Origin of the sequence: Sulfolobus acidocaldarius DSM 639 (genome assembly GCF_000012285.1) — an archaeon.
Classification (GTDB): domain Archaea; phylum Thermoproteota; class Thermoprotei_A; order Sulfolobales; family Sulfolobaceae; genus Sulfolobus; species Sulfolobus acidocaldarius.
Genome location: NC_007181.1, coordinates 113,722 through 171,392, shown reverse-complemented (window position 1 = coordinate 171,392; position 57,671 = coordinate 113,722). Strand labels below are relative to the sequence as shown.

The 57,671-nt window shown below is 36.6% G+C and carries 65 protein-coding genes and 1 tRNA gene (2 of these 66 only partly in view); 33 read left to right on the top strand and 33 right to left on the bottom strand.

Annotated elements, in window-relative coordinates; genetic code table 11:
* A protein-coding gene (locus SACI_RS01010; RefSeq protein ID WP_015385384.1) for a 2-oxoacid:ferredoxin oxidoreductase subunit alpha crosses the window boundary here: on the top strand, positions 1-741 show its 3' end. 1,143 nt of this gene lie to the left of the window's left edge; only the last 741 of its 1,884 coding nucleotides appear in the window; the start codon falls outside the window, past its left edge; the stop codon is at positions 739-741.
* A complete protein-coding gene (locus SACI_RS01005; protein ID WP_011277128.1) occupies positions 728-1,642 on the top strand; it encodes a 2-oxoacid:ferredoxin oxidoreductase subunit beta in 915 nt (304 codons plus the stop codon). Before SACI_RS01010 ends, SACI_RS01005 begins: the two co-directional genes overlap by 14 nt.
* Here SACI_RS01005 and SACI_RS01000 read toward each other — a convergent pair.
* Entirely contained in the window at positions 1,639-2,601 is a 963-nt protein-coding gene (locus SACI_RS01000) for an FAD-binding oxidoreductase (RefSeq protein ID WP_011277127.1), read from the bottom strand. The two genes, SACI_RS01005 and SACI_RS01000, sit on opposite strands and share 4 nt — an antisense overlap.
* Before the next feature lie 152 nt (positions 2,602-2,753).
* On the opposite strand from SACI_RS01000, the gene SACI_RS00995 reads away from it, so the two are divergent.
* From SACI_RS00995 to SACI_RS00980, 4 genes are all read left to right on the top strand, one after another.
* A complete protein-coding gene (locus tag SACI_RS00995) occupies positions 2,754-4,130 on the top strand; it encodes an FAD-binding oxidoreductase (protein WP_011277126.1) in 1,377 nt (458 codons plus the stop codon).
* Entirely contained in the window at positions 4,121-5,083 is a 963-nt protein-coding gene (locus SACI_RS00990) for a (Fe-S)-binding protein (RefSeq protein WP_015385382.1), read from the top strand. Before SACI_RS00995 ends, SACI_RS00990 begins: the two co-directional genes overlap by 10 nt.
* A 72-nt stretch (positions 5,084-5,155) precedes the next feature.
* The gene (locus SACI_RS00985; RefSeq protein WP_011277124.1) at positions 5,156-5,818 is read left to right on the top strand and encodes a ParA family protein; all 663 of its coding nucleotides are present in this window, start codon (positions 5,156-5,158) and stop codon (positions 5,816-5,818) included.
* On the top strand, positions 5,815-6,270 hold the full coding sequence (locus SACI_RS00980) for a hypothetical protein (protein ID WP_011277123.1): 456 nt from the start codon (positions 5,815-5,817) through the stop codon (positions 6,268-6,270). Before SACI_RS00985 ends, SACI_RS00980 begins: the two co-directional genes overlap by 4 nt.
* An 89-nt stretch (positions 6,271-6,359) precedes the next feature.
* On the opposite strand, the gene SACI_RS00975 is transcribed toward SACI_RS00980, so the two are convergent.
* The 12 genes from SACI_RS00975 to SACI_RS00920 all read right to left on the bottom strand — a co-directional run bounded on the left by SACI_RS00975 (position 6,360) and on the right by SACI_RS00920 (position 16,642).
* Positions 6,360-6,728 carry a hypothetical protein gene (locus tag SACI_RS00975; protein WP_011277122.1) on the bottom strand — a complete coding sequence of 123 codons (369 nt, stop codon included), beginning with the start codon at positions 6,726-6,728 and terminating at the stop codon, positions 6,360-6,362.
* Positions 6,725-7,753: a glycosyltransferase gene (locus SACI_RS00970; protein WP_011277121.1), complete on the bottom strand. Its 1,029-nt coding sequence runs from the start codon at positions 7,751-7,753 to the stop codon at positions 6,725-6,727. The genes SACI_RS00975 and SACI_RS00970 overlap by 4 nt, the downstream gene beginning before the upstream one ends.
* Positions 7,674-8,426: an endonuclease NucS gene (gene nucS, locus SACI_RS00965; RefSeq protein WP_011277120.1), complete on the bottom strand. Its 753-nt coding sequence runs from the start codon at positions 8,424-8,426 to the stop codon at positions 7,674-7,676. The genes SACI_RS00970 and nucS overlap by 80 nt, the downstream gene beginning before the upstream one ends.
* Before the next feature lie 53 nt (positions 8,427-8,479).
* A complete protein-coding gene (locus tag SACI_RS00960) occupies positions 8,480-9,184 on the bottom strand; it encodes an SDR family NAD(P)-dependent oxidoreductase (RefSeq protein ID WP_011277119.1) in 705 nt (234 codons plus the stop codon).
* Positions 9,181-11,079 carry a thioredoxin domain-containing protein gene (locus SACI_RS00955; protein ID WP_011277118.1) on the bottom strand — a complete coding sequence of 633 codons (1,899 nt, stop codon included), beginning with the start codon at positions 11,077-11,079 and terminating at the stop codon, positions 9,181-9,183. Before SACI_RS00955 ends, SACI_RS00960 begins: the two co-directional genes overlap by 4 nt.
* Positions 11,080-11,117: 38 nt before the next feature.
* Positions 11,118-11,768 carry a hypothetical protein gene (locus tag SACI_RS00950; RefSeq protein ID WP_015385381.1) on the bottom strand — a complete coding sequence of 217 codons (651 nt, stop codon included), beginning with the start codon at positions 11,766-11,768 and terminating at the stop codon, positions 11,118-11,120.
* 37 nt (positions 11,769-11,805) lie between these two features.
* Positions 11,806-12,885 (bottom strand): nucleotidyltransferase family protein, encoded by a 1,080-nt coding sequence (locus SACI_RS00945; protein ID WP_011277116.1) that lies wholly within the window; start codon positions 12,883-12,885, stop codon positions 11,806-11,808.
* A gap of 32 nt (positions 12,886-12,917) precedes the next feature.
* Positions 12,918-13,553 (bottom strand): superoxide dismutase, encoded by a 636-nt coding sequence (locus tag SACI_RS00940; RefSeq protein ID WP_011277115.1) that lies wholly within the window; start codon positions 13,551-13,553, stop codon positions 12,918-12,920.
* A gap of 100 nt (positions 13,554-13,653) precedes the next feature.
* A complete protein-coding gene (locus SACI_RS00935) occupies positions 13,654-13,881 on the bottom strand; it encodes a sulfurtransferase TusA family protein (protein WP_011277114.1) in 228 nt (75 codons plus the stop codon).
* A gap of 15 nt (positions 13,882-13,896) precedes the next feature.
* Positions 13,897-14,700, bottom strand: a complete 804-nt coding sequence (locus SACI_RS00930; protein WP_011277113.1) for a thioredoxin family protein — start codon at positions 14,698-14,700, stop codon at positions 13,897-13,899.
* Positions 14,697-16,352 (bottom strand): ATP-dependent DNA helicase, encoded by a 1,656-nt coding sequence (locus SACI_RS00925; protein WP_011277112.1) that lies wholly within the window; start codon positions 16,350-16,352, stop codon positions 14,697-14,699. The genes SACI_RS00930 and SACI_RS00925 overlap by 4 nt, the downstream gene beginning before the upstream one ends.
* On the bottom strand, positions 16,352-16,642 hold the full coding sequence (locus SACI_RS00920; RefSeq protein ID WP_011277111.1) for a hypothetical protein: 291 nt from the start codon (positions 16,640-16,642) through the stop codon (positions 16,352-16,354). Before SACI_RS00920 ends, SACI_RS00925 begins: the two co-directional genes overlap by 1 nt.
* A gap of 160 nt (positions 16,643-16,802) precedes the next feature.
* On the opposite strand from SACI_RS00920, the gene SACI_RS00915 reads away from it, so the two are divergent.
* The gene (locus tag SACI_RS00915) at positions 16,803-17,105 is read left to right on the top strand and encodes a Rieske (2Fe-2S) protein (protein ID WP_011277110.1); all 303 of its coding nucleotides are present in this window, start codon (positions 16,803-16,805) and stop codon (positions 17,103-17,105) included.
* Here the strand turns inward: SACI_RS00915 and SACI_RS00910 are convergent.
* The 10 genes from SACI_RS00910 to SACI_RS00865 are packed head-to-tail and all read right to left on the bottom strand — an operon-like array spanning position 17,069 to position 26,414.
* Complete coding sequence (locus SACI_RS00910; protein WP_011277109.1) at positions 17,069-17,728, bottom strand: type I 3-dehydroquinate dehydratase; 660 nt, start codon at positions 17,726-17,728, stop codon at positions 17,069-17,071. The two genes, SACI_RS00915 and SACI_RS00910, sit on opposite strands and share 37 nt — an antisense overlap.
* The gene (gene aroA / locus SACI_RS00905; protein ID WP_176586672.1) at positions 17,709-18,935 is read right to left on the bottom strand and encodes a 3-phosphoshikimate 1-carboxyvinyltransferase; all 1,227 of its coding nucleotides are present in this window, start codon (positions 18,933-18,935) and stop codon (positions 17,709-17,711) included. The genes SACI_RS00910 and aroA overlap by 20 nt, the downstream gene beginning before the upstream one ends.
* Positions 18,923-19,708 (bottom strand): shikimate kinase, encoded by a 786-nt coding sequence (locus SACI_RS00900; RefSeq protein ID WP_015385380.1) that lies wholly within the window; start codon positions 19,706-19,708, stop codon positions 18,923-18,925. Before SACI_RS00900 ends, aroA begins: the two co-directional genes overlap by 13 nt.
* Positions 19,681-20,856, bottom strand: coding sequence for a chorismate synthase (gene aroC / locus SACI_RS00895; protein ID WP_011277106.1), 1,176 nt, complete (start codon positions 20,854-20,856; stop codon positions 19,681-19,683). Before aroC ends, SACI_RS00900 begins: the two co-directional genes overlap by 28 nt.
* Positions 20,834-21,625 (bottom strand): shikimate dehydrogenase family protein, encoded by a 792-nt coding sequence (locus tag SACI_RS00890; protein ID WP_011277105.1) that lies wholly within the window; start codon positions 21,623-21,625, stop codon positions 20,834-20,836. The genes aroC and SACI_RS00890 overlap by 23 nt, the downstream gene beginning before the upstream one ends.
* A complete protein-coding gene (gene aroB / locus SACI_RS00885; protein ID WP_011277104.1) occupies positions 21,613-22,674 on the bottom strand; it encodes a 3-dehydroquinate synthase in 1,062 nt (353 codons plus the stop codon). The genes SACI_RS00890 and aroB overlap by 13 nt, the downstream gene beginning before the upstream one ends.
* Positions 22,671-23,663 (bottom strand): 3-deoxy-7-phosphoheptulonate synthase, encoded by a 993-nt coding sequence (gene aroF, locus SACI_RS00880; protein WP_011277103.1) that lies wholly within the window; start codon positions 23,661-23,663, stop codon positions 22,671-22,673. Before aroF ends, aroB begins: the two co-directional genes overlap by 4 nt.
* 3 nt (positions 23,664-23,666) lie before the next feature.
* Positions 23,667-24,692, bottom strand: coding sequence for a chorismate mutase (locus SACI_RS00875; RefSeq protein WP_011277102.1), 1,026 nt, complete (start codon positions 24,690-24,692; stop codon positions 23,667-23,669).
* Positions 24,689-25,630, bottom strand: a complete 942-nt coding sequence (locus tag SACI_RS00870; RefSeq protein WP_015385379.1) for a transketolase family protein — start codon at positions 25,628-25,630, stop codon at positions 24,689-24,691. The genes SACI_RS00875 and SACI_RS00870 overlap by 4 nt, the downstream gene beginning before the upstream one ends.
* On the bottom strand, positions 25,599-26,414 hold the full coding sequence (locus SACI_RS00865) for a transketolase (protein WP_011277100.1): 816 nt from the start codon (positions 26,412-26,414) through the stop codon (positions 25,599-25,601). The genes SACI_RS00870 and SACI_RS00865 overlap by 32 nt, the downstream gene beginning before the upstream one ends.
* Before the next feature lie 67 nt (positions 26,415-26,481).
* On the opposite strand from SACI_RS00865, the gene SACI_RS00860 reads away from it, so the two are divergent.
* The 11 genes from SACI_RS00860 (at position 26,482) to SACI_RS00810 (ending at position 32,680) form a co-directional block, all read left to right on the top strand.
* Positions 26,482-27,354 (top strand): HesA/MoeB/ThiF family protein, encoded by an 873-nt coding sequence (locus SACI_RS00860; RefSeq protein WP_011277099.1) that lies wholly within the window; start codon positions 26,482-26,484, stop codon positions 27,352-27,354.
* A gap of 7 nt (positions 27,355-27,361) precedes the next feature.
* Positions 27,362-28,273: a lysylphosphatidylglycerol synthase transmembrane domain-containing protein gene (locus SACI_RS00855; protein ID WP_011277098.1), complete on the top strand. Its 912-nt coding sequence runs from the start codon at positions 27,362-27,364 to the stop codon at positions 28,271-28,273.
* The gene (locus SACI_RS00850; protein WP_011277097.1) at positions 28,258-29,295 is read left to right on the top strand and encodes a hypothetical protein; all 1,038 of its coding nucleotides are present in this window, start codon (positions 28,258-28,260) and stop codon (positions 29,293-29,295) included. Before SACI_RS00855 ends, SACI_RS00850 begins: the two co-directional genes overlap by 16 nt.
* Complete coding sequence (locus tag SACI_RS00845) at positions 29,273-29,533, top strand: KEOPS complex subunit Pcc1 (protein WP_015385377.1); 261 nt, start codon at positions 29,273-29,275, stop codon at positions 29,531-29,533. Before SACI_RS00850 ends, SACI_RS00845 begins: the two co-directional genes overlap by 23 nt.
* A gap of 30 nt (positions 29,534-29,563) precedes the next feature.
* Entirely contained in the window at positions 29,564-30,094 is a 531-nt protein-coding gene (locus SACI_RS00840; protein WP_011277096.1) for a 50S ribosomal protein L16, read from the top strand.
* Positions 30,091-31,095, top strand: a complete 1,005-nt coding sequence (gene dph2 / locus SACI_RS00835; protein WP_011277095.1) for a diphthamide biosynthesis enzyme Dph2 — start codon at positions 30,091-30,093, stop codon at positions 31,093-31,095. The genes SACI_RS00840 and dph2 overlap by 4 nt, the downstream gene beginning before the upstream one ends.
* A 6-nt stretch (positions 31,096-31,101) precedes the next feature.
* On the top strand, positions 31,102-31,668 hold the full coding sequence (locus SACI_RS00830) for an exosome complex RNA-binding protein Csl4 (protein WP_015385376.1): 567 nt from the start codon (positions 31,102-31,104) through the stop codon (positions 31,666-31,668).
* Positions 31,658-31,930, top strand: a complete 273-nt coding sequence (locus SACI_RS00825; protein ID WP_011277093.1) for a DNA-directed RNA polymerase subunit L — start codon at positions 31,658-31,660, stop codon at positions 31,928-31,930. The genes SACI_RS00830 and SACI_RS00825 overlap by 11 nt, the downstream gene beginning before the upstream one ends.
* Positions 31,927-32,175, top strand: a complete 249-nt coding sequence (locus SACI_RS00820) for a hypothetical protein (RefSeq protein ID WP_011277092.1) — start codon at positions 31,927-31,929, stop codon at positions 32,173-32,175. The genes SACI_RS00825 and SACI_RS00820 overlap by 4 nt, the downstream gene beginning before the upstream one ends.
* Positions 32,176-32,201: 26 nt before the next feature.
* Entirely contained in the window at positions 32,202-32,537 is a 336-nt protein-coding gene (locus tag SACI_RS00815) for a transcription factor S (RefSeq protein ID WP_015385375.1), read from the top strand.
* A gap of 51 nt (positions 32,538-32,588) precedes the next feature.
* Positions 32,589-32,680, top strand: a tRNA-Arg gene (locus SACI_RS00810).
* Between the two features lie 217 nt (positions 32,681-32,897).
* On the opposite strand, the gene SACI_RS00805 is transcribed toward SACI_RS00810, so the two are convergent.
* Complete coding sequence (locus SACI_RS00805; protein WP_011277090.1) at positions 32,898-33,080, bottom strand: hypothetical protein; 183 nt, start codon at positions 33,078-33,080, stop codon at positions 32,898-32,900.
* A 152-nt stretch (positions 33,081-33,232) separates the two neighbouring features.
* Here SACI_RS00805 and SACI_RS00800 point away from each other — a divergent pair, with 152 nt between their 5' ends.
* Together SACI_RS00800 and SACI_RS00795 are read left to right on the top strand one after the other, a co-directional pair.
* Positions 33,233-33,658, top strand: coding sequence for a CoA-binding protein (locus SACI_RS00800; protein ID WP_011277089.1), 426 nt, complete (start codon positions 33,233-33,235; stop codon positions 33,656-33,658).
* A gap of 131 nt (positions 33,659-33,789) precedes the next feature.
* On the top strand, positions 33,790-34,431 hold the full coding sequence (locus tag SACI_RS00795; RefSeq protein ID WP_011277088.1) for a hypothetical protein: 642 nt from the start codon (positions 33,790-33,792) through the stop codon (positions 34,429-34,431).
* A 49-nt stretch (positions 34,432-34,480) separates the two neighbouring features.
* On the opposite strand, the gene SACI_RS00790 is transcribed toward SACI_RS00795, so the two are convergent.
* The gene (locus SACI_RS00790) at positions 34,481-36,046 is read right to left on the bottom strand and encodes an aldehyde dehydrogenase family protein (RefSeq protein WP_011277087.1); all 1,566 of its coding nucleotides are present in this window, start codon (positions 36,044-36,046) and stop codon (positions 34,481-34,483) included.
* Between the two features lie 185 nt (positions 36,047-36,231).
* On the opposite strand from SACI_RS00790, the gene SACI_RS00785 reads away from it, so the two are divergent.
* On the top strand, positions 36,232-39,060 hold the full coding sequence (locus tag SACI_RS00785; RefSeq protein WP_015385374.1) for a hypothetical protein: 2,829 nt from the start codon (positions 36,232-36,234) through the stop codon (positions 39,058-39,060).
* A 58-nt stretch (positions 39,061-39,118) separates the two neighbouring features.
* Complete coding sequence (locus SACI_RS00780; RefSeq protein WP_011277085.1) at positions 39,119-39,547, top strand: winged helix-turn-helix domain-containing protein; 429 nt, start codon at positions 39,119-39,121, stop codon at positions 39,545-39,547.
* A gap of 52 nt (positions 39,548-39,599) precedes the next feature.
* On the opposite strand, the gene SACI_RS00775 is transcribed toward SACI_RS00780, so the two are convergent.
* Positions 39,600-40,457 (bottom strand): dihydrodipicolinate synthase family protein, encoded by an 858-nt coding sequence (locus tag SACI_RS00775; RefSeq protein ID WP_011277084.1) that lies wholly within the window; start codon positions 40,455-40,457, stop codon positions 39,600-39,602.
* A gap of 41 nt (positions 40,458-40,498) precedes the next feature.
* Here SACI_RS00775 and SACI_RS00770 point away from each other — a divergent pair, with 41 nt between their 5' ends.
* The gene (locus tag SACI_RS00770) at positions 40,499-40,897 is read left to right on the top strand and encodes a metal-dependent transcriptional regulator (RefSeq protein ID WP_011277083.1); all 399 of its coding nucleotides are present in this window, start codon (positions 40,499-40,501) and stop codon (positions 40,895-40,897) included.
* Between the two features lie 45 nt (positions 40,898-40,942).
* Here the strand turns inward: SACI_RS00770 and SACI_RS00765 are convergent, their stop codons facing one another.
* The gene (locus tag SACI_RS00765; protein WP_011277082.1) at positions 40,943-41,251 is read right to left on the bottom strand and encodes a hypothetical protein; all 309 of its coding nucleotides are present in this window, start codon (positions 41,249-41,251) and stop codon (positions 40,943-40,945) included.
* Positions 41,252-41,452: 201 nt separating this feature from the next.
* Between SACI_RS00765 and udg the strand changes: the two genes are divergently transcribed.
* The 4 genes from udg to SACI_RS00745 all read left to right on the top strand — a co-directional run bounded on the left by udg (position 41,453) and on the right by SACI_RS00745 (position 44,735).
* Entirely contained in the window at positions 41,453-42,094 is a 642-nt protein-coding gene (gene udg, locus SACI_RS00760) for a type-4 uracil-DNA glycosylase (protein ID WP_011277081.1), read from the top strand.
* Positions 42,072-42,851: an SDR family oxidoreductase gene (locus tag SACI_RS00755; protein WP_048054416.1), complete on the top strand. Its 780-nt coding sequence runs from the start codon at positions 42,072-42,074 to the stop codon at positions 42,849-42,851. The genes udg and SACI_RS00755 overlap by 23 nt, the downstream gene beginning before the upstream one ends.
* 110 nt (positions 42,852-42,961) lie before the next feature.
* The gene (locus tag SACI_RS00750; RefSeq protein WP_011277079.1) at positions 42,962-44,449 is read left to right on the top strand and encodes an ATP-dependent nuclease; all 1,488 of its coding nucleotides are present in this window, start codon (positions 42,962-42,964) and stop codon (positions 44,447-44,449) included.
* Between the two features lie 4 nt (positions 44,450-44,453).
* Entirely contained in the window at positions 44,454-44,735 is a 282-nt protein-coding gene (locus SACI_RS00745; RefSeq protein ID WP_011277078.1) for a TIGR00304 family membrane protein, read from the top strand.
* On the opposite strand, the gene SACI_RS00740 is transcribed toward SACI_RS00745, so the two are convergent.
* Entirely contained in the window at positions 44,736-46,007 is a 1,272-nt protein-coding gene (locus SACI_RS00740) for a Glu/Leu/Phe/Val family dehydrogenase (RefSeq protein WP_011277077.1), read from the bottom strand.
* Between the two features lie 120 nt (positions 46,008-46,127).
* Complete coding sequence (locus SACI_RS00735) at positions 46,128-47,384, bottom strand: hypothetical protein (protein WP_011277076.1); 1,257 nt, start codon at positions 47,382-47,384, stop codon at positions 46,128-46,130.
* Between the two features lie 54 nt (positions 47,385-47,438).
* Here SACI_RS00735 and SACI_RS00730 point away from each other — a divergent pair, with 54 nt between their 5' ends.
* Positions 47,439-47,879, top strand: a complete 441-nt coding sequence (locus SACI_RS00730; RefSeq protein ID WP_011277075.1) for an NUDIX hydrolase — start codon at positions 47,439-47,441, stop codon at positions 47,877-47,879.
* Here the strand turns inward: SACI_RS00730 and cysS are convergent.
* From cysS to SACI_RS11970, 3 genes are read right to left on the bottom strand one after another with little or no spacing between them, the layout of a single operon-like run.
* The gene (cysS, locus tag SACI_RS00725) at positions 47,860-49,269 is read right to left on the bottom strand and encodes a cysteine--tRNA ligase (RefSeq protein ID WP_011277074.1); all 1,410 of its coding nucleotides are present in this window, start codon (positions 49,267-49,269) and stop codon (positions 47,860-47,862) included. The genes SACI_RS00730 and cysS overlap by 20 nt on opposite strands.
* Before the next feature lie 2 nt (positions 49,270-49,271).
* The gene (locus tag SACI_RS00720; protein WP_011277073.1) at positions 49,272-50,192 is read right to left on the bottom strand and encodes a bifunctional phosphoglucose/phosphomannose isomerase; all 921 of its coding nucleotides are present in this window, start codon (positions 50,190-50,192) and stop codon (positions 49,272-49,274) included.
* A complete protein-coding gene (locus tag SACI_RS11970) occupies positions 50,185-50,619 on the bottom strand; it encodes a hypothetical protein (RefSeq protein WP_011277072.1) in 435 nt (144 codons plus the stop codon). Before SACI_RS11970 ends, SACI_RS00720 begins: the two co-directional genes overlap by 8 nt.
* Before the next feature lie 358 nt (positions 50,620-50,977).
* Between SACI_RS11970 and SACI_RS00710 the strand changes: the two genes are divergently transcribed.
* The 5 genes from SACI_RS00710 to SACI_RS00690 all read left to right on the top strand — a co-directional run bounded on the left by SACI_RS00710 (position 50,978) and on the right by SACI_RS00690 (position 56,580).
* Positions 50,978-52,300, top strand: a complete 1,323-nt coding sequence (locus SACI_RS00710; RefSeq protein WP_011277071.1) for an FAD-dependent oxidoreductase — start codon at positions 50,978-50,980, stop codon at positions 52,298-52,300.
* A gap of 66 nt (positions 52,301-52,366) precedes the next feature.
* Positions 52,367-53,455: a DNA double-strand break repair nuclease NurA gene (locus SACI_RS00705; RefSeq protein ID WP_011277070.1), complete on the top strand. Its 1,089-nt coding sequence runs from the start codon at positions 52,367-52,369 to the stop codon at positions 53,453-53,455.
* Complete coding sequence (locus SACI_RS00700; RefSeq protein ID WP_011277069.1) at positions 53,448-55,265, top strand: ATP-binding protein; 1,818 nt, start codon at positions 53,448-53,450, stop codon at positions 55,263-55,265. The genes SACI_RS00705 and SACI_RS00700 overlap by 8 nt, the downstream gene beginning before the upstream one ends.
* Complete coding sequence (locus tag SACI_RS00695) at positions 55,266-55,658, top strand: hypothetical protein (RefSeq protein ID WP_011277068.1); 393 nt, start codon at positions 55,266-55,268, stop codon at positions 55,656-55,658.
* Positions 55,636-56,580 (top strand): acyl-CoA thioesterase, encoded by a 945-nt coding sequence (locus tag SACI_RS00690; protein ID WP_015385370.1) that lies wholly within the window; start codon positions 55,636-55,638, stop codon positions 56,578-56,580. The genes SACI_RS00695 and SACI_RS00690 overlap by 23 nt, the downstream gene beginning before the upstream one ends.
* Here SACI_RS00690 and SACI_RS00685 read toward each other — a convergent pair.
* Positions 56,573-57,671: the 3' portion of an MFS transporter gene (locus tag SACI_RS00685; protein ID WP_015385369.1), read on the bottom strand. It continues 41 nt past the right edge of the window; the window shows 1,099 of its 1,140 coding nt (coding positions 42-1,140); its start codon lies off the right edge, out of view — the gene reads right to left on this strand; the stop codon is at positions 56,573-56,575. The two genes, SACI_RS00690 and SACI_RS00685, sit on opposite strands and share 8 nt — an antisense overlap.

Sequence of the window (57,671 nt, the reverse complement as noted above, 5' to 3'; positions counted from 1 at the left end):
GACGAAGCATTTAAAGATGCAGTACTTACGTTGAACTTAGCAGAGAGATATCAGACACCGGTTATTCACCTGGTAGAGAAGACGCTTGCAAACTCTTACACTACTGTACCAAAGCAGGATTTAGGAGTGGGTCAGCTTTACGCTGATAGAGGCAAACTCATATTGAGCCCACCAGAGGATTACGCCAGATTCCAGTTTACTGAAGATGGTGTATCACCAAGAGCACCTCTAGGCAAGGCTTTAATGTATTATACAGGAGACGAGCATAATGAATATGGTTTTATTAGCGAAGACCCAGTTAACAGAAACATAATTTACGAGAAGAGAATGAAAAAGTTAGAGCTTGCTGATAAGGAAATACCAGAGGAGGAAAGAGTAAAGGTGTACGGAAATGTGAACTCAGAGAATGTGGTAATAACTTGGGGCGCGCCTACAGGAGTATTCATAGATATTTTAGAGGAGACAAAATTAGATTTTGCCTTACTTCAGCTTAGAATGTTCTCACCCTTCCCGTCGAGGTTTGTCAGTAAATTCTTACAGGGAAGGAAGAAGATTATTGCAGCTGAAGGTAACTATTTAGCACAGGCAGGAAAGATAGTTAAGATGAACACAGGTATAGAGGCAACAAACTACATACTTAAATGGAATGGAAGACCATTCCTAAGAGATGAAGTAGAAGAAGCTTTAAGGAATGTAATCGAAAAAGATGTGAAAAAGGTGATGTTAAGTGGCGGGTCATAAGTTCCATTGGAATGATTGGTGCCCAGGCTGTGGAAACTTCGGAATACTAAGTGCAGAGCAACAAGCGATAACAGAACTTGGGATAACAAAGAACACTGTGATAGTGGGAGGAATAGGTTGTTCAGGCAAACTCTCACAATATACAAGGATACCTGTTAGTGGAGTTCACACATTACACGGTAGAGCGATACCGTTTGCAGTAGGTATAAAGCTAGCTAATCCATCCCTTGAGGTTATTGTAAATGGAGGAGACGGTGACCTACTAGGAATTGGTGCTGGTCATTTCGTATCAGTTGGAAGGAGAAATGTGGACATTGTGGTAATCCTTCACAATAACGGAGTTTATGGTTTGACAAAAGGTCAAGCAGCTCCTACACTATTTAGGGGAATGAAGACCAAATCATTACCAAGACCAAATATAAATGACGCAATAAACCCAGTTACATTAGCCTTAGCCTCTGGTTACACTTTCGTTGCAAGAGCCTATGCCTACGATGTGCCACACCTAAAGGAGATTATAAAACAGGCTATAAAACACAAGGGATTAGCCTTCGTAGATATACTTCAACCATGTCCCACTTATAATGACATAAACACCAAGGAATGGTATGATAAAAGAGTGTATAAGATGCAAGATATGGACCCAGTAGTGAAATCAGAGAGTGAGATGCAGGAGAAGTTGAAGAAAGCTATAGATAAAAGCTATGAGTGGGGAGAGAGAATTCCAATTGGAATATTCTACAAGAATGAGTTAGTACCAACCTATGAGGAAAGAATAAAGACAAGTGCACCATCTTACTATGACAACTACCCTGCTGAGCAGAAAATTGAATATGAAAAGAAATTGACCACAATCATAGACCCACTATTGGAAGAGAGAAAGGTATCTGAGGACAATTAGACAAAAATTCCGTAAGGATCTAAAGCATTTTTTAAAATTTTATATGCTTCACTTTCAATACCGAAGCAATCTTCATCCTCCTTACAACCTTTTTCCACAACCACTGAGATATTACTCCTCCTTAGTTCTAGGGCTTTCTCATCACATACCTTAACGTACCCAGAACCGAAATATCCTATACCAGTGCTGAAGGATTTTATCAGATCTAACTCGCCTCCCCTATATGTTGTTATCCCGAAAATTCTCTCGCACTGTAGATCATGGCTAGGAATGCCATCAACAAGAGAAATATTGTACTCCTTCTCTACACTCCTCAAGTAATCTTGAAACCCAGCGAATATAGCGTATTTCTTTATTTCTCCAGAGTCTGCAGAGAAGAGTATTCCCCACGGTCTCTCATTTAATACCTTATCTACGTCGTTTATTTCAGCATACATTATCTTCTCTGGTTTAGGTATCAGTCTTACAATGATCTCTAAATAGGCTCCTAATAATCCTAGTGATCCTGACAGTGATTTCCAAATCTTATAGCCACTGGAGAATTTTGGTGTTACTCCTCCACTCTTCACCACTGTACCCTCTCCTGTCAATATCTTAGCTCCTAAAACAAAATCTTTAGGGTATGGGAACCAAATGGAGTATAACGATGGATAGTTTCTCCCAAATAAACCCCCAACACTCCCATCATATACAAAGGGCAATAGTAAGTTTTTCTTCTCTAGCTCTTCTTGTAACTTTAAACTATCCACACCACTTTGCACTATAGCGTATAAGTCGGCTTCTCTTATCTCCAATATTCTATCTAATTTCTTAGTCGATATGCATATATCAGCCTTAGGCAACTTACCAATGTGATGATTGCCATAACCCATTATGTGAACCTTTAGTTTCCTTTTAATAGCCTCTCCAATTACTTCGCTCAACTTTTCATAATTGTCTGGATATTCAATATCGCACATCGCTCCTTTATTAACCTAATCACTAAAATAAATTTTGTTTAATAACTCTACAACATGATTCACTTTAGAAAAGTTCTTTCTATAATTTAATCCTACTAATTAATTGTTAACAAAAATTTATTTCCATTAAATCATAAAGTGAAACTGTAGTGTTGATCCAAGACCTAAAACAAATAGTTGGGGACAAGTGGGTCATAAAGGATGAAGAGAGAAGACTCTATGGTTTTGATGGTCTAACAGCAGTAAAGGGAGAACCAGAATTAGTTGTACTACCCGGTAATGAAGAGGAGGCAATTGCTGTAATAAGATACTTGATACAGAATAGAAGAAAAATTATAATTAGAGGTTCTGGAACTAGTCTCAGCGGAGCTACGGTTCCTGTGGAAGGTGATGAGGTTGTGGTCTCCTTATCGAGGTTAAACAAGGTTTATGGAATCAGAGGACTGGAAATTGAGGTAGGACCTGGAATAGCTAATGCACTTGTAACTAAGAGTTGTCCTCCACACCTGTTTTACGCTCCTGATCCCGCAAGTTACCAGGTATCAAGTATTGGAGGTAACATATCTCACGACTCAGGAGGAGTCCATGTGGTGAAATATGGACCTACATTTAATAGCGTGGTTTCGGTAAAGGTTATTCTTGCAAACGGGAATGTGGAGGAGATCAAGCCCTCACCGTTTCTGAATCCAACTAGCATTTTTATCGGAGGAGAGGGTGGCTTAGGGGCTGTCTTAAGGGCTAGGCTCAGGTTATATCCCAAACCCAAATCCAGGAAGAGTGTATTTGCAACTTTTAATGACGTCAAAGACGCAGGAAAGGCGATTATTGATATCTTTAAGAAGGGAGTTATCCCCTCGGCACTCGAGATGATGGACAGATATTCCATAATTGCAATAGAAAAGAGTAGATATAGGGCAGGCTTACCTGAAGTTGAGGCGATATTGCTTATAGAACTAGATGGTTCAGAGATTCAAGTGAAGAGTGAAGAGAGTAGAGTCAGGGATGTAATAAGCGAAAATAACGGTGAGATAATTAATCCAAAGGAACCAGAAAAGTTCTGGAGTGCAAGAAGGGGAGCTTTTCCGGCTATGGGAGTTATCTCACCGGCATATATCACCTTAGACTGTAATGTGTTGAGAAGTAACTTACCTGAAGTTTTAGCGAAGATACGTGAAATATCTATAAAGCAGAACCTGTATATCGCAAATGTATTTCATGCTGGAGATGGGAATCTTCATCCACTTATCTCTTATAATCCTGAGGACTTCGATAGCTTCGTAAAGGCTGTAAAAGCCAGTGATGAAATAGAGAAATTAGTTATTGAAAGTGGTGGTGTTCCCTCAGGAGAGCACGGAATAGGAATTGAGAAAGTTAAATATCTTGACTTATATTATGATGAAAAATCATTAGAAGTGATGAAAAAAATTAAGACAACCTTCGACACATATGGGCTGTTTAATCCTTGTAAGACATTAGGTGGTTGTAAAGCTTACACAAAAGAGTTAAAGGTGTTGTGGGAATGGGATTAGAGGAAGCTCTAAAATGTGTTCATTGTGGATTTTGTCTAGAGTCTTGCCCAACTTATGTTGTAACTAGATCAGAAATACACTCACCAAGAGGTAGGATAACTGCTGTAAAATTAGGAATAGACAGTGAAGGTCTTAAGACCTGCATGTTTTGTAGAAAATGTGAAATAGCCTGTCCAAGTGGGGTGAAGTACTCAGAGATATTCGTAAATTCAAGAAAGTCTAACCCATTGGAAAGATCTATGTTAAGATTACTTGAAAAACCCTCATCATTAGCCTTACCTCTGAAAATAGGAATGGGAGTGGAGACCAGCCTTCCTCTAGAGTACAGAGACCAGAATGAAGATTTAATAATATTTCCAGGATGTTTAACCTCAGTTATATCTAGAAGTAGTGTAGAGAAAGCAGTGAAATACTTCAAAGGTCTAGGGTACAACGTAAAAGTCATTAATACTTGCTGTGGTTTAGCTCACTCACATGTAGGTGAGAACAAGAGAGCCATGGATATTGTTCAAAAGCTAAGAGAGGAGTTTAAGGGAAAGACAGTTGTGTCTCTTTCCTCCAATTGCAGTGCTTTTATGAAAGAGAATGGGTTAGATGTGTATGACTTCCCTGAGTTTGTACTATCTAAAAATTTGCCATTACCTAAAGTTAATGAAAAAGTTACCATACATTATCCCTGTCATGCCCACGTTGTCGGTATTGAAGGTTATATAAGGAAGATGGCTGAGAAACTAGGTTTGACAATAATGGATTCTGACGATCCTTACTTCGAATGTGGTGCTGGAGGTTCACAAATATTCTTTAACAAACAGATATCCTCTGATGTAATGAGTAGAAAGAAGGAGAAAGTAATGAAGAGTGGGGTTAATACTGTGATTTCAACAAATCCGTCATGCACACTCGCCTTTATAAAAATGGGTTTAAAACCTATTCACCTAGTGGATTTACTTTAGATTTTTCACTCCAGACTACGGTGTATTATGAGAAGAATCTGAAATAAAGGGTATAGAGTTAAGAGTCTATATATGATAATCACTGTCATCAATCAGAAAGGAGGTGTAGGGAAAACTACAACCTCCGTAAATCTCTCTTACACTTTATCCAAAAATAAAAATACGGCATTACTAGACCTTGATCCCGAAGGTGGAGCTACAATATCATTTGGAATAAAGAGGGAAAAAAGGGAATATCCATTAGGAGGAAAAAGTGTGAATATATTTAACGTGGAAGTATTTCTTGCACATATTGGTCTACTCAAACTAGAGCTCAATGGTGATATAGAGTCTATAGTCTCCTCTCTTAAGAAACTTGCCGAGAACTTTGACTTTCTAGTCATAGATACTCCCCCTAACTTGGGCACATTAGCAGTCTCTGCCATGATTGCTGGGGATAAGATAGTTACACCAATTACCCCACAACCCCTTGTGCTAGAGGCTGCCAAGAATCTGGATTCTAGACTGCAGGGTCTAAGGAAACCTGCAATAGCATTTACGAACATGAGTAAGAAATCTGTAAAGCTTGAGCTACCTTCAGTCAAGAGTATAGACTTATCAATCCCACAGTCTAAACTTTTCTCTGAAGCCACTAGACTCGGAGTTCCAGCCCTTAGATATGAAGAATTTAGAGTGAAGAGACCTAAGTTTTCACAATTATATGAAGACTTAGCTAAAGTGGTGATAGAAGGATGAGTGAGTTAGACTTAATCTTAAACAGAAAAAAGACTGAACAGAAAGTAGAGGCTAGTGAACAGAAAGTTGAGTCCAGACAGGAGACTTCCAAGTCTACTACCCAGAAATTAGCAGAGACCAAAACTAGTGAAACCCAGGAAAAGGTTAATGAGAATGACGCTTCAAAAAGCCCTAGGGAAGATTTAGAGGAAGTGAAGAGTAGTCCAAACTCAAATTCAGAGGTCAAGGTGGATAACATAAAGGGAATAATGAAAAAGTTCATAGATAGGGATCCTAAAATAGGGATATGGAGTTATCCGTCTTTTCTTGTGCTACAGTACTTGTATCATACAGTTCCTGGATTTAAAATGAGTAAGATTGCAAAGGACGCCTTAGAGCGTGGACTGAGAGAGATATATCCGGATCTTTTTAGAATAGCAGAGGAGGTCACATTAGAGAGTAAAAAGAGTTAATGATATTACTATAATGAATATTACCAAAGTAGGGTCATTCAAAAAGACTTCACCATTAAATAATTTGATCCCAAGAACCTTAAGTCCACTTATTTAAGTTTATTATATAAAATCACTAGACCAGCTACTAGAACTATTATTAAACTTACAATAATTATCCCAAATATGATATTAAGTAGTGGTGGATACTGTATTATAGTAATTGATTTCACAGACGTCATGGAATTTACTATAGTGTAATCCGTAGTCAGGCTGGTAATTGTTATGGGAACTTGATTATTAGGAGAAGCGGCGAGTTGTTGGTTTTCTACTAAAACTAAACCCTTATTCACTGTATATGAGGATGTTGGTGGTATGCCAATTTCCTTTAGTGATTGAGAAAGTATGAAATCTCCTAGAGCCACTCCAATTAATAATAAGGAAACTCCAATTATCAGTAGCAATCTCCACTTATTCACACTTTATAAATTTTACCTCTCCATATAATATTCTTTTCTCTTAAAGTTAAGGCGATTAAGAACAATGAGTAAAATATTGCTAATATCGAGGCTAATGAAGGAATTATTGAATTGGACAGACCTATCTTATAACTTCTCAAAATATTTTTAAAAACCCAAAAGATGAAGGGAGTTATTGCAAATACGTTGAAGGGTATCAAGAAGAGAAAAGCTAGCATGAAGATTGCTACAATTATAAATCCATTGACTCCCCTCCTTGAGTATCTCCACACTGTTATTAGTTGCCTTTTACTCCATGTTATCAATTGGGTTTCGTCGTAGAAATTTAACGGCATTGCGTTGAATACAAAACCTAATTTTCCTCTTTCTTTGGCTATCCTTGTTAAGGTACAATCATCGCACCACTGAGTTTTTAACTCCTGAATTACCCTCTCGTCGAAGAATTCCCTTTTGAAAGCCATAGACCCTCCCCAAAGGAATGTTCCCCCTACAGCCTGGCTCTCGAACCCTAAGGTCCAAAATCCCGCCCTTATTATATTACCGATTGTAAGCCTAACAGGCTTTGCCCATGAAAACACCGTTGTTGCAACATAGTTAGATAATGGGGATACTAGTTCTTTTAGCCAATACTTAGGGAACCATGTATCTGAATCGGCAAATACTATTATATCCCCTCTTGCGTGTTTTAGTCCCTCTAACTGGGCATTTATTTTCCCACTACATATGTCACAGTTTTTATTACTTACAACAACTTTCACGTTGTATTTCCTAAGGATAGGAACTATGGGATCATTTTCGTCATCGACTACATAGATTACCTCATATGCTGAATAATCCTGTGATAAAAGGGATTTGAGGTTTTCCTCTGCGTTTACATCCAAACCTCTAACAGGAATAATTACGGAAGCGAAGCCCCCTTGATTTCCACTTACCTCTCTTCGAACCTTAATCTCTCTGTAAATTTGGTACGTAATTAATAGGTCTGCTAATAGTACTATCGCCGAGCTTATCAGAAATATTAACATACTCTAATTCTAACCGCTTAAGTAAATTTAAAGCGTTCTCAGAGATACCGGGCGCAACTAGGATTCCTCTGGCGTTCTCTCCAATCTCCTTAAAATACATTATATACCTATATAGTTGAGATACAGCCTGAAGCGAAGCTTTAGCTCTTTTAAACTCTAAAACAACTAAATTACCCTCTTTATCCTTCCCTATTAGGTCTACGGTACCATAGGGAGTGCGATACTCTCGGTGAATTGGCTTAAATCCACCCTCTATTACATCAGGGTTATTTATAATGAAGTCCACTTCATCCTTCTCTCTTCCCACTAGAAAGAACTCTCCAGGCTTAACCTCTGAAGAGGTAATATAGTAGACTCTGTGGTGCAGAATGGAGAGTCTTTCCTTTGGTCTCTTCCTTTCAGCATTTACTGTCAATACTCCACTCTCTATACTGTACTCTATTCTCGATCCTGGAGGTTGCCAATTTACAGGCTCTCTTTTAGTAGGTCCGTGGATTATAACACTCCCATCTGGTTTGATAATTGTAAGTCTCGGTGAGAGAGAGGCTCGTGATTTAGCCCTGCCTGAATATAAGATTTCGCATTCAGAATAAATTGTAAGTAGAGCATTCACCGATTCATTGAGGAAAATTAAAGCCTCCTGTAAATCAGGCTCGAGTAATACCTTGAACATAGTATTACTTATAAAAAACTAATATATATTCACTCTAGAGAGAAGAATGTACTCTACACCCACTTCAGTCTAGCACCGCCATCAACTGGAATAACTACTCCATTAACCCATTGTGCCTCATTACTCAATAACCATGTTATAACTTGAGCAAAATCTTCAGGCGGTGCACCTGCATCACCTAATTTTCTCATCTTTCTCCAATCCCTACCTGGTACGAAATCACCCATTATAAAGCTTGGCGCTACACCAACAACCCTTATTCCCTTATTCAGCAATTCAGATGCTAGGATCTCTACTGCCTTGGTTAAACCCGATTTCGCAATTGCATAAGACAGTTGGTTTGGCAATGCTGTATATAATGCCCTAGTTGATGATACCATAACTATTGTGGAACCTTCATGAAGCTTTTCCAACGAGGCATTAACCAAATATAGTGGTGTTTTTATGTGGTTTTTCAACATTTCGTCTAATCCACTTGGAGATTCCACTGTATCCTCTAAATACCCACCTACTGTGATCACTAAATCAGTTATGTTTCCAGCCCTACTAACTACATCCCTAGCCCCTTGGGGGGTTGAGACATCCCCTACAACATAGCTGGCTTTATCCCCCAAAGATTTTACTATTTCCACAAGTTTTTTCTCACTTCTGGCATTAAGAACTACCTCAGCACCTTCGTTTATACTAAAATAGGCTACAGCATAACCTAAACCTGTACTTGTACCTGCAATTAAAACCCTTCTTCCCTTCAATCTCATGTTTTACCACCTAATAATAATCTAATCTTCTCTGAAGAGTCTACCGGTAAATTACAAGTATTACCTATACACACATAAACTCTACTGGAACCTTTATTGTAATTAACCATGGATTTTATAAAAGAGGGAAGCATATCTATAGAGTCTTCACTCACGAGCTCCACGACCTTGAAAGGATGATATATTTTCAGTGCAGATAGGTGAAGATCTTTAGCCTTACCGTCTTTTTCGTCAACTACCACAATATGAGCTAAACCTTTCTCAAAAGCCATTGAGTTAAATGTTACACCTGCAATGTAAGGGGAATCTATTGAATAAGAATTAGGAGTAAACTTAAATGACTCATCTAAAAGCGATAACTTCAGCAGTCCTTTGTTAGCTAAAGACGCATTACTCTCATTGGGAGAATCAATAGGGTAATTATAGTCCATCTCCTTTAATTCTCTTCCTATCCTAAGGGCTAGATCTCTATACTTCATTTTACCTGTTACCTCATAGGCTGATAATAAGGCTAGTAAAGCAGATGCATAATCTTCGGGTAAGCCATCTTTACCCCCCGTTAGTCTTCTAGTAATCTTAGTGTTTATCATATCTATTACCTTAAGGGCTTCATTTAAACCTTTACCTGTAATTGGATAAGCTAATGTTAAAGCCTCAGCTGTTCTACAGTTAGAGTGAGTATATACATTTGTGTCGATAAAGGGATACTTTCTTCTCTCTTCTCTATAGACTCTTAATCTTTCCCTAACATCATTCAGTTTACCTATTGGATCCTTGAACCTTTTACTTAATTCTCTTAAATCATAATTCCTTCTTAACACTTTTCTGCCTTCAACTTCTTTTCCAGTATCAACATTGAAAAATCTGATCCAAAAGTTAATATCTTCTCCACCGAGAGCTTCCTGAAACTCCTTTAACGTCCATGTATAGTAGAACCCTTCTACACCTTCTGAGTCCGCATCGACACTATTTGAAAACCCATCCACAGTGCTTAACTCCCTGAGAATGAAGTTCACAGTCATATTCATCGCGTCCAATATTTCAATATCCTCACTTTGCATGTAAGCCTGCGTGTAACTAATTAGAAGTTCAGCATTATCTATAAGGAGTTTTTCAAAATGCGGAACGTACCATTCATTGTCTACGGTGTATCTATGAAACCCACCACCGACCTGGTCAAAGATCCCACCATAATACATCTTCTTTAACGTAAACATAGAAAGTTTAGCCTCAGTATCACTCTTTGTGTAGAAAGAGTAAGCAATTAAGAGCTGATCTATAGTTGGGTGAGGAAATTTCATACTACCTAAGAGTCCACCGTTTTGAAAGTCAAAATTTGATGCAATATAACTCACTATGCTCTCCACTTGATCCCATTGGGCTTCAACTTTTTGATATCCTAGATTCTGAAGTGAAGAGTGAAGAGAATTAGCAGTCTGAAATATTTTATCCCTCTCATTCTTCCATAATCTTATAATCTCATTAAGAAGTCTCTTGAAACCAACCCTACCGTAGGAGTCCTCTGGAGGAAAATATGTTCCGCCGAAAAACACCTTACCATCAGGTGTCATAAATACCGTTAAAGGCCAACCAGATTCTCCAGTAATCGAGCTTACAGCAAGCTGAAGTCTCCTATCCAAGTCAGGCATCTCATCCCTATCTACTTTAATTGCAACAAAGTTTTTGTTAATTAAATCGATGACCTCCTTGTCCTCATAAGTTGTCTCATCCATTACGTGGCACCAGTGACACCATGAAGCGCCAACGTCTACCAATACTGGCTTATCCTCTTTTTTTGCCTTATCAAAAGCCTCATCACTCCACGGAAACCAATCAATAGGACTCTCTGAGGATAGTTTAAGAAATGCACTACTTACGTTACCTAATCTATTCATACGTGATATATATGTATATTAACAATAAAAAGTATGTATTATTGCCTTCTCTTTATAATCAAATAGATGGCTAACGCCATAACCCCTAAGCCTACACCTAACAAATCCACCGATGGAGAAGAGCTTGAGTTTAATTCATGAGATTTCACGAATGTGACATTTACAACTGAGTCATTGGTCACAAATAGTATGTAAAAGTTCGTGGAGACATTGTTTATAATACTGTTTGATCCTATTGGGGTAGTAATGTAGACATAAGAGTCATTTCTTACAAGGAATTGCGAACTTGATTTTATACTAATGTAGGATCCGTTATCGAATCTTATTTGTACATTGGAACCATTATTTACAATTACCTTAAGATCCACATATGTGGGGACAGCGGTCACGTTTATCAAATCATACAATGAAGAATTGAGGGTTAGCGTATTTGCCTTGATGCCATTAATGAATATCTGGTATCCAGGTTGAAGGGTTGATGCTTGAATAGTTATATTACCCTGTAATCTCAATGAGGTAGTTTTGCTAATTACAGTGAAATTATTTCCCTGCGTTATAGTTACCTGTAAGGGACCGTTTATTAGGATCTCTAGAGTATGTACTGAAGACTCTGTGACAATCGAAAAAATGCAGAGTGGGATTAGGATAGTTATAAAAAGAGAAATAGGGAGTAATGCTGGCAATTTCATTGACAAATTCTACTGAGATTAAAAGGGGAGTCCTTGCTCAAAGTATTATTTTCCCTTTATCGTATACCGACTCAGCAACTTCCTTATCGGGCAATATTATTGTATCCCTGTTTATGAACACCTGATCATGTATTAAAACGCCATCACCGATTATTGCCCCATCTACTCTATTCCATTTACCTAGACTTACCTCATCACCAATTACACTTTCCTTGATAAGAGAGAAATCACCTAACATCACATCATTCATCAGTATACTCTCCTCGACACAGCTACCATTCCCTATCCTGTTATTTACTCCGATTATCGAATTCCTAATACTTGAGCCTTCACCCACGGTCGTATTATCGCCTATGTAAAATGGGGGAAATAGTTCTGCTTTCTCACTTACCTTAGCACTTTGTGAGATGAACCCTTTTGGATATTTTAGTGTCAACAGTTCTAGGTTTATTCTCATATAGTCCCTGGGAACTCCTATGTCCATCCACAACCCCTTATATGGATATACTGATACACAGGTATCAGAAACCAACAATTTCGGTAAAAAGTCTCTGCTTATAGACAAGCCGTCTATCTTGTTTAATAACTCTTTTTTAAATACATATATTCCAGCATTTACTAAGTTGCTTAATGGAGTTTTGGGTTTTTCTATAATCTGAATTAATCTATGACCATCTGTTATTAATACGCCATACCTAGAGGGATCCTCCACTTGAGTAGCTGTAAGTGTTGCATTACAGCCTTTACTCTGATGATATTCTAATAATTTATTGAAATCTATCTCAGCATATATGTCTCCATAAACCACTATCACGTCATCAGATAGGTTATACTTTGAATTTATGAATTTGAGTGGACCAGCATCTCCTAGCCTACTCTCCTCTATAACGGAAACTATGTTTTTCTGTAAGTTTAACTGCTTAACATGGTCGAGAACTTTATCAGCCATGACCCTCAAGGAGAGATATATCGTATCAACGTCTGAAGATGCTAGAGAGTAGAGTGTATAGTCCATTAATGGTTTTCCTAGTACAGGAAGAAGTGCTTTAGGTTTTGTTAAGCTTAATGGTCTTAGTCTAGTTGCGTATCCACCTGCAAGAACTATAGCAGATACCATTATATAATTTAGGAAAAAACAGTAAAATAAACTTACTTATTTAGATACTTCTGTAATCTCTTTTCGGCATCGTCCCAGTTTACTACATTCCACCAGGCGTTCAGGTAGTCTCCTCTCTTGTTCTTGTACTGAAGATAATATGCATGTTCAAACTCGTCTACTATCAAGATCACTGGCAACTCCGCAATATGATTCATGAAGTGGTTCTCCACTGTCATTATCTGTAGGTTACCGGACTCGTTATCATAATATAGTACAGTCCAGCCAGATCCAGGTAAACTATTGGCTGATTCACTAAATACCTGTTTAAACCTGTCGAAGCTTCCATATTGTTTATTGATCAGGTCAGCTAAAGCACCACCAGGCTTTCCTCCTCCCTTACCAGCAGGAGCCATGTTATTCCAATATATTGCGTGTAATTTGTGACCGTTAATATTGAATGTTAAACCCCTCAATATGCCCTGTAGATCGTATTGTCCTTGAGGTAGGTCGCCCTTAATCAATTTCTCTAATCTATCTAGAAGGGAGTTTGCACCATTAACATATCCCTTATGGTGTCCGTTATAGTGGACATCTATTATATCTTTGCTGATATAGGGTTCTAATGCATCTACTTTGTATGGAAGTTGTGGAAATTCATATCTTTTTAACTGAATAACTTGGGTCATACAAACAAATAGCCAATGGTGGATTAAATATTTTGATTAGAAATAGGTTTTAACATGAAAATTATTACTATCTAACAATAACAACAAATTTATGACCTAATCATCTTAGCCTCCTTATGGATATCTCAGCGTGGTCATCTACAACGTCTCCCTTAAATAAGTATCTCGGTGCATTTCTAAGTAACTGATGCGTGCACATTATCCTATCCTTATCAGCTATTATGTTCAGTATGTCACCAGGTTTCATGTTAACCAGTACCTTTGAGATCTCCAAGATATATTCGTCGCAACTCTTTCCTCTTAAATCCAGTCTTAACTGTTGACTCATAATTATTATCACCTTTTATATACTTATGAATCTTGCCTGCTCATATAAAGCACTTTTCTTCGCCAGCTCTTCCTGTTCTTTTATCACTTTATCCCACAATTGTTTTGCATTAGACAATGTATAAACGTAAACCTCACTGATCTTCTCTAACACTTGATTATCGGAGAGAGGATGAATTCTTAGACCTACCCTGCCCACAGCCCCTCCTCTGATCATTAGCCAATGGGCAAAGACTTCCAACGGATATTTCCTCATAATCTCTTCATCACTTAGCTTTTTCCTATAGAGTAAGTAAAGTTCTCTGATGAAATTAGTAGCAATAACTCTTAACATCTTCTCTTTCCACTCGTCAACATATTTCTCCCCTTCCTTCACAATTATATTTCTGAGATATGTATAATACTCATCAGCACTTTTGTCATCAACGAGTGATAAACCTGTAACAGCCAAGACAAAGTCCTTTTGAGCCATCAAAGCATCAAAATCTCTATTTACATAAAGCCAGGCTGTAGCTGCAAACGAATTAACTACGCCAAACATCAGTTTATTTACCAATTCGTCCTTATTTACCTCCACAATAACCTTTTTATCTTGCAGTATTTTCAGGAGCTCGTCATAATCAACTACTCCAGCATACACTAGTTTACCGTCAACGAATATTGAGGGAGTTGAGATCACTCCTCTCTCGAATGCTAAAAATGGATATAGTTCTGTGTCTATTATGGTCACTTTTCCTAGAAGTTTATTTCTCTCTAGAAATTCCATTAAAATACCGCACTCAGTACAAGTCTTATGCGTAAAAATCTCTACTTTACTCATAGCTTCATTTTATTCGCATTCAAACATTTTAGATTTTTCTTCCAATAAAGGGACTCGAAACGCTTGTCCAAAAGCCATACATTACACTTGTCATTTACATCACGAATAGCCCTTCCTATAGCCTGTTTTATTGTAACTAAAGCTGGAATCTTAAACAAAAACTCCTCATTTTCCCTATTCATCTTCAATGAAACCCTTTGGGCTAAAATTTTCAAGTAATCATCAGGTGGTGGGTAAGGTATACCCACAATTACCACATCAGAAATCAAACTTCTATCATTGTTCCTTAATTCTATGCCTTCGGCTAATTTTCCTTTTCCTACACTCCCTATCAGGACTTTATTATTTGCAGATATTGCAGAGTATAGATCCTCTACTGAAGAGTCTTCACTTTCAACATACTTAGGTAATGAAATCCTAGACATAACCCTATCCATTATCTCGTATGACGGAAATACTACCAAAACATTTGCCTTAGCCTGAAAGTATATTTTTAGAAGATAGTCAGCATATCTCTTCCACATATTGTCACTTCTCATATCATACTTAGAGGTAACGTCGACACCAATGTAACACTCGTAAGAACCAGAAACCCTCTTTTGTATTTCCCTTTCTACATCAAGGTATAACATATTTCTCTTTATACCCCAAACCTTCTCCATGTATTCCCTAGGCGGTAATGTACCAGACATTAAAATTATTGACAATTCGTTATCATTAAGTAGATTTAGATAATAAGATATTTCTGGGTTTTTAATAACTAGTCTCTTAGAATATGAAAAGGGAATAAATGAGCCTATAGACAGTAGAGAGAAAAACCTCAGAATAGAACCTATATGGATTTTATTTACCTTGCCTTGCTTTAAACTGTCTTTTCTAATATCTTCATAATCATCAGCTAAGATTTCCAGTTCCTCCTTTGATAACTTAGGAACATTCTCCACTTTGATGTATTTCTCATCAGGTAAGACAACTTCTCTAAGCTGATTTAACAGTTTACTTAATATTCTTCTGCTCTCTTCACTTTTACTTTGTTTTATCGCCATTTGAATCGTAATCTCACTTAGACTCCTTTCTTCAAGCTCGTTTACCTTATCTAAGTTATGAGCCTCGTCTATGACTATCATATATTCCCTTAAATCTATATCAATAAATTCCCTATAACGATCTATAAAGAAATATGGATAAGTTAGGGCTATAACGTCTGCCTTATATAATGAATTGAGTAATGAGTAGTAGGGGCAGAATTTATCCTGAAGTCCGTCTTTCTTCAACTTCTTCACTAAGGACAATGGAGAGTCATCGGTCTTTACCTCGACTATAGAGCCTTTAAGCTCACAATATTTGCATGGAATATCTTCGCTCTCTGCTCCCTTCTCAGCGTATAAACATGATGAGGGTTTACCTACAAGAAAAGAAAAAGTGATATTTCTCTTCTCTCGAATTTTAGTTAAGTCTCTGTAGATTGGGTAAAACTCATTATGTGTTCTGACTACGAACAATACTTTCGGTTTAACCTCTAAAGAAACTAAAAGGGAAAATAGAGTCTTCCCACTACCAGTGGGAGCATTTAAGGCAACCAAAAAATTATTTCTAAGTCCTTCTATAACTTTGTCCTTTAATTTTTCTTGCCAATCCCTGAGTTTCAACATTACATTAATTCTTCAAGCTTGACTAAAACTTCATCTAACATAATGAACTTAACATAATCTTTATTAGCCAATTCAATGAAATCCTTGACTTTACCTTTCGCCTTTATAGTAGACAAAAACGAAAAAACTGATAAAACATTCACTGTCTTTTTAATATCCTCAATAATTTCACTTGCAGGTGGTCTGTTGGTTATTATTATACAGCTGACATCCGCTGATCTTGAAATATTATTAATCTCAAGGATTCTGTAATCAAGTTTCTCTAACACTTTTTCCTCAGTACTACTCATATTTTTTCACTCCTTTACCTAAGATATATTATATCTTTTTAACATTATAAACTAATTGCATATAAAGTTAGGTGGAATATATAAAAAACAATACTAGATGCTTAATATTCAGTATTAATGTTTTAATTAGCCAGCGTGTTTATAAATTTCCAGTAAGAAGATGTTAAGGATTAAGCGTTCTGAACTAAAACCAGGTGAAAAGAAAAAAGTAACCATTGGAAATGAGGAAGTAATTTTACTTTACCTGGGAGGAGGAAAGTATTACGCATTCCAAAGTAGATGCCCTCACCTGGGTTGCGACCTGTACAAAGTAGGCGTAGTGATTAGAGAAGAATTAGTATGTCAATGCCATTTCACACACTTCTCCATTAATGACGGAAGAGCAATCAAAGGAGCAACCAAGAAACCATTGAAACTATACCGCGTTCAGGTTGATGGTGAAGACATAATTGTGGAAAGTTGATTTAAGATTCTTCTCACATCCTTATAATGTAACTGCCCTTTAGCAGTTTCTTCGCCAGCATGGGCATATATCAACTTAGATCCCAGAAGAGAGAAGGCTATTCTCTCTACTCCATTAACACCCATAGGCATAACAACTGCATTATCGTAATTATCAAGAACTCTCATCAAAAGTTCCCTATAACCTCTCTTAGCTATTACAGCTATTTTTCTAAGATATGCTTCATCAAATTTATCAAAAATTTCCTTTACCTCTGTAAACTCAGGCAGATTATCGAAATAATGAATTGAAACTATCTTGTCTTTAACATTAACTTGATATCTTAATGCAAATCTTGCCTCAATATCATACATAAATTTCTCTCTTTCCATACGTCTGACAAAGTTAGCCTTAAAAGCAGGATCTATATAATTTACTCCTCCTTCGTCCTTATCCCTTAGGGTTATAATCAACTTTTCCTTGTATTTTGAGAACAAGTCTAGAATATCAACGTCAAATTTGCTAAGATAATCTAGCCTAAGTTCTACTAAGTCAACGTCGTTTATAAGCAATTCAATTCTATTTAAATCTTTTAATTCCTTGACAGGTAAGGCTACAACGAGCTTAGGTGAAATGTATATCACCACCTAAACTAATTAAGTCTAACCAGAAACTAGGATTACTCTTATTCACACATTGAGCGTTTTCAACAGTACCTCCTGTCCTCAGGGATATCACTCCTGCCATCATTGCTATTCTGTGATCATTGGGACATATTATACTACCCTCAGTTAACTTTGACGGAAATATCTTAATAAAATCTGTATCGACAACCACATTACCTGAAAAAGCCTCCAGGGTGGATTTTATTGTACTTACCCTGTCACTCTCCTTAATTCTCAATCTCTTAATTCCAGTAATTTCAGTCTCTGAGGTAGCAAAGGGTGCAATACAAGCTATAGATGGTGCAAGGTCAGGCATATCGTCCACATCCACTTTTATTCCCTTTATAATTCCGTTCCCTGAAACAATCCATGAGTTACCCTCGACTCTAGAGTCTACACCCATATTCTTAATTATTTTTACAATGCTGTGATCGCCATCGTAATATGGAGGAGAATAGAGTCCCTTAATTTGAATCTCTCCTCCAGTTATTGCAGAGGCAATAGCATAAAATGAAGCTAATGCATAGTCTCCTGGAACATCTCCTCTAAAGTCTCTAAACTCCCCCCTTTCTACCCTAATCCTGTTTCCAGTAAACTTCACACTACCACCGAGTGCATTGATCAAATCAATAGTCATATGTATATAGCTCTTAGAAGACAACGGGGGGATAATCTCGATATCCCCACCGTTCACCAAGGAGAAGGCATATATAAACCCAGAGATGTACTGACTGCTCTCATCTCCCCTTATCCTCACATAATTTTCCTTTAGTTTTCCAGTCATTGTAACTGGAAGATAATTTGATGAAAATCTTATTTGCCCCGCTAGGGCTTCCACTATCGCGGTTATAGGTCTCCTCCTTAGACTTTCATTCCCGTCTAAAACCACCTCTCCTCCCAAAACTGATAAAATAGGTATCATCATTCTTAGGGTGGTAGCAGAACCGCCAAAATTCAGGTATTGCGGTACTCTTAATTTTTCACCTTTCTTAAGGCTAAGATTATCACTCACATTTACTCCAATGTCCTTTACCACGTCTATAGCAACTTTAGTGTCCTCAGACAGGGAAAGGTTATTTAGGATAACATTAGATAGTAGCGAGTACAGTATTAGTCTTATTGCGAGGCTCTTAGACTGAGGAGCCTTTATGATCCCTGAGATTTTGGACTTATTTATTCTAGTGATCGTGGCTCAACCACCCTAGTTACTAATACCTCTCCAAAATTCGAGAAAATATCGATTACCTTACCCTCGTCTCCTGGTTTTGTTACAGCAAAAATCGACGGTCCATTACCAGATATACCAGAAGCTAATGCTCCGCCCTTTAAAGCTTGCTTTATGGGAGAAGTGTCATAACCTAATATCTCAGCCATAGCAATTCCGTTAAGCCTCATACCCGTAATTATGTCTTTTCTTGCGACATTGAATATTTCCTGGAATAGACCAGCATATCTCTTTAAATGGTTGAGATCAATTTTAACCTGTCTGTTTCCTCTAGGGAGTAAAACTACTGAGATATCAGGTGGCTCTTTTATTTCAATTAACTGGAATTCCTTATTAAAGGTGAATGTAACCCCTCCATAATATGAGGATGTAGCGTCATCATAAGCTCCAGTATAACTCACGCCTGCCTTTAGTGACAGTATTGCGGATAATTTTGGTGGATCGACATCTTTTATCTTATACCTTCTCATAATTTCAGCTATTAACGCAGTGGAAACAGCACTACTGCTTTTCAAACCTCCTTTTGGAGGAATCTCTGAGTTTATTTCAGCCTTCATACAAGGTAGGTTGTACTTTTGTCTGAAGAATTGAATTATAGTATCTATCAATATATCTTGACTCTCACAGTACTCAGTCTCACTGACTTTCACCTCTACCTTTAAGTCAATTGCCATTGATGAACCGTACCAGCCTGGCAATGCGTTTACTACTGAGATTCCTGCATAGGTTTGCATTCCTCTACATACCTCCTCCATTTCTCCTCTATAATCCTAGCTTGATCTTCACTCAATTTTACAGGTGGAATATAACCAGATCTAAGTGCATGATCCACTAACACTAAGGCAACCATTGCCTCAGCCACAGAGACACCTCTTATTGCTACCGCAGGATCATGCCTACCTATCACACGAATAGTAGACTCTTCAGAGGTACGTAAATCTACAGTTTTCTGTGGTTTTCTTATTGAACTAGTAGGCTTAAATGCACATCTCAAAACTAATTTCTCGCCATTTGAAAGACCACCTAATATACCTCCTGCCTTATTGTATCTCCATCCCAGTTTCCCATTATCCTTAATAACTATTTCATCGTTTGCCTCACTACCCTTCATTTTACTTGCTTTAAATCCTAACCCATACTCAAAACCAACAACTGCAGGTATTGAAAGTAAAGCCTTAGCTAAATCAGACTTCAGTTTATCAAAAACTGGCTCACCCAAACCTATCGGCACATTATCCGCAATAACTTCAGCAACTCCTCCCCAACTATCTCCTTCAACTGTAGCTTGTTTGATCAGTTCCTCGTACTTCTCTTCAAGCCATTTCTTACTTGCCCTTACGGGGCTGTACTTAGAACAGAATATCTCCCTGAAGGAAACATCTTCATCAAGTTCCACTGGACCCAAAGACTTCAGATGTGCACCTATCACAGTATCAGTTAACATGAGTAATTTCTTGGCTATTGCAGAGGCTGCTACTCTAGATGCGGTCTCCCTTGCACTCGATCTCCCTCCTCCCCTATAGTCCCAATTCTCATAACCGTATTTCATGATATACGGTAAGTCTGCATGTCCTGGTCTGGGTTTATGTTTAACTTCCTCATATAGTGAGGAGATCACATCATTATTTCTAATAATGATAGTTAGCGGGGCACCTGTGGTTCTACCATTATAAACCCCGCTGACAATTTCAGGCTCATCCTTCTCCCTCCTTCCGCTAACGAATTGCTTACCTGGTCTTCGAAAACTCAATTCAAACTCGATATCCTCCTTACTTATGTAAAGTCCTGCAGGAACGCCGTCCACAATCACACCTATCATTGGACCATGACTCTCTCCAAATGTCGTAATTCTAAACATCTTACCTAACGAGTTTCCTGGCATATAAGAACTTCACCACCTCTTCATCACTTAACGATTTACCAAACCAAATCCTTTCAGCCTCCATTGCCTGACGTACCAAAATCTCTAGACCATTTATTGATCTTATACCTGTTTTTTCAGCCTTTAATATAAGTGGAGTCTTTACAGGATTATAAACTAGATCTACAACAAGTTTTCCCTTTATGCATTCGTCTGGAACGTAACTAGAATTTGGAGTAGCGTTAACTATTATATCTCCAGGTTTACAGGAAGAAATTATCTTAATATCATAACCAAATTCTTTAAAATCTTTCTCTAGGGATTGAGCCCTTTCTAATGATCTATTTATTACATAAACCTCACAGCCTAATTTCAATAATGCGTATATACTAGCCCTCCCTGCACCACCAGCTCCAAAAACTGTGCATATTGAAGGTTTATCAATTAGCTTCTCCTTTATCAAATTGTAAATGGCTATGTAGTCAGTATTGTAACCATTTAGGTTATGAATAGTGTTCACAGCTCCAATGACTCTAGCCTCCTCAGAAACGCCATAGAGATACTTAACTACGTCCTCTTTATAAGGTATTGTAACATTCAAGCCGGAAGCTATATTCAATAGTCCTATTATTATGGAGTGAAATTTATCCCTTCTTACATCAAATCTCAGGTAAACTGCATTAATTCCTAACCTTTGAAATGCATAGTTATGTATAGCTGGAGATAAGGTATATGGTATGTTTTCTCCTAAGACTCCAAAAAGTTTTGTATCATTATTTATTTTAAGCATTGTTCAGCAAACCCTTTTAAAGTCTCAATTGGTACTTCAACTCTTTTCCAATCTCCTATCCTTGTGGGAAAGGGCATCAATAGTACTCCATTTCTCACTTTCTTATCCTTTGATAGTGCAAATAAAGCCTCTTTGAGGTCAATCTTAGAGGACAGCTCATCAATACTAATTGGCAAGTTGTAATGCGAAAGTATCCACACAGTATCTTCAACTACTCCTTCCTCGGAATAACCCATCTCCTCAGCTATTTTAGCCTCGCAGACCATACCCACAGATATTGCATAACCGTGAGGTATACTAAATCCTGATCCAGCTTCAATAGCATGCCCAATAGTATGACCAAAGTTCAAAACTATTCTAACTCCCTTTGTCTCCCTCTCATCTTCCTTAACCACACTCAGCTTGTCCTGTATGGATCTCTGTACAACATACTCCAACGACTCAGGGTCTTTGCTTAACACTGAATTCTTATTTAGGGCGAGGAAGTCATATAATTCTTTATCTAACACTAAACCATATTTTATGACCTCAGCTAGACCTTTCCTAACCTCCTCTGAGGGTAATGATATTAAAAACCTCAAGTCTGCAATAATTGCTCTAGGCTGATAGAAAGTTCCGATGATGTTTTTAATTCTCCCAAAATTGACTCCGTTCTTTCCACCTATTCCAGCATCAACCATTCCAAGAAGGGTGGTGGGAACATTGATTAGATTTAAGCCTCTCATATACGTGGAGGCTATAAAACCAACAGTATCCGTTACAGACCCTCCACCAATTGCAATTACATAGTCCCCTCTATCAAAACCTCCATCAAATAGAACCTTTAGGAGCTCAAGTGAATACTGGATATCCTTTGCTTCCTCTCCGTCCTTTATGGGAACAAGGGTGTATTCTCCCTCAAGATGAGGTTTAATAAAATCTATGTTCACGCTACTTGAGTAAAATATGGCTTTTTTATTTTGTATTTCTCTCAGATAACTTAATGCGTTTTCTCCAACTACTACATCTATATCCTGTTGAGAGGTAATACTCTCACTAAATCTTATCATACCTTTCTACCTAAAACATTAGCTAAAGCTCTTATCCTATTCATTAGTAGTTCAAATGAGTCTGGTGTTAATTGTTGCTCTGAATCGCTAAGTGCCTTCTCGGGATTTGGATGAACTTCAATTAATAACATATCTGCACCAGCAGCAACAGCAGCTAAAGCAAGGGAATGAACTAATTCTCTTTTACCTGCTGGGTGACTTGGATCTGCACATATGGGTAAATGAGTTTGTAATTTTGCTGCTATCATCCCTCCTATATCCATAGTGAATCTCGTAGCCTTTTCAAATGTCCTAATCCCTCTTTCACACAATACCACGTTACCATTACCCTCCAAAAGTAAATACTCAGCTGCTAGTAACCACTCATCTACCGTGTTGCCTAAACCCCTCTTCAATAATACTGGCATCCCAGATTTCCCAGCTTCCTTAAGTAAATCGAAGTTCTGACCATTCCTAGCACCGATCTGGAGCATATCAGCATACTTTTTGAACATGTCTATTTGCCTAGTATCCATTATCTCTGAAACTACAGGGAGTCCAACTTGGTCTCCTACCTTTCTGAGTATCTCTAACCCTCTCTCCCCTAGTCCTTGAAATGAATAGGGACTGGTTCTGGGCTTTAGAGCACCTCCTCTCAGAAGTTTTGCTCCAGCTCTTTTGGCAGCCTTGGCAACAGTTAATACTTGTTCCTCATCTTCAACTGCGCATGGTCCTGCAGCAACAACTAACCTGTCCCCACCTATTTCTACATCCTTGACTTTAACAATAGTGGGATCTTTTTTCCATTCATTGCTCACTAGAGGAAATTGACGCTTACTTTTAACAGCAATCTCTATACTCTCGTCCTTTATGTTTTCTACATAAGTATCAGGCCAGGTAACTACAAGTTTTTTACCGTATAGATCAAGAAACTTATATGAAGCAGACGAATTATTTAGTTTTTCTTTTAAGGAAGAGTAATTTGCGTTTTGTTTAAGAATTAGGAGCATGTTTCACTCACCTAGACTTTTCAAAACATCTTGAAGTTCTCTCATACCTAAATCTCTTACCTTATGGGCATAAGGATTATCCTTCTGAATTTCCAAAATAACGGGGAGTAAGGAGTTGATTCTATCTAATATCTTACTTATCTCTCTAAAATTCGTAGTCTGTAATTCATCTATCTTATTACCGACTTCCAACTCCTTCTTTAACGTGTTTGAGCTTCGTAACAGACCTAACATGTAGAAATGAGCCAAAACTTGGACTATAGCCATGACTTTGTCATGTTCTTCTGGAGTAGTCAAGACAGGTACTAAACCACACTTTCTCCAAAACTCTATAACCTCCTGTGTTCTCGTGGATTTCTGGGAGGGTATCACAGCTATTCTCTCCCCTACAGGATATAAAATAGGACCAAAAAGAGGATGAGTTGAAATATACTCAAAAGAGAACTGTTCAGATAGGGTCTGAAGTTTTCGAAATGTATTAGATTTAGTAGAAAAAATATCCATCACAACTTTTTCTTTAGCATATTTTAAAACACTCTCTGCATAGTCCAGTCCACTGGGACTAATCGAAAGTATAACATATTCACTCCAGTCCAGTGCACTCTTTTCTTCCATATAGACAAACTTAAATTCATTTGCAAGTCTCTCAGCCTTTCTCTTATCTCTGCCTGTAATTACCACATTATGACCAGAAAGATGAAAGAGAGATGACAAGGATCTTGCCATTCCACCATATCCTATTATTGTAACTCTTCTCTTCTTCGAGTCTTTAACTTGAAACATCTTTGAGTAGGAAATTAGGTTAGTGAGAACAGATGAGACTAAAGATTCTGGAATTCCTAGCCTTCTACCCTTCTCAGTCCAATATTCCTTAACATATTCCTCCCTCTTCTCATCCGTAACGTTAAAACCCATCTTACCTTTAATCTCTCCTATCATAGAAGAAACTTGGAGCCTTTTTGCGATTAAATTTAAAATTTGACTATCTATCTCCTCTATTTCTTTTCTCAACTCTTCTAGTTCATTCATTTCAACAACTCCATTACAGAACTTATTATCGATTTGTAATTTATTCCGTAAAAGTCCAGTAAGTCTCTCTGACTCCTCGCACTCCTTCCAAAACCAGTAGCCCCTACAAACCTCATAGGAACCGGGTATCTCTTAACCACCACCTCAGACACTGCAGAGCCTATGCCTCCATAGATACTATGCTCCTCAATAGTGACAATCCTTCCTGTTTTTCTAGCATAATATTCTATGGTCTGCTCATCGATTGGTTTTATTGATAATAGGTTGATCACTGACGCACTTATTCCCTTCTTTTCAAGTTCCTCTGCAGCCCTTAATGCGTCCCAAAGGACTACTCCCGCACCCATTATTGCAACGTCATCTCCTTCCTTAAGCACGTAAGCTTTGCCTAACTTGAAATCATATTCTAAACCATCAGTGATTGACGGTGAATACTCCCTTCCGACTCTATAGTATAATGGTCCTCTTAGTTCTTCCATTATCACGGGAAAACTTCTCCTTATATCTGCTGGGTCTGCAGGTATTATTACCTTCATATTGGGTAATACTCTCATTAAGGATATATCTTCTAAGCATTGATGACTTGATCCGTCACCACTATCACTATACCCTGAATGCGTAACCACAAACTTCACATCCAAGTTCATCCTAGCTACAGCATTCCTAATCTGCTCCCATGCTCTCATTAAAAACATTGCAAAATCAACTACAACTGGCTTAAATCCAGTTGCTGAAAGACCTGCTGCAAAGTCTATCATGTCCTGCTCTGAGATACCAACATTAAAGTACCTGTCAGGAAATTTCTCCTTGAAATAGGATGCTCTGCTTGAGTCGCCCACATCAGCAGTTATTACCACTATGTCCTTTAGCTTCTCTCCCATTTCCACTAGTAATTTGCCGAATGTATCACGCATTGAGTAGATATTTCCTTGCATCATCAGGACTCGACCTCTGTTTTTTGGTATTTTCTATAACTGGAAAACCTTTGCCTCTAACCGTGTTCGCAAATATCACAACTGGTGCTTTAGCCTTTATTGCTTCATCTATTGTGGAGATAAGGCTTATGAAATCATGTCCATCACAATTGAGCACTTTCCAGCCTACTGACCTCCATACATCTGGCAGAAATTCCTTTGGTTTTACACTACCAGTGGAATCGTCTAACTGGAACCCATTAATCTCTATAAACGCAATTAAATTGTCTAATTTTCTTGCAACTGCATGTGTCATTGCCTCCCATACTTGACCTTCATCCTGTTCACCGTCTCCCATAACCACGTAAACTCTGCCAGATCCTCCTCTCATTTTAATTCCTTGTGCAACACCGATTCCGAAACTTAATCCTTGACCAAGGCTTCCTGTTGACATATCAACACCAGGTATGAATGTCTCTGGATGTCCTTGCAACATTCCTGAGATATCTTGAATCTTCCACAGGTCATCATCACTAACTAACCCCCTTTCTGACATTATGGCATAGAGCGCTGGAGCTGCATGACCTTTACTTAATATAAACCAGTCTCTATTTATAGGGTCTTTTCCATCCTTTACGTACCTATAAAATAAAGTTGTCAATATTTCTATACTACTTAGAGAAGAACCCACATGTATTGTTTGATCGTAGAATAACATTCTTATTACTTTTCTTCTAGCTCTTTCTGCTATTTCCTTTAACTTATTCAATTCTTCTAGAGATATTGGAATTCCATCACGCTCACCCATTGGCGCAAAATCTAGCCCCCAACAGAATTTATACTACTCAGTTATAAGCTTTATAGTGACTAAGCTAATGGAAAGATATGCTAGACAATTACTTGTATTGGGACTTGGAGTTCAGGAAAAGATAAGCCAGCTTAAAATAGCAATAGTAGGCTGTGGAGCCTTAGGTACTACTCTAGCCGAACTATTAGCCAGACTGGGCGTGGGAAAAATCAAGCTTATCGATGCTGATATAGTGGAGGTAACCAATCTTCACAGAACTCACTTGTTCGAGGAGAGTGATATTGGGAAACCTAAAGCTACTGTATGTGCAGAAAAAATAAGGAAAATTAACTCAGGAATTAAAGTTGAGGTCGTTAATGATATAATAGATTCAAATAATGCCGAAGAGATGCTCAAGGATAGTGATTATATATTTGATGCACTGGATAATTTGTACTACAGATTTTTGCTAAATGATGTAGCAGTGAAACTGAGAATTCCACTAGTTTACGGCGGGGTAATGGGAGAGTACTCTTCGGTAATGCTGATAGTACCTAGAGAAGGACCCTGTTTAAGATGCTTTATGAACTACGACGAACATGAGAACGAAGTAAATGCGTGTGAAACTATAGGAACACTTGATACGGTAATTTCCATAACTGCTTCCCTTCAGGTTCAGTTAATGTTAAACCACCTGAGAAACCAAGCTAATTTACACTCTTTGTACTATTTAGACACCAGAGAGCTTAGGATAGACAATGTGAAAATAAGTAAGAACGATAAATGCCCTACATGTTCCTTAGAAAGGTTTGACTTTCTAGATGGAAGAATGAAACAACCCTCATGCGGATTGAGCAGATTAGACATAGAAAGTCATGAGTTTCTAGTTAGAGATGAAGAAAACGGAAATCTAGTAATTTGTTACCCCAGTGGAAAATGCTTTAAAAAGTCTAATAGATAATCTAGTTGTGGAAAGAAAATTAGTAATAGTTGCTGTTCTGCCTATTGCAGTGATCATTGGATATGCCCTTATATTCAAAATTGATCTCATCGATGTATTTCTATCTATGGATCCAGTTTTTGTTGTACTTTTTTTCCTATCTTATATTACGCAATGCCTCATATTAGCGTATAGAGATTCAATGATTTCTAAGGTAAACTTCTTCACTTCCTTTAAGGCAAGATTGTTCGGTAATGGAATAAGCCTCATTATTCCTGGCGCAGCAGGACCCGATTTAGCTAGAGCTATACTATACACAAAAAAAGGTATCTCATTGGACAAAGCATTTTCAATCTCGCTAATAGAGTCCTTTTTTGATGTCACAGTAGTTTCAGTGATGTTCTTAATATTATTTTGGCTTAGGTTCTCTCCACTATTAACTATATTCGTTTTCGTTGCTTTTTTTAACGTAGCAATGTGGATAGCAGGCTTTGGTTACGTTTATGGAACCTCTCACGAAACGTTGAACAGGCTAGAACAAAAGATATTCACATTTAAGTACATTAAGCCTTTGGAAAGAGCTTACTTAGATAGTAAGTGGCTTATTAAAGATAGACTTTCTAACGTGAAAATGGCGTCCTTTTACTCTGCTTTGACCGTTATAGGTTATATATTACAGTCCTTACCATTTTATCTCATATTTAGTTCTTATCTTAAATCTATAATAATAAACATTACTTACCAAGTATCCTTATTAGTACCTATTCCCTCTGCAGCAGGAGCCGCAGAATTAGCCCTTACCGCAATTATCCCTCCCAGTTTAGTCCTAGTTGTAAGAATACTTGAACTAATAGCTTATTCGTTAGGGCTAATTTTTGTAAATGATATAAAATTCTCGGAGCTAAGAGAGAAGGTGAAGGAAGTTTGGAAAGTTTCTTAAATGAGCCCTCCAAGGAGGAACTTAGAAACTTAGTTAGTGAGATAATATCCTATCCTAAGCCTTTATGCGTGAAATCATCTTATACAATTGACTCTTTAATAGCGTCCTTTCTATTAGGAAAATATGCTCATTCAAGTTTCATGTTGACATTTAACTCAGAGTGTCCAGTAAAGTTAGAACAAAACTCAAACGGAGATAGACTAATAAAATTTAAAGATAAAACATACTTCCTAGGAAGCACATCCTTTTCATCTATATTCCCCTTATCTTCTGAGGACTTACTTCCAATGATTATAGGTATTGTGTCGTCATTAATAGTTGAAAGACGGGAACTTACTAATGTGGAGAAGAGCGTGATCGAAGACATGAAAAATTTAGGAGTTTCAGTAGAGAAGAACCTTAAGATCCCTAACTATAAAAACTTGCCTCTATTCTTCTCCCTTACCATATCCTTTGATCCCTATATACCAGGAATGAGTGGAAACAGGGAAGGCACAATAAAAGCCTTGAAGGAGATAGGAATTAACGAAACTGAGAGACTAGAGGAAATCAATGAGACAAAGCTAAACACATTGCTTTACAAAATAACTAATAGCGTAATTAAAGTAAATCCGAAATTTTCTAGAAATGATCTGATCACGGATAGGATTTTGTACATGGATTATGATTCGCTAGAGCTAGCCTTTTCCGCTATGTATTTCCTTGATTTGAAAGGTGTAGGGGAGCTTTTTCAGGTAGTTATGACACCTAGTTACAGTGAGACCTTAATTACAAGATTCAGAGACGAGATGGCAAGAGGATATAGAGTTGACAGTATAGTGGACTTTAGTAGGTATTATCTTATAAGCACTGACCTGAAGTCGCCGTTGCTTGCGTATATTATCTACTCTCAACAAGGTAAAGTTAAGAGGGACAAGCCTGTTGTACTTAAAAATGGCGAAATAATGTATACAAGTAGATATTTTATGCCTTATTCCTCAAAAGAGGGATTGATAAAAGTTGAAAATAAAGATTTCAGTTAAGATTTCCACTGAAGCTAGTAAAATCATTATGAAAAGCTTAGAAGTGGATAACGTAGATTTACCCAGAGATATGCAAATAAATCTTCATTCAGACAAAGAGAGTTTAACACTAGAAGTTGAAATGCCTATTAAGGATCCTAGGGATGTTTTGACCCTAAGAAATACTATTGACGAGATTCTACAACACATTAATGCGATTGAGAAGACATTAAAAGAGGTAGGAAAGAGCAGTAGTTAAGATTTTAAACTTTGTCATATACATCTACATATGCCATTAAGACCAGGAAGATGTTACAGGAAGTTTTCAGGTCCAGCTTATACTAGAAGAGAATATATACCAGGTATTCCAATGCCTAAGATTACAAAATTCGTAATGGGAAATGTTAATGGAGATTATGATTATGAGTTAAGACTAATAACTACTGAGAAAGGGCAGATAAGACACAACGCATTAGAGGCTGCACGTGTAATTGCATTAAAGTATTTATCGAAGAAATTAGCCTCTGAGCAGAACTTTGCTTTAGTTGTAACTAAATATCCACATCATGTAATAAGGGAAAACAAAATGATGGCTTTCGCAGGAGCAGATAGATTGCAAGACGGTATGAGACTGTCATTTGGAAAGCCGATAGGTACTGCTGCCAGGCTAGAGAAGTTAGGAGAGCTTGTGATGTATGTAAGAGTAAAGAAAGAACACTTGGAGGCTGCAAAAGAAGCCCTAAAAATAGCCTCATCGAAGTTGCCCATTAGAACTAAAATCGAGATATCAGCTTTGAATAAAGAGGCAGCAGCTCAGTGAGTTATGATTTTGAAGTAGATAAGATAATTGAAGAAATACGTAAAAGAAGTGCTAAGAAAGTTCTGCTCCAATTCCCTGAAGGTATAAAACCTTTTTCTATAGGTCTTCTGGAAAGATTAAGAGAAACAGCAAAGGATATAGAGTTCGTAATCTCCTCAGATGCTAGCTGGGGAGCTTGTGATGTCGCTGAAGACGAGGCTAGAACATTAGGAGTAGACTTAATTATACATTTTGGACATACTCCTTATACTTGGTATTACCCTAAATTTCCAACATTGTTCATTGAATTGAAAAGTAAGTTAAATGTAGAGGAGGAGCAAATAGAGAAACTTATTCAATACATTAACGAGAAGTATAATCCAAGAACAGTTTCGTTATCGTCGACAATCCAACACTCTCACCTACTTCCAAAGATTAAAGAAAAGATGCAGTCACAGTTTAACGTTATTATTGGTAAACCCTCGTCTCCATTCATGCACGATGGACAGATATTAGGTTGCGATTATAAGGCAGTAGTGAACTCAAGTGCAGACGTTTATGTAAACGTTTCAGGGGGAGTGTTTCACGCTTTAGGTGTAGGTCTGACGACAAGGAAACCAATAGTCAAATTAGATCCTTATACAAGTAAAAATGAAGATCTTACAGATGAAGTTTATAGGATTCTCAAGATCAGATACGGAAAAATAATGAAAGCCTTAGACTCGAGAAATTGGGCTATAATACAGGGAGTTAAGACAGGGCAAAATAGACCTTTAATGGTGAAATATCTTCAAAAGAAACTGGAGGAAAAGGGGTACAAGGTTTTCATAATAACTAATAGAAGCCTTAACGTTGATGCCCTCAGAAATATAGATAACCCTGAAATAGATAGTTTCATAGTTACCTCCTGCCCTAGACTGCCCATAGATGATCTTTTTGAATATGAAAAGCCTGTTCTCACACCGGGAGAAGCAAAAATGATAATTTTTAGTAAGTTGGATGAGTATATATTTCCGTGGTGAAGAAACTTGAAGAATCAAGGAGAATTGCTTTTGCCAGGAGAGGAACTGAGTGTAATTGAGGAGTTCACAACCGGTGAAGGAACTTATGAGTTTAATGGTACCGTTTACTCAAGCGTTGTAGGTAAAGCTTTCTATGATATGATAAACAGGAAAGTTAACTCCATTGGATTCAAAAAACCGGGTATTCTATCACTAAAGAAGAGTAAATATGTTCTTGGAATAGTGGTAGGAATTAAAGAGGATTCAGCTATAATTAACATTCAGAGTTTAGAGGATAAGTCATTAGTAACTACCCTGAGCGGTTACATACACATCTCACAAATATCTAGCAAGTATCTGAACACTATTTCAGATGCCATGAGAGTTGGTGATATCATAAGAGCTAAACCAATAAACTACATTATTCCGGTTCCTTTAACGATCAAACAGAGAGACTTGGGAGTGATCTCTGCTAAGTGCTCAATCTGTGGAAGTCCCTTACAGAGGCAAGACGAAGAACATTTAAAATGCCCAGACTGTGGAAATATTGAGACAAGAAAACTGGCATTTACGGTGAAGAAAGGTGGAAATTAAAGTAATAAAAGAGGAACAAAATTATTTAGAATTACAAATAGACGGAGAGGAACACACAATAGGCAACTTACTTAAGGGAATGCTTTTGAAGGTACCAGGAGTGAAATTTGCTGCCTATTCCTTGCCTCATCCACTTATAACTAGTATAACGATTAAGATCTTGACCGATGGAAGTATATCAGCAAGGGAGGCATTAATTAAAGCAATAGAGTTGGCTGAAAACTATGCCAATCTATTCATAGATGAAGTGAAAAAAATTTGAAAAAAGAAACAAGGAAAGCAGTTATCGCTAATCAGGATGACCTTTACGCTTTATGCATATTCAGAGGAAAGATACTCGAAAAAATAATATTTGAAGAGAACGAGAAGAAGCTTAAAGAGAGCTTTGAAAATTCTCCAGTTAAAGATGAAGTAAAGATCTTTGTAGATAGTGGAGAGGAAAAAGATACATGCATAACGATAGTTAAAGCTATAAAAAGAAAAGTAAATAAACTCGTTAGCACTTAAACTATTATTATGCCCGGTGAGACGTCATGAAGTTCTGTCCAAAATGTGGTTCTATGATGATGCCTAGAAAGGAGAATGGTAAAACCGTATACAAATGCTCTAAATGCGGATATATAGACACGGAGAATCAGAAAGAAGCTAAAATAACAACTGTGATTAAGCACTCTGCAAAGGAAAAGACACTTGTGTTAGAAAGTGATATGCCAAAAACAGGAGTGCAATTAACTAGAGGAATATCCTGTCCTTCTTGCGGAAATGATGAAGCGTACTTTTGGATACTACAAACAAGGAGTGCTGATGAACCAGCTACAAGATTTTATAAATGCACTAAGTGCGGTAAGGTATGGCGTGAATATGAATAATGAGGAGAGAAAAATATTTTAATCATATCTAGGAAATGAATTCTGGTAATTGGACCCGTAGCTCAGCCAGGACAGAGCGCCGGCCTTCTAGTCGGCGCTGAGAGGTTAGCCGGTGGTCCCGGGTTCAAATCCCGGCGGGTCCGCTGTACCCACCATATTACCTTTTATGTTTTTACCTTGCGGATGTAAAGATTTTAAGATACATGTCGATCACTAATAAAATTAAAGAAGGAGTGAACTAGAACTTTAACTATATTCCTCTAGTCATAAAAAATTAATCAAACTAAAATAACGCCCCACATGAGTTTGAGATGGTCAAAGTTTTATGGTAAGGATTGAAAAATATCCTCGATGTAAAACTTATTTTCTTTCCGTGAGTATACAGGCGGTGCTAATTGACCCAACTGTCATTAATAGCATTCCTAAATAAGGAGGAAACTCTGGTGATGCTATCCTTACAATACCCAATAATCCACTTACGAAAACGAATACACCTAGTAATACAACTATTATAGATACTGACGCTTTAACAAGTTTATCCATTATTTTTATTCCCCTCTTAAGAATTTACTTAAATCTCAAACTTTTTAAATTTTACCATTTTAAAATCATCTATCTACTTTTACTTTAATTTTATAATAAAAGGAAACGTACTTCACCAAAATTATTTTTAACTCAGAAATTAATAATATGCTATGGTAGACGAGGAGAAAGTAATAGAAGAAGTATTAAGGAAATATAAAAATATTGCAACTATAGGATTTTCCAAGGATCCGTCAAAGCCCGCTCATGAAGTTCCCAGATTCTTAATAAGTAAAGGATATAACGTAATTCCCGTAAACCCTACAGTTAATGAGATACTCGGAAGAAAAAGCTACAAATCAATTCTCGATATACCAGAGAAAATAGAAGTGGTTGAAGTATTTAGACCTTCAAGTGAGGTCCCAAAAATAGTTGATGAAGTGTTGGAGAGAGTGAAGATGAAAGGAGATGTTAAAGTGATATGGCTGCAAGAAGGGATTAGACATGATGAAGCAGCTGAGAAGGCTAGGAAAGCAGGTTTAGTAGTTATTCAGGACAGATGTATGTATAAAGAATATGTCAAGAAAATAGGTAGCTAAAATCAAATTTTATTTGATTTATTATTTTTTCGAACTTTCATGTAAAATCAATTATTAACATTCTTGAGTTTAGAATTAGATACGGAAAAGTTTGGATTAGATATTTAAAGTATTTCAATATATGAACACTCGTGAATGTATCAGTTATTGCAGCTGCTATAGGTATAATACTTTCCATATCAATTGCAGCTCTAGTTATATACATAACTACACCATCAGAATTTAAATTTCAGCCTACAACCTACTATACGACTACCGATAAAAGTCAAAATATAACGCAGACACAAACTGCGGAGAAGCCTAATGTGGTTAGACCCTATATAATTCAATTGAACAACACTAAGATTAACACTAGTAACACACTAAGTTTGCTGGGTCTAATTGCGAATAGTAGTATTTTACAAAAGCTGAACTCCAGCCTATATCTTGGGCTCACTAACCAAAATGAAGTAAATAATATGAGTCCCTTAAACTCTAGTTTACTTTTCTACACATATCCTAATCTTATAGTCGCACACCCCGATTCTGTCACTTATTTCTACTTATACTGCCAGTGCTCAAACAACAATACATTAATATATACATATAATATGACAGGATGGGTAGAAGTGGTCCATGACCAGTATTTAGGCATGAAGGGAGACATACAAATCTACAACGTAACTCTTAAAATACTTAACGTAAAGCCCGTAACTATTATTCTACTCCCTGTCTACGACGTATATAACTACCAAGTACAATACATAACACTCATTATAACACCTAAAGGTTAAAAAGAAGATAGGAAAAAGAATATTCCCATATTACTTGAATCGAAATAAGTTATGTATACATTGTCCTTGCTTGTTCCCTCATGAAGGAAAGTAAATAGTAAGGTCCTCCAGCATTTTTACCTGTCCATCCTGAATGTTTCCAGCCTCCAAATGGCTGTACTCCTGGCATTGCTCCAGTAGTAGCTCCTACCATTCTATTTGCATAGACTACACCAGCTTCAATCTTGTTAAAGAAATATTCTATCTCTTTCTGATCCTCTGAGAATATTCCGGCAGTTAATCCATATTCAACATCATTTGCTAATTTAACCCCTTCCTCAAGACTACCGATTTTAGTAACTAGAATTATAGGTACAAATAACTCAGTCTTCCATAACCAATGAGATAGAGGTAAATTGGATACTATGGTTGGTTTAACCAACCGTCTCTTCACATCTATAACTTCTCCACCGTACAGAATCTCTCCCCCTCCCTTCTTAGCTTCCTCTACAAACTTAACATACTTTGATACCGCATCAGAATTTATTAATGGACCGAGAAATGTCTCCTTCTTTGTAGGGTCTCCTATAATCGCCTCTTTGGTCCTATTCACTAACTTGTTCAGAAACGTATCATAAACATTAGTTTCAACATAAATTCTTGAGCTCGCACTACACTTTTGCCCTCCAAAACCAAACGCACCTCTAAATACGCCTTCCACAGCCTTGTCTATATTTGCCTTATCGGTAACTATGACAGCATTCTTACCACCTAGCTCCATGACTATAGGTCTAGTGTCTACATCAAGAAAATCCTTTGCGAGTTTATGCCCAACATCCTTTGATCCTGTGAAAGCTAGACCAGCTATTCTCTTGCTCTTTAGAGCTGGAGTAACGATTTCGCTTCCTTTCCCAGTCAAATAATTTACCACACCATCAGGTAACCCTGCTCTTCTCAGAATCTGTATTAGGTTGTAGGCTGATAACGGTGTATCTGACGAAGGCTTTACAATAGCTGTATTACCAGTCAACACTGAGCCTAAAGTCATGGTAGCAGTTATTGCTAAAGGAAAATTAAACGGTGAGACTACAAACCATGTACCATAAGGTCTCATTACGCTATATCCTTTCTCGTTCTTGTAAATTCTTGACTCCATTTCCCTGATATATCCCCTATTCTCCTCTAACAAATAGGCGTAGTACCTAAGATAATCTATTGTCTCGTCGACTTCAGCCATGGCTTCATACCTATTTTTACCATTTTCAAAGGTAATTGTGGCTGCCAGAGCGAATTTGTGTCTTGCCATTAACTCAGCAGCTCTCATAGCAATCTCTACCCTGTCTTTCCAGTCTGAATATTGCCACTCCTTATAGGCATTTTCTGCAGTTTCTATGGCTTCGTTAAGCTCATTCTCAGTTGCTTTCTGGAATATTCCTAACCTTAAATCAGAATTAAAGGAGACCGTGACAATTATTTTTTCATTAGTCCTTATCTCCCTTTTACCTATAATTAATGGATATTCCTTTCCTATTCCCGATGATAATTCATTTACAGCCTTGTCGAATTCCTTGTGAAATTCCTCTTCTCTCCCTTCTTCTAAGTACTTCTGATACGTTCTCTCGTTTACAAATGCCATGATTAATATATATGACGGTCTATATTTATATTTTAGCGGATATAGTTCTTTAAAGATATAGTAATAAAAAAGACAAAATTAGAATTCACGCTTATATTGAACTATCCTGGTAAAGTACTAGCATTGATAACACAAGATTTTTGGCTAATCGTTATATACTATTTTTATCAAAGTATGTCAGTATAATGAAGATTATTACGTCACTCACAGGAATTAAGAAGAGACCAATCTATATTCGAGTCCCTCCACTCTTCAACAAATCCAATATAGCGAGAAAGTTTAACTTGATCGAATTACCTGATGAATTTAATGACTTGAAAGAGTTTCTTGCCCTTAGGGAAACTTTAAAGAAGGCAAAAAAAGAAAATGAAGCAAAGGTTCACGTGATAGGAAATTTTTATGTTGTTGATCTAGTGAAAGGGAATATCAAGTTGGGTGAAAGTTCTCTTGTCGTGAGAGGATATGCACTAACTTATCCCTATTACAAGGCAATAGCCTATCTGAAGTCAAAAGGAGTTAATGGAAATGAAATGGCTAAAATACTCGATTATTCATGTTTCGTGTTGGACAATTACTTTTCCTATATTCCCCTTTTAGTAAGGGAAGGTTTAAAATTATACACAGAGGGAAAGTTAGATGAGTCCATAAGGCTAACAAATCGTTTTAAACGAATCATGTATGTGGGCAGAGAATCAGGAAAACCCTTAGAGGTATTAAAAAAACATTATAAAGGAAATAATTTAAAGAGAGACTGGGAACTTCTACCAGAATCTTATAAAAAAATAATATTTTACTTGTTAGACTCCAGTTTAGGACTTTTACCAGGTTCTTCCAAATACGAGCTAGGGGAAATAGATAATGTAGCAGGAGAGGAAATTGATAACGATCAAATAATATCTCCTCTAACTTTTCCTGAATTCGTTGATTTAACTAATTATGGGGTTAGGACAGTAACTCAAGGCAAGGACTTAATAATATTAGGACCCGTAAGAAGTGGAAAGAGCACCTTAAGCACTTTGATAATGAAGAGGCTTAAGGAGATAGGATTTGGTGATGTCAAGTTAATAGATTATCATGACTTAGAAGGAAATTTCGCTTTTATTAAGAAAATTCAAGATGATATTAATGACGGATCAAATTTTAGAAAGATAATAGTTCTAACTAAGGACATTTACTATACCTTAAAACCTAGGGGACAAGTAATAGAAATATTAGACCATTTCCTCTCTTCACCAAATTATAATGATTTATTGAAAGATTATGAAAGAAATATATTCAACTACTTTTACAACGTGATTCTTGATGCAGATCCAAATAAAGCCATATGGTATATTCCGTTAGTTAAGCTTGCAGAGGAATATGGGACTCCTATACCATATAAACTTGGTTTATTCACACTTACTAAAAACGGAAGAAGAGTAGGTGAAGAAGATAAAGACATAATAGTCGAGTGGTTTTCTAATGTAAATGAAGATATAAAGACGTATTTTGACGATGATTACGTAAAGGAAAGCCAGCATAAGGTAGATTTAGACAAAATTATTGATGGATTATCTTCCTATCTATTAACTAAAGTAAAAGAAGACTCTGAAACTGCAATAGACTTACTTAGACTATATTTTACAGAAGTGAACGAAAATCATGTACTAGTAAATAGTGAATTAAATAAACTACTTTTGTCAGCCGGAAAATTGTATAAGCCATCAAAATTAGCAATAAGAAAAATATTCAATGAGTTAGTCGACGTAGTATCTTCAACAAGAAATATCGACTGTATGGAACTAAAGAGAGATGTAGATCCAATAGAAAATATCATTAGTATTCTGGTTTTACTAAGGAAGAGTGAAAACAGAGAGTGTATTTCATGGGCATATGAAGAAATACTTAAATTGAAAGATAGAACAGTGATTAGCGATTTATTAAGCGATGTTATTTCTAGCTTCAACAGAGTAGGAAGAGACAAGAGATTAGCAAATCTGCTTTCGATAATAATTTACAATCTTCTTAAAGAATTTACACCAACTAGTATAGAAAAAATATTGGAGGATTTACTAGCTGTCACCCCCTTCTCTCAAATACCATTATCATTACTTTACTACAAAACAGATATGATAGATAAGATCGATGTGAAGGACCCTTTACTTTCAACTCTGATTTACTCTCTATTAATTGACTATAACGTAAGAAATAAGGAGCTTAATAAGGTCGTAACGCTCTATGATAAGTTTAGAAAAAATTACACAAAACCAAAGAATACACAACTAGACCTAAAGGAGTTTAAGGAAGTCGTCTCATACCTTTTTTCACATTATCAATTTGATAAAATCGAGGATTTTATGGATTACTTAAAAAGGAGAGCTGACGCCATAATTGGATATACATTGTTGTTAACCCATCCCAATGACGAGTCGGTTAAGGGAACAATTGAGTTGGCTGAGAAACTAATTCTACCTTGGGGGGAAATAATACTCAAGAGAATAAAGAGTTCTACTGCCACAGATGAAGACTATATGGATCTATTAAAATTGTATCAACTCCAGATACTTAAAAGCCTAGCCAATAATGAAAAATATGAAGCTAGGCTTGCCTTACAGGGAATAACTGAATTATCCTCAATTGTTCACAAAATAAGAGATGATAAAGCTAAAAGTAGTATTGCCACTGCAATTACTTTATCAAAAATGATAATAGACAATAAAGTGAAGATACTTACGAAAGTAGAGACTATTTCCGACCTATTAGTATTTTACTCTACTCTCTTTCTAATGGGTAACAAAAATGCTCTACCTTTAATAGAACTTTTAGTTTATCAAATAGATAAAAATGACCTTATACAATATAATCTCTTTACTGATTTATATAGTCTCCTCAAAGGAGAAGAAATAGATAGAAATTACTACAATTCAGTTATGCTAACTCTCATCTCTAAATATATAAATAATACGAATAAAGTTCTAGTTTTATTAGTGACATTAATAGGTATGTGGCATGTGTTAGGTTATAGAGGTTACTAACTACCATGAAAATTTTCTCAGAAAGATTTATTTGACAAAAAATAGATAATGAGTCAGCATGGAGCTTTCATTATCATTACCTACAAAGAGAGTCTACTATTATGTGCTGAAGAGTAAGAACGGTGTTACAATACGGCAAATACAAGAGGATCTAGGTTTCTCCTCAACAAGTGCTGTAAGATATCATGTGAAAAAACTCGTTGCTGCTGGTTTAGTCGAGGAAACATTGGAAGGAAAGATAGTGCCTAGAAAAGTAATTCTTGATGACGATTATATGTTGCTTTTTAACAATATCTTACCTAAAAGTGTATTCTTTGCCTCTTTCTTCCTTACCTCATTTTTCATCATAATATTTCTCATTTCCTCACATGAGCTTGCATTAGAAGTATTTTCAGCCATAGTAGTGCTTATTGGCGGAATAGTTTTCGTTGTAGATGCAATTAAAAGACACATGAGATTTACAAGAATACAGTTAGATGAGGAGTAAGATTCTCAGCCGGAGATAATCTCATCAACTAATCAGTAACATCGACCCATCATCACATTCCGAGCTCTTTCAGAACTGAATATATACGAGCATTCACCTCAATACTCTCCTTTAAGGGTCTCCTTACACTTCCTACACTTACCCCTCTATACCTCAGGGCTACTTTAACACCTGAGGGAAAATCTCCGCTCATTATTGCGTCGCTTATCTTTGATATCATCCCTTGAATCTCTAAACTCTCATTTAACTTGCCTTCCCTTACTCCCTGATATGCCCTCATCATTAACTCTGGGGCAACGTTAGCTACTGCCGATATGCATCCATTACCACCCTCAATTAGTGAGTATACAAATAAAGTATCGCTCCCTATCAGGATTTTCAGGTCATTCTTAATTTCCTTTAGACCCAAATACTTCTTGAATAAAGGTAAGTTATCAGTGGTCAACTTAATTCCATCTATAATATCTTGTTTTACCAACTTACTTATTGTCTCATATGTTATGGGAACCTTGTCAGGATATGCGTAAACATATAATGGAAGATCTAATTTCGACATCTCCTCAAAATAGCTAATTAGCCCACTTTCTGAAGGCTTATGATATATTGGAGGAATAAGTGCAATTCCTTCCATGCCCACATCAAAAGCTAGCTTACCTAATGAGAGTGTGTTCTTAAGAGAATTTTCAGAGACATTGATTACTATTTTGAGTTTTGTTATCTCTCTCAGTTTTCTTATAAACTCTTGCTTCTCACTCAAGCTCAGCATATTAAATTCTCCAGTACTACCTAAAGCAAATATCCATTTAACTCCATTTCTCTCAAGAAAATTTAAAAATAAATTTAGAGATTCGAAATCAATATCTTCATTTTCCTTAAAGGGGGTGACTATTGCGGGTACTACTCCTTCCATATTTACACATACTTAAATAGTTCGATTATATATTAAGATTTGTGAAGCTTTCTAGGCGTGAATTAATATATCTAGTAGCTGTCAGGAAATATAACGATCAGGGTAAACAAGCCAAATTAAGCTGGATAGCTAGAGATTTAAAAATCTCTCCTGCAAGCGCCTTTGAAGAGCTTCAGCACCTTGAAAAGAAGGGGTTCATAGAGAAGAAAAAGGAGGGAATCTCTATTACAGAGACAGGGATTAAAGCTATTGAGGAACTAGTTAGGGCTCACAGGATATTAGAGTATTTATTGGTAGAAATGGGTTTTTCCAAAGATGAGGCGTGCCAGTTTACCAGGGAGTTTGACTTCGCTGTTCCAAAGGAAATTATTGATAAACTTTATGAGTATTTAGGAAAACCGGGCAAGTGCCCACACGGTGAGACAATACCTTCATATTAACCAGCTAAGTCTTATTTATCACAATAAGTATAGAAATGAGAATTATTAAGATGCCCTTCTGTACATACTCTTATAGAGTAAATCAATCTGATCCTCTATTTTTTTCTTTGTTGAGAGTAATTGTTGTTTTAAGCAAATATAATCCTCTTTACTTATACACTCTTGTATTTTAATGATGTCGTTAGCTAAGTCCTTATTCTTGGAGTATTTCCTAAAGAAACCGCTCAATTCCCTCTGAACCCATGAGTAGACTGTTTTTTCATTTCTAGAGTTTACATGAAGTAATGCCTTTTCTATTGAGGTTTTAGCCAAAATCATATCCTGAATTAAAAGAAAATCTTTGTCTATTGACACAAAAATGATATATTCAAGCTAAATATAAATATCTACCTAGAACAGCAATTCCCCACCCTCCTCCGGAATCTGAGTATATTAACTTATGTCAATGAGGATTCTCAGCCGGGTGGGGTACAGTTATGATGACGTCGACATAGGCTGAGCAATGAAGAAGGGTCGATAACCTGATATATGATCTTTTTGTAAAAATATGTATATATGGAGTTAGACGAGATAGCTAACGAAATCAAAGTTTGTAGAAAGTGTAAACTCTGGATGGACAGAAGGAACGCTGTTCCTGGTGAAGGGAATCCTAAGGCTAAAGTTATGTTCATTGGAGAAGCTCCAGGGGAAACAGAAGATGAAGAGGGAAGACCTTTTGTCGGTTCAGCTGGAAAACTACTCACTAAATTGATAGAAGACACGTTGGGTATCAAAAGAGATGAAGTTTTCATAACAAACGTTGTCAAATGCAGACCACCAAATAATAGGGATCCTGAAGAAGACGAGATCACCGCTTGTTCATCATACCTTGATCTCCAAATTAGATTAATAAAACCCCAAGTAATTGTCACACTAGGTAGACATTCAACTTCTTATATTCTCTCAAAGGCTAATATTGAATTCCATTCCATAACTAAAAGTAGGGGGAAAGTATATGAATGGAAAATTGATGATCACGTAATAAATATATTTCCAACTTATCATCCTGCTGCTGCATTATATAACCCAAATCTAAGGAGCGTACTTGAGGAGGACTTTAAGATGATAAGGAAACTTATAAACGTTTCGAAAGATTCAAAAAGATATACGATTGAATTCTTCTTAGGTGGAGAAGATAGATCTAGGAATAAAAGGTAAAAAAGTAATTGTAACAGCCTCTAGCAAGGGAATAGGGTTCGCTACAGCAAAGAGGTTTGTTGAAGAGGGTGCAGAGGTAATCATATCTTCACATGATGAAAAGAACCTCATTTTAGCATATGAAAAATTAAAGACTATTGGTAAGGTTCATTATGTTACGGCAGATTTAACCAAGGCTGATGATGTTGCAAAGCTCATAGATGAAGGCTATAAGATGCTAAACGGACTAGATATATTCGTATATAATACTGGTAGTCCAAAGCCAGGAGATCTAATGACTTTAACAGATGAGGATTGGAGAAATGCATTTAACTTACTGTTAATGAGTGCAGTAGTTGCAGTAAGAGAAGCAGGTAAAAGAATGGAAAAGGATGGAAGAATTATATTAGCTACCTCATTCACCTTAAAACAACCAATGGATAATCTGGATTTATCTAATGTGGTAAGACTGTCCTTGGCAGGTCTAATAAAAGTAGCCTCAAGGGAACTAGGACCTAAAGGTATTTTAGTGAACGGAATAATGCAGGGTTGGACGTTAACAGATAGGTTAAAAGAAGTTGTTAAGAATAGGGCAAAGAACGAGAATAAGACTGAGGAGCAGGTTATTGATGAAGTGACAAGAGATATTCCACTCAGGAGATTTGGAACCCCGGAGGAAGTTGCTAATGTTATAATATTTCTGGCTTCAAGTCTAGCAACTTATGTAAATGGTGTTTTAATACCAGTTGATGGTGGAGCTATTAGAGCTACGCTTTAAAATCATTAAGGCTAATAATACCCCCTTTTTTCTTATGAAGAGAAACTTCTTTCTTTGTACTACTTAACAATTATATCTCTGATAGTCTTAATTATGATTGAGAGTGTAGTATGAAGCTTATTGAGTTTTACGTGAATAACTTCAGAAGCATATCCTCAGTCAAATTAACAGGTCTAGGAGGTCTAAATATAATAGTTGGTTATAATGGCTACGGAAAGACGAACCTCCTCACCGCCATATATCTATTTATAAAGAATTTAGGGGCAGGACTAGAAAAGAGAAACATTGAAGATAGGAATGGAGAATACATGCTTCTGTGGAGAGATTACGATGTTTCAAAACTAATTAAAATCGGCGGTGTAATAGAATTTAATGAACAAGAGGTTTTTAGGAACACGGGTAGAAACGGAAAAATCAGGGTTGAAGTAGTAAATACACTACAATACAATAATAAGTTCATTGAGTGGTCACTAGAATCTCTGAGTATAAATGGTGGAACACCTACAAAAGATGATTTAGAAATTGTTAAACAATTATTTTCCTTTGCATCTCAGGCTGTAGAGTATGTGCCAATATTCGATCAATATTACTTTGACTCTACTATGAAGAGAATGATAGACATGAATAGAAGCCCTATAAATATGAAGAGGAAATGGTATGATTTTGTAAACCTCGTCAGCAACACTATACCGGAGATTAAAGGTTTAGAGTTCTGGGACGGAGGAAAACTAGTATTAAACATACAGAACTTACCAATATATATTGACCTAGCTGCCAGTGGGTTTCAAAGAGTAATCTTAATGTTATTTATTCTATGGTTAAGTGGTAGCAAAGTTCTTTTACTGGAAGAGCCTGAGGTGAATATGTACCCCACTCTGCAGTCAAAAATCATGAGATTGATTAAGGAGTGGACTAATAACGATGTATTTCAGGTGTTCGTTACAACGCATTCTCCGTATATTGTTAGCTCTTCAGTTGACAGTTATGTTATAATGAGAAAGAAAAATGGAGTCTCCTCAGCTATTTCAGTTAGACCCGAAGAGAGATTAAAGAAAGTTCTTGGGCTGCTAAAGGCTAACATAAGTGACGTATTATTTAATAGAATAATAATATTGGCAAGTGATCTAGTTGAACCTCCTGTTATAGAAAACTGGTTAAAGAAGATTGGATTAAATAGACAGGAACTTGGAATTACTATATTTAAAGCATCTAACGATATTGAGTTGCAATTATGGCTCTCATTAAAGAACGCATTGGACTTAAATGTAATATTCTTAGGATTATGTGAGAAAATTGATAATCACCTTAGGGAATTCTGTGTCCCTCTAAACAGGGAAGTTGAAAACTACTATACCAAGGCAAAATTAATAGAAGTCATTAAGAACTTTGGAATATATCCTGATGAGAAAGAGTTAAGGGATTTAACGAAAGAGGAAACATACAGATGGTTAGTGAATGTGTTCAAAAAGAGAGGTATTGATTATGATAAGTTCAGGGGAAGTATAGGAGAACTAGTGACAACTGAAGACGGGGCTGAAATGCCTAAAGAGATGGAGATTTTGGCAAATAAAATTAAATCTTTCGAAGAAACTATATAATAATATGAGCACTGATATCCTCTCTGCTATAGGATTAACAATAATATTCGTAGGTTTAGTACTCGTTATTGTAGGAATTGTTAGTGGAATAATAAAGAGTTCTAAAAAAGAGAGGAATGAGAATCAGAGAGAGGAGACAAAAACAGAATATGGTGGAGTTATTTTTATAGGTCCAATTCCTATCGTATTCGGAAGTAATAAGGATATGGCGAAAATGGCATTAATAATAGGTGTTATAATGGTTGTACTTATCATTGCATTTGTAGTTTTAAGTTATGTAGTCTGATCATAATTTTCCTCTAACTTTCATTGCATTTACTACTCTCTCTATTGCCATTGCCATCGCAGCAGTTCTCATATCCTGATCTCCTAACTTATTATATTTGGTGTATACGTAATCAAAAGCTCTCTCCATTCTGCTAACTATTAGTTTTCTTGCCTCTTCTTCATCCATTATCTCTCCCATTTTGTTATTAGCCCATTCAACATAGCTTCCAACTACGCCTCCTGCATTAGCTAAAATATCAGGGACTACCATGATTCCCCTGTCCTTCATTACTACATCAGCGTCAGCTGTTAACGGACCATTTGCACCTTCAACTATCAACTTTGCCTTTACTTTTGGAGCATTAAACTTGTGAATTACATTCTCTATAGCAGCTGGAATGAGGATATCACAGTCACTTACTAAGAACTCCTCATTTGTGACTTTCTTACCATCTGGATAATTAAATACGCTTCCTGTGTTATCCTTAACCTCTAGCGCTTTCTTTACATCTATTCCGTTGTAGTTTATCACTCCTCCCTTTATGTCGCTTATACCAACGATTTTAGCACCCATTTCCTCTAAGAACTTTGCAGTGAAACTACCTACGTTACCAAAGCCCTGAATTAGTACTCTAGCTCCCTCTATGCCACCTAATACTTTCTCAGCTGCGAGTCTGGCTGTTGTAGCTACACCCAGACCTGTACTGTAAATTCTTGCGGGTAAGCCTCCTAATTCGATGGGTTTTCCTGTAAATGCTGCATAATCCGCTCTTCCTGTAATCTTAATGTATTCATCTACATACCAAGCCATTGTTTGAGGGTTTGTATTAACATCAGGTGCGGGAATATCAATATCACTACCTATGTATTTGTACAAAGCACCCACATATCTTCGTGATAGTTGCTCTAGCTCATCTTGCGTTAGTTTTGATGGATCCACTCTTATACCTCCTTTTCCTCCTCCATAGGGTAACAAAAGCAGAGCATTCTTCCAAGTCATCATCATAGATAAAGCAACTACCTCGTCCTGAGTAACATTTGGATGATACCTTACACCGCCCTTATAGGGACCAAGGGCACTGTTATGCTGAGATCTCCAACCCATAAAAGTTCTTACTTGACCGTCCTTACCTTTTATTTCAATCTTAACCTGAATAACTCTTTCAGGTTGAGCTAGAGTATCTAAAACATCTTCATTTAAACCTAAAATTTTACCAACATTATACAGTTTCTTTACCTGTTGCACATATAAATTAGAGGATAAAGTTTCCTCTACCGCAGAAGAATTCATATTTTATCCAAGTAATTCTTCTCTCTAAACAATTTTAATTTAGCTATAATTTGTGCTAAAATCAGTAGTAAAAACTAGTGATAAATCAAATTGCCTAATGACAATATAATCAAAGAAAAATCATGTTTTTTGTCTAAAAACTATGATTAATATCGATAAAACTACAGTGAAAATTATAGTTCCAATCAGGAAAGTGTTAAAGTCTACAGCCTGATAGGGTAATGTAGTATAACTTGGCTTAGTTAAAGTAGGTAATGTAGTGTTCAAGGGATAGTAGTTATTACCTAAGAAACTCAATTCGTTTATATAAGTCTTATACGTGTAAGAGTAATTCATTTGTTGTAATAAAACACCATTCATGGAGAAGTAAACGTAAACAGTGGAGAAATTATCACTGTACTTGTATAGGTATGCTTTAACAACGCTTCCATTGACAAGTTTTAGGTCGGTGGTGTTCACTAGAGTAACTTTTTCTCCACTCCACGTAATTTGGTTACTTCCAACACTAGGTAAGAATGTAATTATGTCTTGGTTATAAGGCTTAAAATATACCTGGAAATTAACATTGTTACCTAAAAGCACATTTTGAACAAGAGCACTTCCTGATTGTGGATAAAGTAAATAGTATAGTTCAGCCACATAGCCACCTATCTGGAAGGGATAATAAACCTCAAGATATGCGTCAGGTGTAAGAGTCTGATAAGCCTGATTGTATATACTATACACGTATAGATACGGTTTTGAAACACCATTACCGAGATCCGTTGAATTAATATTCAGTATTATGGGATCAGTATAGTTCTTTAATGTGAACACATAAGTATAATTAGCACCAGCAAACGTTGCATTTGCTAATATACCATTAGGTAATACAATATATTGCGTAGCTCTAGAGGAAGCATTTGATAGTAGGTAGAATTTATATGCAGATATATTCTGGTTCATTAACTTAAATGTGGAGTTTCCGGCGAAGTATACTACATAAGTAGCATCTTTAAGATATATCCCGTATGTCTGATTAAACATTAGGTAAGGTAAGAAATAAGGATAATGGAGGCTTAATAGCTCATCAAGTAGGTTTACAGTGTAATTACCCGAAGATATTGGTAGTGTTGCATTATTTGGCTTTGTTATGTTTAGCTTATTTACAACAACACTGACATTAACAGTTGCACCTTGATAACCATTTACCTTATAGTTAACTGAGTACAAATTAGTTTTATTACCTGAAACTTGTTTGAGGTCATATTGTAGCTGAGAATAAATTGTGAGTTGACTTATCTTTTGAGTCGAATAACTGTTATAATTAATAGCAAAACCTGTAGTTACTAACATTGGGATCAATAGTACGATTAGGGCTAATGAAAATACTCGCATCAATAAGCTACATTAACTACTATATATTAACTTTTATCCTATGTTAATTTTATTATGGAACGACCTTTAGTTGCAGTAGGAGGAGTAATACTCAAAGGCAATAAGGTTCTGTTAGTTAAAAGGAGAAACCCACCCAATAAGGGAAATTGGGCTATACCAGGAGGCAAAGTAGAATACGGTGAAACTCTAGTAGATGCTGTAAAAAGAGAAATGAAGGAGGAAACTGCCCTAGACGTGGAACCTATTGAGTTGCTAGCAGTGGTGGAAATAATAAAAGAGGGATATCACTACGTAATTTTCGACTTTATATGCAAAGTTTTAAACGGGGAATTGAATCCAGGAAGTGATGCCACAAGTGCAGATTTCCTAGGGCTTGATGAACTCCGTCGTGAGAACGTTAGCCCTACCACTATAGAGATGCTAGAGAGATACTTTAACGGAGAAAAAACTCCCTTATTTATAGTTGAAAAAAGTGTCACTCAAACCTCCAAGTAGATTTTTCTTTTCCATCTAAAATCTTAATCCCTGCATTAGCTAGAACAGATCTTATTTCATCACTTAGATCATACATCTTCCTAGCTCTTAGTATATTTCTTATTTCAACAACTGAATCTATAACCTTGTACATAGTTTCATAGCTAGGGCTAAACTCCTCGTCCATAACCCCAAAGACATAGTTAAATTGTCTAAATGCGTCAAAAGCTAACATTGCCCCCATGAAATCCCTAGTGTATTGGATTTTTGTGAAAACTAGGTTAGCAATTTCATATATATTTGAAAGAGCAGTAGCAGTATCAAAATCGTTACTCATGGCCTCATGAAACTTCCCGATTAGACTAATTATTTCTCTCTGTGTACTTATTTCCTCTTCATTGGAGTGACTTTTAGGCTCTTCTTTAATTACACTCCTTATTATACCCATTGCGTCCTTGAGTCTCTGAAGGGATGATCTAGCCTGCTCTAAGGTTTGCTCACTATAGTCTATGGAATTTCTATATTTAGTAGACAGGTACCAGAACCTTAAAACGCTGGGACCCCATTTCTTTAACGCTTCATTCAGTGGTATTATATTTCCAAGCGACTTACTCATCTTCTCCTTGTTTATTGTGAGATAAGCTACATGAACCCAGTATTTAACCCATATCTTACCTAATAGAGACTCACTCTGTGCCCTTTCATTCTCGTGGTGGGGAAAGACTAGATCCACACCTCCACCGTGTATATCAAACTGCTCACCGAGATATCTAGTTGACATTGTAGAGCATTCGATATGCCAGCCTGGTCTACCCTTACCCCATGGCGATTCCCAATAGGGCTCTCCGGGCTTCCATGCCTTCCATAAAGCAAAATCATAGGGATTTTTCTTCTCCTTAACTATTTCTTCTCCCTGATTCCACTCCTCTTTTTTACTCCCTGATAATAACCCATAACTAGGGAAGGAATCCACATCAAAGTAGACACTTCCACTAGAAGTTATGTAAGCATGACCTTTATCTACTAGTTTTTGAACAAAATCAATTATTTCCTGGATGTGACTGGTTACTCTAGGATGTTGATCTATTTCTACCTTCAAAGCTTTAAGTGATTCCATGTAGTCCTTTGTGTAATAATCTACTATTTCTCTCCAATCTTTGCCTGTCTCATTGGCTCTTTTAATTATTTTATCGTCTATATCGGTAATGTTTTGAACTCTTATTACGTTGAAGCCCCTCAACTTAAGGTATCTCACTATACCATCAAAACCCACAAATGCTCTACCATGACCTATATGAACGTAGTCATAAACCGTAGGACCACAGACATACATTTTTACCGTTAATGGATCAAATGATTCAAAAGTCTCTATTCTTCTACCCAGAGTGTTGTAAAGCCTCAGAGGATTCAAGACTAACCACCCATAAGTAAATTGTGTGTCCTTTCTCTTATTTTAGGTATTATCCTTAGCTCTTCTGCTTTTATATTCAATTGAGAAGCTAACTTCACTGAAGCTAGTCCTGCAATCAGAAACATGCCGGATATGTTCTTCAGTATACTCTTATAAGGTGGATAAATTAACTCTGCATTTATTAGAGAAGCTGTAGCCTCGTCTATCTTATCAGAGGGAATAACAATTGGTATAAACTGATTTCCCTGTTGTGACGAGTAAAGTTCTATCTCGTTATGGTTAGCCTCAGGTAACTGAGAGAAAAAGGCTGGATACTTAGCATTCTCATTTACTTCCTGTTTAAATCTTTCAGCAATAGGGAGTAAATCTGAAGCATAAAATATAGGAACCTTTCCAGTGATCCTATTGGCTATTCGTGTACTTACCTCTGACAACATGGTGAAATTGTCCTGTATTCCATCAACTAAATCTTGTACTCTATAGTTAGATCCTGTACTCTGGTTAAGGATTCTAACAAGATATGTGAAAATATACGGAAAAATAAATCGTGTCTGATAGCCTTGGGGTAAGCTTAATAAAGGATATCCTTTACTTTCAGCTATCTCCTTAAGTTTACCTCCAGAGGTAATGACTATTATCTCCTTTACACCTAATTCTTGAGCCCTCTTTACCCCAGCAAGTGTCTCTGCAGTGTTACCAGAATAACTTACCGCTACAACTGTAGTTTTTGAATCAACGTTTACCTTGTAACTCCTGAACAGCTTATACTCCACAGGTAAGTCTAGGAGTTTTAGGACTTCACCTGGTATTCCGCTTCCGCCAATACCAAAATAAGCTATTTTTTCAGCGGTTTTAACGCCGGGTATATCACGGGAAATTGCGTCTTCATAAAACTCTTTCCACCTCTCGTAAACATTACTCACCCTTTATCACCATACTGAAGTTAAGAGATGGTGGGTTTGACAAAATTGAGGTCGTTATGCTTTCAACTCCAATTTTCTTGAGATGTGGTCTTAATTTCAGAAGGGACATAGATATTGAAAGTGATGTTGCTGAGAGATACTCCTCAAGTAATGAGGATATTTTACTTCCTGTTAATAACGAGATGTGGGTAGGCTGAAACAGATAAATGAATACCACATTAACTCTCTGCGTAAACAACAAAAACGACGATAGAGCTTCTTCCCATCTCTGGGAATCTAATGCCTCGTTAAAGGAATCTAACAAACCCTTCTGCTTCTTAACCTCAGATCTAAGGAATCTTATTAACTCAGCTTCATTAAAACTAAGACCTGCCTCGCTTATCTCATCCAATTTCTTCGTTAAATTTTCAAAACCTGTTTTCTCCATAACAAGTATCTCTTGGTAAATTTACTATAAATGAGTTACCTATTGCATAAATTAGATGAAAAGGCAAGTGTTAAAGATGGCTACTGCTGAAAATTATAAATTTCTTCCTAGGAATCTGGCTTCCTCCTCACCTTAAATGGCGAGGCTTTCCTCATATTATAAGATGGGTCTCATGGATGGTGTTACTGATCTATTTATTGCGTCAGAAAAGAACATACACGAAACGTAATCTTCATAATTAACATAAAAGTTAATTATTAGTTATTATATAAGTAGTTAAATATTAATATATCCAAAAATCTACGTATGTATAGTTTATTAACTTTGATTTAGAAATATTAAAAATAAGGTGACTGTAATGGAGAAGTTAGTTGTAGTAGGTGGTGGAGCAGCAGGAATGAGTGCATCTTCTAAAGTTAGAAGACTAAAACCAGAGATGGATATTGAGGTATTCGAGTCAACGAAATTCGTAAGCCATGCGCCCTGTGGAATACCTTATTTTATCGAGGGACTTTTTGATGATGAAAGTTTATTCATGACATACACGCCTGAGTTCTTCAAAGAAAAGAGGAAAATAGACGTTAAAACAGGTATAAGAATAACTGAAATTGACTTCTCAGGAAGAACTATTTATGGAGAAACTGCCAATAAAGAAAAAATAAAGAGAGAGTATGATTACTTACTCTTAAGTACAGGAGCTAAGCCTAAAAAAGTAGAGACTGAAGGCAATGAGAGAGTGTTTTATGTTCACCATCCAGCAGACGCCCTAGAATTAAGAAAGCAACTATGGTCATTAAATACTGTAGCCATCATAGGTGGAGGTATACTAGGACTTGAAATGGTTGAAGCATTAGTTGAAAGAGGAAAGAAGGTCGTACTGATACATAAGGGAGACTATCTTCTCAATAGGAGTTTAGATAATGAGTTAGGCAAGATTATCACGAGTATTGTGATGAAGGATGCAGAGGTTAAGCTTAATGAAAGGTTGGAGGTAATAAAGAGAGGGGGAAGGTTAGTAGTTACAGACAAGGGAAATTATGAGGTAGACGGGACAGTAGTCGCAATAGGTGTTGAGCCTAATGTTGACCTTGTTAAAGGTAAGTTAACGTTAGGAGATACAGGTGCAATAAAAGTTGATAGACATATGAGAACCACTCTAAAAGATGTCTACTCTGCTGGAGACAACACGGAAGTTGTAAACCTACTTACGGGGAGACCCCAGTGGGTACCCTTTGCGCCAGTTGCCAATAAAATGGGTTACGTGGCTGGAAGTAACATAGGAGGGAAGGAGATGACATTCCCCGGTACAGTTAACACTCAAGTCACTAAATATAAGGACTATTACATAGCTAGGGTTGGCTTAAACGAGGAAGAAGCTAGAAAACACGGTTTCCATGTCATATCAGCTTCAATTAACAGTAAAACGAGGGCAAGATATTATCCAGGAGGAGGTGATATATATGTTAAAATTATTGCAGATGAAGAAAGTAGAAAGATATTAGGCGGGCAGATAATTGGAGTAGAGGAAGTTTTAGGCAGAATAAATATGCTAGCAGGAATGTTATACAAGGGCTTCACAATTGATGACGTGTTTTTCACCGAGATGGGCTATTTACCAGCAATAAATAGAGTGTGGGATCCTGTTATCGTAGCTATAAGACGGTTAATGAAGGACGATTAGGATATGGTAATACTAATTGGTATTACGCCATATTTAAATATTACATTAATAAAATTATAACAAAGAATGAGTAATACCAATGAACTTGCTGTAATACTGAATGAAGTAATACAAAGATATATAAGAGAATACTTCAATATTTATGTTCCTAGGGGAGATTTTAAAGAAAGCGATGCCTCACTAATTACCAACGATATCGTAAAAGAGGTAATTCCAACCAGACTAAATATGGAAGTTTATGCAATAGATGGTAGTAGTAGAAGTATTTTTTCCGCCGGTGGAACAATAAGTATATCCACAGTTGCAGTGTCTTCTTCTAACAAGCCTGTGTACGGAGTTTATCCAGGTTTGTTTGGTTTAAAAGGATTAGAAATTCAGAAGCCCTTTATAGCCTTAGCCCCTTCATCGAACTCTAAAGGAACAATAAATCCGTACTTATATTCATCAAAGTACATTATGACATTTTCGCTAGATGGTACACCTTTCCAATCTACAATAGAACCTGAAAGAATAGAAACTGAGTTAAGAGCTATATTAGAAACTGAAGCTTTGAAAGTATTAAAAAATAAGGGTTTAGTCTTAGTTGATGGACCATTATTCCCCTCCTATGTATACCTCCCTGAGAGGGTCAAAACTAAAATCATAAATGAACGTCTTTCAATTTTAGATCAAAATTTTATTGGAGTAGTTAAAAGGATAGACAAGTCAGACCTGTTAATAAGAACCTTATCTAGTAATAAGGAACTAACAGCAAAATATAAGGTGGACCCTCGTGGGTTTTTATCAGATGAGGCTTACTTGTATCAGTTTGTTAGATTTAATTATAATCCACCATATCCCACGTTATGTATTGGACCCCTTGTTAAAGATGTGAATGAAAGGGTTAAAGTATTTGTAAATTACATGATTTATCCTATTCATAAATACGTACCAAAATTCTCTATTCTCAGGATAGAATCAATAGGCAAAAACGCTGTAGATAGATTATCTTCCTTGAAATTCACAACTGAAGGAATACCTTTGGCTTTAGCCGTAGCAGACAAGACTGCAAAAGAATTGTCGTCAGGCATACTGAGATTTATTATGTTCTCGCTAGATAGAATTGGGGTCCAGGAGAGTTTCAGAAACAAATTTGAGGTGCTTGATGTTGTCTGAAGATTTTTCGATGAAGATTAAAGACCAGATAGAGAAAGCCAAGGCATTGGCTATCACGTTAGGTGATATTATAGGAAGAGTATCACGTGGAATTCCGAGTAAGGTTGATGAAAACAACACGCAGGTTAATGTAGTTATTGATCCTGTGACTTATTATAAGTACCCTTTTTTGGGAAAGATCGGGGTTTTATTGGGAGCTATTGACATAAAGACTTTGTACTTTGTTCTGCTAAGAGTCATAGGATATGAGAGAAGTGACGTGTCGTCATTACTATATCCAGATTCGCCAATAATATCAAGTAATGAAATAGGGGAAGAGGAACCAGGCTCCCTAATATCTAACGTGGTAATTAAATGTGAACCGCTCACTAAAGTAAATTTTCTGGAGTCTACAGAGCCAGAGTCAGCTGACCTAGTTGTTGAGCCACAATCACCAGTTATTTTACCTAGAGCAGAGGTAATAGAGAGGTCGCTAGATACCAATAGAGGTCTTTTGAGATTAGGCTACTTAGATAATCACGTAGGCAATATAAAAGTGAGCATCAGCCTAGATGACCTAAACTACCATACACTGATATTGGGGACAACTGGAGCAGGAAAAACATCATTTGTAAAAGACGTAATTGCAGGTATTTACTCAATAGCAGAGCTTACTAAGGTGTTTGTTTTTGATGCAACAGGAGACTATTATCACGTTTTTTTACCGCCTGATAAAACGGACAAGAACGTAAGTCAAAGTTTAGCCCTTTTCGAGTCTCTTTACCCTAAGTTGTCAGGATTAAATCTAAGTATAATTTACCCTCTATCAAGAAAGTGGATCAGGAAATACACTAACGGAAACAAGGATCTTTTATCAATAACAAATGCATATTTCAAACTTTACGTATATCCAATGATAAACTACCTGTCCAAAAAAGGATACAAATTTTACCACAGTGTATCTGAGGGAAGAATAGTAGTCTCAAACAGTGAGTGGAAATCTGAGGTCGAAATATTTCCATTTTATTTTAAGTTTGATGAGATAAAGAAAGTTTTACCTAGACTAAATCCTTATTTCTCTGAGCAGGCTACCCAATTTCTTAAGATTCTATTGAAGAGAAAAGGAAAAGACTACAATTCTCTAGCTAGCCTCACTGAATCTCTTGAGGATTATGACTTGGATAATTTGAGTATTCACAAAAGCACTAAGGAGAATATATTAAGAGGATTATATTTGCTCAGATCGACAGGTCTATTTGACGTGGGCGTAAAGAGAGAACCTTTAGGAAGACTACTGACATCTGATAGAAAGTTGTTAATTCTAGATCTTTATAATAGCGAATTAGATGACTTCGCTCAGAAAATTGTAACTTATTATTTTCTTGATAAAATATTTGAAATAAGGGAGGCTCAGATGAAAATAGGCTCGTTAAAGGAAAGGCTTGTATTGATAATCGACGAGGCTCATAAATTCTTCCCCTCTGGTAAAGGTTCTGAAGAGGACGCAAACTATGTTAGAAAAGTGGCAGGAAAGATATCATCTATGATGAGGCTAGGTAGGAGAAGAAAAATTGGCTTTATATTCTCTACCCATAACCCAACTGATCTATCAGATATAATAGTACAGTTGGCAAATACGAAGATCATTTTCAGAATAAAGCCAGAGGTAGCAGAATCCTTAGGCTTGTCGAAGATAGAAGCTAAAATATTGAGTTGGGAAAAAAATGGAGTGGCTTACCTAATATCCCCCTGGTTAAGGGAGGGTAAAATTAAAATACGAGTACCTGTTCCTCCACCATTAGGACATTATGATTTGTCAAAGGCGAGTTAAATGAGTGAGTTACAGAACGTTCTTAAAAAAATGAAATTAAAAGGAGATAAAGAGTCAACAATAGATTTTCTTAAAACAGTTGCTAGACTGTTACCCCCATCCGACGATTACGGAATATCACTGACAAAGAAGGGTGTTCATGAGTATGTATTGGACAGAAGAGGTGTAGTAATTATATCTTTATCACTTGAAGAATATTTGCCAATATTTTCAGCAGACAGCAAAAGAATAGAATACAATGAAATACCTGAAGATGTTATTAAAGTGATAAAAACTAATTGGAAGCAAATATTGGGTCAATTAAGGGATTATTTACTTGAATACTCCAAGATAGATAAAAAATATTTAGAAGTGGCTGATCAAGTTAATAGTGTCATATTTGAGAATATCTGAAACCAAGGTCTCCTCACTAAAAATAATTCATTACGAGCACATAAATTATCTAGGTAGACTGCACGGAGGTGTAATGCTGAACTTCCTAGTGGATACTGGAATGATGTCAGCGATAAGGGTGGCTAAAGGTTTAGCGGTTATAGCATCACTTGACGACGTTATATTTAAGAAACCAATATCATTAGGAGATAACATAGCAGTGGAAGCGGAAGCAGAATATGTAGGCAACTCTTCTGTAGAAGTATCTATGAGAGCCTTAAGAGACGAAGAGACATTAGTCGAAGCAACAGGTACATACGTGAAAATAGACGATTTATTCAAACCCATAATAATAGAGAACAAACTGATCGCTGATACGGAAGAGGAAAAGAGAAGAATGGAGAAGGCTATTCAAAGGAGAAATGAAAGACAAAGAGATATTAAGGACAGGGTTGAAAAGAAGTTTGATATCACTGATCCTACAGAAGGATTGAGATATAGATTGTCGTCAAAGATATTTATAACACCTGACATGACCTATGACGGAAAGATAATTTCTGCTGGAAAATTACTTAAAGCGATGGATGACCTAGGCGGTGTATTATGTGGAAGATATATAAAACAGAGTGAACCTGGAACTGTAGTTACCGTTGCAGTCAATAGAATGAGTTTCTATACGCCAATTAGGTTAGGCGATATCGTGGAGATAAGAGCAGGAATAATATATGTAGGAAATACATCAATAGAAACACTGATTAATGTGATTCGAATAGATCCAAAAACTATGATGAAAGAACACATAACCACAGGTTACTTCACCTATGTTAGGGTTGACTCAACTGGAAAACCCATAAGAGTACCTAGCTATACACCAGAAACTGAAGTAGAAAAGAAATATTATGAAGAAGTTTTAAGAAGAAAGAAACTAATTACCACTAGGTAGAATTAGAAACGATGACTTTCTTTTTATTTTCAACTCTTTGTCTTTTTTCACTAATGTAGTCATACATTATAAAAAACGATAACGAAAACCCGAAGAAACTGAAGAAATAAGCTTGAGATATCGACATCGGATTTACCAATCCTGAGAGGTAACTACCCATGGCAGATGCTAAGTTATTTCCAGCACTAAAGAGACCTAATATGGATCCCCTATTTTTCTTTAAATCCTTAAATATAAGAGAAAATAACGCTGTATTATATAGAGGGTATAGACTACCAAAAGATATAAATAACAAGACAGTAAGAAAGCTAAAATTAATCTTCATAAAGAGCAAATACCCCACTAAAGCTACCAAAAAACCTCTAAGAGCTATCGAAATAAAGATATAATATAATTCATTGTCCCTAACTAAATTTGGTGAGATGTAGTAAATGTATTCATCTATCATATACAGTATAGTGTAGCTAACGAAATAGGTCCATGAAGGCAATGTTAACAAATTAAGTAATGGGATGTAGACCACATAAAAGACCTCTGCAGAAAGGTTAAATATAGAATAAGAGATTAAAGGTTTAAGTAACCTCCTAGTATCCCTTATTCTCTCTACCTTATCCTCTCTTATATCCCCCTTATACCTCGGTATCAATATGGCATTTAAGACAGCAGCGATTGTAAAGAATATAATTATAGTGAAGAACTTTAACTTAAATGTGCCCATTATACTACCTATTATATTTCCAGCCAACGATAGCTGAGATAACATGGAATTTGCGACCACAGCCTTATCCATGGAAAATCTCTCTAACAATAATATGGAGTATATAGGTGAATCTAGGGCAGTAAAAAATCCTAACAGAGCATATCCCACTAGACCTAAACTTGTATCGAAGATTAACAGTGTGATTCCAATACCAGATACAGGGAGTATTATAAAGAATATGTATCTTTCCCTCACTCTATCAATTATCCTACCCCATACGTACGATCCTAAACCCACTGCTAACTCATTTAGCATCATACTTATTCCTAATAAAGCAGTGGAGTGAGTCTGATCATAGAGTACTAAAGGATAAAGCAAAGACAATAATGTT

Excerpts from the sequence above, each read along its gene's own strand:
- SACI_RS00915 (WP_011277110.1), top strand. The coding sequence starts at position 16,803 with ATGTTAAGGATTAAGCGTTCTGAACTAAAACCAGGTGAAAAGAAAAAA.
- SACI_RS00985 (WP_011277124.1), top strand. The coding sequence starts at position 5,156 with ATGATAATCACTGTCATCAATCAGAAAGGAGGTGTAGGGAAAACTACA.
- SACI_RS00750 (WP_011277079.1), top strand. The coding sequence starts at position 42,962 with ATGAAGCTTATTGAGTTTTACGTGAATAACTTCAGAAGCATATCCTCA.
- SACI_RS00960 (WP_011277119.1), bottom strand. The coding sequence starts at position 9,184 with ATGAGATTGAAGGGAAGAAGGGTTTTAATTGCAGGTACAAGTACAGGT.
- SACI_RS00815 (WP_015385375.1), top strand. The coding sequence starts at position 32,202 with ATGAAGTTCTGTCCAAAATGTGGTTCTATGATGATGCCTAGAAAGGAG.
- SACI_RS00705 (WP_011277070.1), top strand. The coding sequence starts at position 52,367 with ATGAGTAATACCAATGAACTTGCTGTAATACTGAATGAAGTAATACAA.
- SACI_RS00955 (WP_011277118.1), bottom strand. The coding sequence starts at position 11,079 with ATGAATAGATTAGGTAACGTAAGTAGTGCATTTCTTAAACTATCCTCA.
- SACI_RS00890 (WP_011277105.1), bottom strand. The coding sequence starts at position 21,625 with ATGCTTAAAATAAATAATGATACAAAACTTTTTGGAGTCTTAGGAGAA.
- aroF (WP_011277103.1), bottom strand. The coding sequence starts at position 23,663 with ATGCTCCTAATTCTTAAACAAAACGCAAATTACTCTTCCTTAAAAGAA.
- SACI_RS00920 (WP_011277111.1), bottom strand. The coding sequence starts at position 16,642 with ATGAGTAGTACTGAGGAAAAAGTGTTAGAGAAACTTGATTACAGAATC.
- SACI_RS00775 (WP_011277084.1), bottom strand. The coding sequence starts at position 40,457 with ATGGAAGGAGTAGTACCCGCAATAGTCACCCCCTTTAAGGAAAATGAA.
- SACI_RS00840 (WP_011277096.1), top strand. The coding sequence starts at position 29,564 with ATGCCATTAAGACCAGGAAGATGTTACAGGAAGTTTTCAGGTCCAGCT.
- SACI_RS00990 (WP_015385382.1), top strand. The coding sequence starts at position 4,121 with ATGGGATTAGAGGAAGCTCTAAAATGTGTTCATTGTGGATTTTGTCTA.
- SACI_RS00740 (WP_011277077.1), bottom strand. The coding sequence starts at position 46,007 with ATGAATTCTTCTGCGGTAGAGGAAACTTTATCCTCTAATTTATATGTG.
- SACI_RS00870 (WP_015385379.1), bottom strand. The coding sequence starts at position 25,630 with ATGATGCAAGGAAATATCTACTCAATGCGTGATACATTCGGCAAATTA.
- SACI_RS00805 (WP_011277090.1), bottom strand. The coding sequence starts at position 33,080 with ATGGATAAACTTGTTAAAGCGTCAGTATCTATAATAGTTGTATTACTA.
- SACI_RS00940 (WP_011277115.1), bottom strand. The coding sequence starts at position 13,553 with ATGACCCAAGTTATTCAGTTAAAAAGATATGAATTTCCACAACTTCCA.
- SACI_RS00980 (WP_011277123.1), top strand. The coding sequence starts at position 5,815 with ATGAGTGAGTTAGACTTAATCTTAAACAGAAAAAAGACTGAACAGAAA.
- SACI_RS00930 (WP_011277113.1), bottom strand. The coding sequence starts at position 14,700 with ATGAGTAAAGTAGAGATTTTTACGCATAAGACTTGTACTGAGTGCGGT.
- SACI_RS00745 (WP_011277078.1), top strand. The coding sequence starts at position 44,454 with ATGAGCACTGATATCCTCTCTGCTATAGGATTAACAATAATATTCGTA.
- SACI_RS00785 (WP_015385374.1), top strand. The coding sequence starts at position 36,232 with ATGAAGATTATTACGTCACTCACAGGAATTAAGAAGAGACCAATCTAT.
- SACI_RS00935 (WP_011277114.1), bottom strand. The coding sequence starts at position 13,881 with ATGAGTCAACAGTTAAGACTGGATTTAAGAGGAAAGAGTTGCGACGAA.
- SACI_RS00865 (WP_011277100.1), bottom strand. The coding sequence starts at position 26,414 with ATGGGTGAGCGTGATGGAATTCCAATATCTCTAGAAGAATTGAATAAG.
- SACI_RS00950 (WP_015385381.1), bottom strand. The coding sequence starts at position 11,768 with ATGAAATTGCCAGCATTACTCCCTATTTCTCTTTTTATAACTATCCTA.
- SACI_RS00790 (WP_011277087.1), bottom strand. The coding sequence starts at position 36,046 with ATGGCATTTGTAAACGAGAGAACGTATCAGAAGTACTTAGAAGAAGGG.
- SACI_RS00710 (WP_011277071.1), top strand. The coding sequence starts at position 50,978 with ATGGAGAAGTTAGTTGTAGTAGGTGGTGGAGCAGCAGGAATGAGTGCA.
- SACI_RS00780 (WP_011277085.1), top strand. The coding sequence starts at position 39,119 with ATGGAGCTTTCATTATCATTACCTACAAAGAGAGTCTACTATTATGTG.
- SACI_RS00695 (WP_011277068.1), top strand. The coding sequence starts at position 55,266 with ATGAGTGAGTTACAGAACGTTCTTAAAAAAATGAAATTAAAAGGAGAT.
- SACI_RS01000 (WP_011277127.1), bottom strand. The coding sequence starts at position 2,601 with ATGTGCGATATTGAATATCCAGACAATTATGAAAAGTTGAGCGAAGTA.
- SACI_RS00800 (WP_011277089.1), top strand. The coding sequence starts at position 33,233 with ATGGTAGACGAGGAGAAAGTAATAGAAGAAGTATTAAGGAAATATAAA.
- aroB (WP_011277104.1), bottom strand. The coding sequence starts at position 22,674 with ATGATAAGATTTAGTGAGAGTATTACCTCTCAACAGGATATAGATGTA.
- SACI_RS11970 (WP_011277072.1), bottom strand. The coding sequence starts at position 50,619 with ATGGAGAAAACAGGTTTTGAAAATTTAACGAAGAAATTGGATGAGATA.
- SACI_RS00945 (WP_011277116.1), bottom strand. The coding sequence starts at position 12,885 with ATGGTATCTGCTATAGTTCTTGCAGGTGGATACGCAACTAGACTAAGA.
- SACI_RS00730 (WP_011277075.1), top strand. The coding sequence starts at position 47,439 with ATGGAACGACCTTTAGTTGCAGTAGGAGGAGTAATACTCAAAGGCAAT.
- SACI_RS00875 (WP_011277102.1), bottom strand. The coding sequence starts at position 24,692 with ATGAATGAACTAGAAGAGTTGAGAAAAGAAATAGAGGAGATAGATAGT.
- SACI_RS00735 (WP_011277076.1), bottom strand. The coding sequence starts at position 47,384 with ATGCGAGTATTTTCATTAGCCCTAATCGTACTATTGATCCCAATGTTA.
- aroC (WP_011277106.1), bottom strand. The coding sequence starts at position 20,856 with ATGCCAGGAAACTCGTTAGGTAAGATGTTTAGAATTACGACATTTGGA.
- udg (WP_011277081.1), top strand. The coding sequence starts at position 41,453 with ATGGAGTTAGACGAGATAGCTAACGAAATCAAAGTTTGTAGAAAGTGT.
- SACI_RS00925 (WP_011277112.1), bottom strand. The coding sequence starts at position 16,352 with ATGTTGAAACTCAGGGATTGGCAAGAAAAATTAAAGGACAAAGTTATA.
- SACI_RS00860 (WP_011277099.1), top strand. The coding sequence starts at position 26,482 with ATGGAAAGATATGCTAGACAATTACTTGTATTGGGACTTGGAGTTCAG.
- SACI_RS00970 (WP_011277121.1), bottom strand. The coding sequence starts at position 7,753 with ATGTTAATATTTCTGATAAGCTCGGCGATAGTACTATTAGCAGACCTA.
- SACI_RS00900 (WP_015385380.1), bottom strand. The coding sequence starts at position 19,708 with ATGCAAACCTATGCAGGAATCTCAGTAGTAAACGCATTGCCAGGCTGG.
- nucS (WP_011277120.1), bottom strand. The coding sequence starts at position 8,426 with ATGTTCAAGGTATTACTCGAGCCTGATTTACAGGAGGCTTTAATTTTC.